The 57671-nt window shown below is 37.0% G+C and carries 52 protein-coding genes, 1 tRNA gene and 5 pseudogenes (2 of these 58 running past the window's edge); 41 read left to right on the forward strand and 17 right to left on the reverse strand.

Translation table 11 applies throughout. The features are described 5' to 3' along the window. The 15 genes from A3835_03860 to A3835_03930 all read left to right on the forward strand — a co-directional run. Nucleotides 1-3365 carry the 3' portion of a DNA-directed RNA polymerase subunit beta' gene (locus A3835_03860; GenBank protein ORI08663.1) on the forward strand. The gene continues 1150 nt to the left of window position 1, outside the view, so the window shows 3365 of its 4515 coding nt (coding positions 1151-4515); its start codon lies beyond the left edge, outside the window; it ends in the stop codon at nt 3363-3365. Between the two features lie 120 nt (nt 3366-3485). Then, nucleotides 3486-3875, forward strand: coding sequence for a hypothetical protein (locus A3835_03865; GenBank protein ID ORI08664.1), 390 nt, complete (start codon nt 3486-3488; stop codon nt 3873-3875). Between the two features lie 131 nt (nt 3876-4006). After that, nucleotides 4007-4405 carry a 30S ribosomal protein S12 gene (locus A3835_03870; protein ID ORI08665.1) on the forward strand — a complete coding sequence of 133 codons (399 nt, stop codon included), beginning with the start codon at nt 4007-4009 and terminating at the stop codon, nt 4403-4405. 78 nt (nt 4406-4483) lie between these two features. Next, on the forward strand, nt 4484-4954 hold the full coding sequence (locus A3835_03875) for a 30S ribosomal protein S7 (GenBank protein ORI08666.1): 471 nt from the start codon (nt 4484-4486) through the stop codon (nt 4952-4954). A 12-nt stretch (nt 4955-4966) separates the two neighbouring features. Continuing rightward, entirely contained in the window at nt 4967-7045 is a 2079-nt protein-coding gene (gene fusA, locus A3835_03880; GenBank protein ORI08667.1) for an elongation factor G, read from the forward strand. A 77-nt stretch (nt 7046-7122) separates the two neighbouring features. Next, a tRNA-Arg gene (locus A3835_03885) sits at nt 7123-7199 on the forward strand. A gap of 396 nt (nt 7200-7595) precedes the next feature. Beyond that, entirely contained in the window at nt 7596-7973 is a 378-nt protein-coding gene (locus A3835_03890) for a thiosulfate sulfurtransferase (protein ORI08668.1), read from the forward strand. Nucleotides 7974-8125: 152 nt separating this feature from the next. Next, nucleotides 8126-8539, forward strand: a complete 414-nt coding sequence (locus A3835_03895; protein ID ORI08669.1) for a DNA starvation/stationary phase protection protein — start codon at nt 8126-8128, stop codon at nt 8537-8539. Nucleotides 8540-8642: 103 nt separating this feature from the next. After that, nucleotides 8643-9230, forward strand: a complete 588-nt coding sequence (locus A3835_03900) for a hydrogenase-4 component G (protein ORI08670.1) — start codon at nt 8643-8645, stop codon at nt 9228-9230. 133 nt (nt 9231-9363) lie between these two features. Next, nucleotides 9364-9801, forward strand: a complete 438-nt coding sequence (locus tag A3835_03905; protein ID ORI08671.1) for a hypothetical protein — start codon at nt 9364-9366, stop codon at nt 9799-9801. Between the two features lie 255 nt (nt 9802-10056). Further along, nucleotides 10057-11331, forward strand: coding sequence for a hypothetical protein (locus tag A3835_03910; protein ID ORI08672.1), 1275 nt, complete (start codon nt 10057-10059; stop codon nt 11329-11331). A gap of 92 nt (nt 11332-11423) precedes the next feature. Beyond that, nucleotides 11424-11981, forward strand: a complete 558-nt coding sequence (locus A3835_03915; GenBank protein ORI08673.1) for a cytochrome C — start codon at nt 11424-11426, stop codon at nt 11979-11981. Nucleotides 11982-12026: 45 nt separating this feature from the next. Next, entirely contained in the window at nt 12027-15122 is a 3096-nt protein-coding gene (locus A3835_03920) for a hypothetical protein (protein ID ORI08674.1), read from the forward strand. Then, entirely contained in the window at nt 15123-15554 is a 432-nt protein-coding gene (locus A3835_03925; protein ORI08675.1) for a fatty-acid--CoA ligase, read from the forward strand. A 77-nt stretch (nt 15555-15631) separates the two neighbouring features. Continuing rightward, nucleotides 15632-16108: a hypothetical protein gene (locus A3835_03930; GenBank protein ORI08767.1), complete on the forward strand. Its 477-nt coding sequence runs from the start codon at nt 15632-15634 to the stop codon at nt 16106-16108. A gap of 112 nt (nt 16109-16220) precedes the next feature. Here A3835_03930 and A3835_03935 read toward each other — a convergent pair. The 13 genes and pseudogenes from A3835_03935 to A3835_03995 all read right to left on the reverse strand — a co-directional run bounded on the left by A3835_03935 (nt 16221) and on the right by A3835_03995 (nt 27961). Continuing rightward, nucleotides 16221-18052: pseudogene (locus A3835_03935) on the reverse strand (penicillin-binding protein). Between the two features lie 8 nt (nt 18053-18060). Beyond that, the gene (locus A3835_03940) at nt 18061-18354 is read right to left on the reverse strand and encodes a flagellar hook-basal body protein FliE (GenBank protein ORI08676.1); all 294 of its coding nucleotides are present in this window, start codon (nt 18352-18354) and stop codon (nt 18061-18063) included. Continuing rightward, nucleotides 18354-18854, reverse strand: a complete 501-nt coding sequence (locus A3835_03945; protein ORI08677.1) for a flagellar basal body rod protein FlgC — start codon at nt 18852-18854, stop codon at nt 18354-18356. The genes A3835_03940 and A3835_03945 overlap by 1 nt, the downstream gene beginning before the upstream one ends. 8 nt (nt 18855-18862) lie before the next feature. Then, complete coding sequence (locus tag A3835_03950; GenBank protein ORI08678.1) at nt 18863-19297, reverse strand: flagellar biosynthesis protein FlgB; 435 nt, start codon at nt 19295-19297, stop codon at nt 18863-18865. Nucleotides 19298-19359: 62 nt separating this feature from the next. Next, nucleotides 19360-19956: a thioredoxin gene (locus A3835_03955; protein ORI08679.1), complete on the reverse strand. Its 597-nt coding sequence runs from the start codon at nt 19954-19956 to the stop codon at nt 19360-19362. 8 nt (nt 19957-19964) lie between these two features. After that, nucleotides 19965-20416: pseudogene (locus tag A3835_03960) on the reverse strand (SsrA-binding protein). A 14-nt stretch (nt 20417-20430) separates the two neighbouring features. Beyond that, nucleotides 20431-21174 (reverse strand): 4-(cytidine 5'-diphospho)-2-C-methyl-D-erythritol kinase, encoded by a 744-nt coding sequence (locus A3835_03965; GenBank protein ORI08680.1) that lies wholly within the window; start codon nt 21172-21174, stop codon nt 20431-20433. Next, on the reverse strand, nt 21171-21401 hold the full coding sequence (locus A3835_03970) for a carbon storage regulator (GenBank protein ID ORI08681.1): 231 nt from the start codon (nt 21399-21401) through the stop codon (nt 21171-21173). The genes A3835_03965 and A3835_03970 overlap by 4 nt, the downstream gene beginning before the upstream one ends. Beyond that, nucleotides 21395-22216 (reverse strand): tRNA pseudouridine(55) synthase TruB, encoded by an 822-nt coding sequence (truB, locus tag A3835_03975; GenBank protein ID ORI08682.1) that lies wholly within the window; start codon nt 22214-22216, stop codon nt 21395-21397. The genes A3835_03970 and truB overlap by 7 nt, the downstream gene beginning before the upstream one ends. Beyond that, entirely contained in the window at nt 22213-24282 is a 2070-nt protein-coding gene (locus tag A3835_03980; GenBank protein ID ORI08768.1) for an ATP-dependent DNA helicase, read from the reverse strand. The genes truB and A3835_03980 overlap by 4 nt, the downstream gene beginning before the upstream one ends. A 56-nt stretch (nt 24283-24338) precedes the next feature. Then, nucleotides 24339-24782: pseudogene (locus A3835_03985) on the reverse strand (hypothetical protein). A 1-nt stretch (nt 24783) separates the two neighbouring features. Next, nucleotides 24784-26505, reverse strand: coding sequence for an oligoendopeptidase F (locus A3835_03990; protein ORI08683.1), 1722 nt, complete (start codon nt 26503-26505; stop codon nt 24784-24786). A gap of 88 nt (nt 26506-26593) precedes the next feature. Further along, nucleotides 26594-27961, reverse strand: a complete 1368-nt coding sequence (locus A3835_03995) for a serine/threonine transporter SstT (protein ID ORI08684.1) — start codon at nt 27959-27961, stop codon at nt 26594-26596. A gap of 137 nt (nt 27962-28098) precedes the next feature. Between A3835_03995 and A3835_04000 the strand changes: the two genes are divergently transcribed. Then, nucleotides 28099-29304 carry a methionine adenosyltransferase gene (locus tag A3835_04000; GenBank protein ORI08685.1) on the forward strand — a complete coding sequence of 402 codons (1206 nt, stop codon included), beginning with the start codon at nt 28099-28101 and terminating at the stop codon, nt 29302-29304. Between the two features lie 42 nt (nt 29305-29346). Here the strand turns inward: A3835_04000 and A3835_04005 are convergent, their stop codons facing one another. Next, entirely contained in the window at nt 29347-30639 is a 1293-nt protein-coding gene (locus A3835_04005) for an apolipoprotein N-acyltransferase (protein ORI08686.1), read from the reverse strand. Between A3835_04005 and A3835_04010 the strand changes: the two genes are divergently transcribed. The 13 genes and pseudogenes from A3835_04010 (at nt 30615) to A3835_04070 (ending at nt 45491) form a co-directional block, all read left to right on the forward strand. Next, the gene (locus tag A3835_04010) at nt 30615-30887 is read left to right on the forward strand and encodes a preprotein translocase subunit YajC (protein ID ORI08687.1); all 273 of its coding nucleotides are present in this window, start codon (nt 30615-30617) and stop codon (nt 30885-30887) included. The two genes, A3835_04005 and A3835_04010, sit on opposite strands and share 25 nt — an antisense overlap. After that, nucleotides 30887-32467 (forward strand): preprotein translocase subunit SecD, encoded by a 1581-nt coding sequence (locus tag A3835_04015; protein ORI08688.1) that lies wholly within the window; start codon nt 30887-30889, stop codon nt 32465-32467. Before A3835_04010 ends, A3835_04015 begins: the two co-directional genes overlap by 1 nt. Nucleotides 32468-32469: 2 nt before the next feature. Further along, the gene (gene secF / locus A3835_04020) at nt 32470-33441 is read left to right on the forward strand and encodes a preprotein translocase subunit SecF (protein ID ORI08689.1); all 972 of its coding nucleotides are present in this window, start codon (nt 32470-32472) and stop codon (nt 33439-33441) included. A 9-nt stretch (nt 33442-33450) separates the two neighbouring features. Then, nucleotides 33451-33789 (forward strand): hypothetical protein, encoded by a 339-nt coding sequence (locus A3835_04025; GenBank protein ORI08690.1) that lies wholly within the window; start codon nt 33451-33453, stop codon nt 33787-33789. Nucleotides 33790-33797: 8 nt separating this feature from the next. Next, complete coding sequence (locus tag A3835_04030; protein ORI08691.1) at nt 33798-36263, forward strand: leucine--tRNA ligase; 2466 nt, start codon at nt 33798-33800, stop codon at nt 36261-36263. A gap of 3 nt (nt 36264-36266) precedes the next feature. Beyond that, nucleotides 36267-36806, forward strand: a complete 540-nt coding sequence (locus A3835_04035) for a penicillin-binding protein (protein ORI08692.1) — start codon at nt 36267-36269, stop codon at nt 36804-36806. Continuing rightward, a complete protein-coding gene (locus tag A3835_04040) occupies nt 36787-38361 on the forward strand; it encodes a diguanylate cyclase (protein ID ORI08693.1) in 1575 nt (524 codons plus the stop codon). Before A3835_04035 ends, A3835_04040 begins: the two co-directional genes overlap by 20 nt. Next, nucleotides 38358-39559, forward strand: a pseudogene (locus A3835_04045) (bifunctional folylpolyglutamate synthase/dihydrofolate synthase). Before A3835_04040 ends, A3835_04045 begins: the two are co-directional and overlap by 4 nt. Next, nucleotides 39540-42485: a transcription-repair coupling factor gene (locus tag A3835_04050; protein ORI08694.1), complete on the forward strand. Its 2946-nt coding sequence runs from the start codon at nt 39540-39542 to the stop codon at nt 42483-42485. The pseudogene A3835_04045 and the gene A3835_04050 overlap by 20 nt, the downstream one beginning before the upstream one ends. Next, nucleotides 42482-43246: an ATP-binding protein gene (locus tag A3835_04055; protein ID ORI08695.1), complete on the forward strand. Its 765-nt coding sequence runs from the start codon at nt 42482-42484 to the stop codon at nt 43244-43246. The genes A3835_04050 and A3835_04055 overlap by 4 nt, the downstream gene beginning before the upstream one ends. Then, a complete protein-coding gene (locus A3835_04060; protein ORI08696.1) occupies nt 43243-43911 on the forward strand; it encodes an endonuclease III in 669 nt (222 codons plus the stop codon). The genes A3835_04055 and A3835_04060 overlap by 4 nt, the downstream gene beginning before the upstream one ends. Nucleotides 43912-44029: 118 nt before the next feature. Beyond that, on the forward strand, nt 44030-44935 hold the full coding sequence (locus tag A3835_04065) for a cysteine synthase A (GenBank protein ORI08697.1): 906 nt from the start codon (nt 44030-44032) through the stop codon (nt 44933-44935). A gap of 4 nt (nt 44936-44939) precedes the next feature. Further along, a complete protein-coding gene (locus A3835_04070) occupies nt 44940-45491 on the forward strand; it encodes a serine O-acetyltransferase (protein ID ORI08698.1) in 552 nt (183 codons plus the stop codon). Between the two features lie 25 nt (nt 45492-45516). Here the strand turns inward: A3835_04070 and A3835_04075 are convergent, their stop codons facing one another. From A3835_04075 to A3835_04085, 3 genes are all read right to left on the reverse strand, one after another. Continuing rightward, the gene (locus tag A3835_04075) at nt 45517-45717 is read right to left on the reverse strand and encodes a hypothetical protein (protein ID ORI08699.1); all 201 of its coding nucleotides are present in this window, start codon (nt 45715-45717) and stop codon (nt 45517-45519) included. A 115-nt stretch (nt 45718-45832) separates the two neighbouring features. Next, nucleotides 45833-46963 carry a potassium channel protein gene (locus tag A3835_04080; protein ID ORI08700.1) on the reverse strand — a complete coding sequence of 377 codons (1131 nt, stop codon included), beginning with the start codon at nt 46961-46963 and terminating at the stop codon, nt 45833-45835. A gap of 23 nt (nt 46964-46986) precedes the next feature. Further along, on the reverse strand, nt 46987-47178 hold the full coding sequence (locus tag A3835_04085) for a 50S ribosomal protein L28 (GenBank protein ID ORI08701.1): 192 nt from the start codon (nt 47176-47178) through the stop codon (nt 46987-46989). A gap of 174 nt (nt 47179-47352) precedes the next feature. Here A3835_04085 and A3835_04090 point away from each other — a divergent pair, with 174 nt between their 5' ends. From A3835_04090 to A3835_04145, 12 genes and pseudogenes are all read left to right on the forward strand, one after another. After that, entirely contained in the window at nt 47353-48099 is a 747-nt protein-coding gene (locus A3835_04090; GenBank protein ORI08769.1) for a hypothetical protein, read from the forward strand. After that, nucleotides 48096-49474, forward strand: a pseudogene (locus tag A3835_04095) (prephenate dehydrogenase). The gene A3835_04090 and the pseudogene A3835_04095 overlap by 4 nt, the downstream one beginning before the upstream one ends. A gap of 9 nt (nt 49475-49483) precedes the next feature. Continuing rightward, a complete protein-coding gene (locus A3835_04100) occupies nt 49484-50131 on the forward strand; it encodes a ribulose-phosphate 3-epimerase (GenBank protein ID ORI08702.1) in 648 nt (215 codons plus the stop codon). Beyond that, nucleotides 50128-50928 (forward strand): DNA polymerase III subunit epsilon, encoded by an 801-nt coding sequence (locus A3835_04105; protein ID ORI08703.1) that lies wholly within the window; start codon nt 50128-50130, stop codon nt 50926-50928. The genes A3835_04100 and A3835_04105 overlap by 4 nt, the downstream gene beginning before the upstream one ends. A gap of 108 nt (nt 50929-51036) precedes the next feature. Beyond that, entirely contained in the window at nt 51037-51477 is a 441-nt protein-coding gene (locus tag A3835_04110; GenBank protein ID ORI08704.1) for a hypothetical protein, read from the forward strand. Between the two features lie 180 nt (nt 51478-51657). Next, entirely contained in the window at nt 51658-53031 is a 1374-nt protein-coding gene (locus A3835_04115) for a transporter (GenBank protein ID ORI08705.1), read from the forward strand. 11 nt (nt 53032-53042) lie between these two features. Beyond that, the gene (locus A3835_04120) at nt 53043-54245 is read left to right on the forward strand and encodes a peptidase M48 (GenBank protein ORI08706.1); all 1203 of its coding nucleotides are present in this window, start codon (nt 53043-53045) and stop codon (nt 54243-54245) included. Then, complete coding sequence (locus A3835_04125; GenBank protein ORI08707.1) at nt 54235-55047, forward strand: protein-(glutamine-N5) methyltransferase, release factor-specific; 813 nt, start codon at nt 54235-54237, stop codon at nt 55045-55047. The genes A3835_04120 and A3835_04125 overlap by 11 nt, the downstream gene beginning before the upstream one ends. 10 nt (nt 55048-55057) lie before the next feature. Further along, nucleotides 55058-55537 (forward strand): hypothetical protein, encoded by a 480-nt coding sequence (locus A3835_04130; protein ID ORI08708.1) that lies wholly within the window; start codon nt 55058-55060, stop codon nt 55535-55537. Further along, entirely contained in the window at nt 55521-56303 is a 783-nt protein-coding gene (locus A3835_04135) for a hypothetical protein (GenBank protein ID ORI08709.1), read from the forward strand. Before A3835_04130 ends, A3835_04135 begins: the two co-directional genes overlap by 17 nt. Further along, a complete protein-coding gene (locus tag A3835_04140; GenBank protein ORI08710.1) occupies nt 56296-56820 on the forward strand; it encodes a hypothetical protein in 525 nt (174 codons plus the stop codon). Before A3835_04135 ends, A3835_04140 begins: the two co-directional genes overlap by 8 nt. 116 nt (nt 56821-56936) lie before the next feature. Further along, a protein-coding gene (locus tag A3835_04145) for a hypothetical protein (GenBank protein ID ORI08711.1) crosses the window boundary here: on the forward strand, nt 56937-57671 show its 5' portion. Its footprint extends 459 nt past the window's final position; 735 of the gene's 1194 nt are visible here — the first part of the coding sequence; the start codon lies at nt 56937-56939; its stop codon lies off the right edge, out of view.

Consider the following 57671-nt stretch of genomic DNA (forward strand, 5'->3'; position numbering starts at 1 on the left):
TGGCTCTAGAGCTATTCAAGCCACATTTGCTTGCTCGTCTTGAAGAAAAAGGCTATGCAACAACTGTTAAGCAGGCTAAAAAGATGATAGAAGATAAAACAAATGAGGTTTGGGAGTGCCTAGAAGAGGTCGTTAAAGACTATCCAGTTATGCTAAACCGTGCTCCAACACTTCACAAACTTTCTATCCAGGCGTTTCACCCAGTACTTGTTGAGGGCAAGGCTATCCAACTTCACCCACTAGTTTGTGCGGCGTTCAACGCAGACTTTGACGGTGACCAAATGGCTGTTCATGTGCCACTATCTCAAGAGGCTATCGCTGAGTGTAAAATTTTGATGCTTAGCTCAATGAACATCTTACTTCCTGCAAGCGGTAAGGCTATCACGGTTCCTTCGCAAGATATGGTTTTGGGAATTTACTACCTAAGCTTGGAGAGAAATGAAGAAAAAGGTGCAAACAAAATTTTCTCAAGTGTCGATGAAGTAATGATCGCTGAAGAGGCTAATACACTTGGCCTTCATGCAAAAATTAAGACAATGGTTGATAATAAGATCATCTTTACGACAGCTGGTCGCTTGATCCTAAGAGCGATACTACCTGATTTTGTTCCTGATAATATGTGGAATAAGATCATGAAGAAAAAAGACATTGCAAATTTGGTTGATTATGTTTATAGAAATGGTGGCCTTGAAGTAACGGCCGATTTCCTTGATAAGCTTAAAAATTTAGGCTTTAGATATGCTACAAAAGCTGGAATTTCTATCTCTATCGCAGATATCATCGTCCCAGATAGCAAGCAAAAATATATCGACGAAGCTAAGAAAAAAGTTCGCGAAATTCAAAAGCAATATGGCGCTGGTCTTTTAACAGACAGTGAGAGATACAATAAGATCATCGATATCTGGACAGATACAAACAACAGCGTTGCAAGCGAGATGATGAAGCTTATCCAAAATGATAAAGGCGGATTTAACTCAATTTACATGATGGCTGACTCAGGCGCTAGAGGTAGTGCTGCGCAAATTCGCCAGCTAGCTGGTATGCGTGGTCTTATGGCAAAACCTGATGGTTCGATCATCGAAACGCCAATCATTTCGAACTTCCGTGAAGGTCTAAACATAATGGAGTACTTTAACTCTACCCACGGAGCTAGAAAAGGTCTTGCGGATACCGCTCTAAAAACAGCCAACGCCGGTTATTTAACAAGAAAACTAATCGATGTTGCTCAAAATGTTAAAGTCACAATGCATGACTGCGGTACGCACGAGGGTGTTGAAATTACAGATATTACAGAGAGTGGCGAGCTAATAGAAAGCCTTGAAGAAAGAGTATTAGGCCGTGTTTTAGCAGATGATGTGATCGATCCTATAACAAATGAAATTTTATTTAGCGAAGGCACGCTACTTGATGAAGAAAAAGCTAGAGCTATAACTGAGGCTGGTATAAAATCAGTAAGCATTAGAACACCTATCACGTGCAAAGCACCAAAAGGCGTTTGTGCAAAATGCTACGGCTTAAATTTGGGTGAAGGTAAACTTGTAAAACCAGGTGAAGCAGTTGGTATCATTTCAGCCCAATCTATCGGTGAGCCAGGTACGCAGCTAACACTAAGAACATTCCACATCGGTGGTACGGCTTCTACTGAACAACAAGATCGCCAAGTAATCGCTCAAAAAGAGGGATTCATCAGATATTATAACCTTAATACTTATGATAACGGTGATAAGAAGATCGTTGCAAATAGAAGAAGTGCGGCTGTGCTACTTGTTGAGCCAAAGATTAAATCAACGATTGACGGCAAAATAGAGATCGAATATGCCCACGAAGATGTAAATATCGTGATAAAAGGTAAAAAAGAAGAGGTTAAATATACAATTAGAAGAAACGATCTTGCTAAGCCAAATGAATTAGCTGGTGTTAGCGGAAAGATCGAAGGAAAGATGTATATACCTTATGTAAGTGGTGATAAAGTAAAAGAGAATGAAAGTATCGTTGAGATCATAAAAGAGGGTTGGAATATCCCAAATCGTATCCCATACGCTAGTGAACTTAAAATTTCAGACGGAGATCCTGTAACTCGTAAAATTTTAGCTGACGCAAATGGTGTGGTTAAATTTTTCATATTAAAGGGTGATTATCTTGATAGGGTTAAAGATATCAAAAAAGGTCACAAAGTAACTGAAAAAGGTTTCTTTGTAGTTGTTTCTGATAAAGATGGACGTGAAGCGGTTCGCCATTATATCCCAAGAAATTCTATCATTCAAGTTTCTGATAATGATGCAGTTGAGAGAGCGACAGTAGTCTCATTGCCTGAAAAAGATGATAAGTTGATTATTGCTGAGTGGGACCCATACTCAACTCCAACTATTGCTGAAGAAGCTGGTGTGGTTAGCTTTGAGGATATTGAGCCAGGATATAGTGCGACTGAGCAAGCAGATGAGGCGACTGGACAAAGACGTCTTGTTATCAATGAGTATTTGCCAAGCGGTGTAAAACCTGCGATTATTATCGCTACTAAAAAAGGAAATTTAATTAAGTATCCGCTTGATCCAAAAACTGCGATCTTTGTCTCAAGTGGTGATGAAGTAGCTCAGGCTGATATTTTGGCCAAGACCCCAAAAGCTGTTGCTAAGTCAAAAGATATTACTGGCGGTCTTCCAAGAGTTAGTGAGCTATTTGAAGCAAGACGCCCTAAAAATACAGCTATCGTTGCAGAGATTGATGGCGTGGTTAGATTTGACAAGCCACTTCGCTCAAAAGAGCGCATAATCATCCAAGCTGAAGATGGCACAACTGCTGAGTATTTGATCGAGAAAAGTCGTCAGATCCAAGTAAGAGATGGGGAATTTGTCCATGCTGGTGAGAAACTAACTGATGGGCTAATCTCAAGCCACGATATTTTAAGAATTCTTGGCGAAAAAGCGCTTCACTACTATTTGATTAGCGAGATTCAACAAGTTTATCGCCGCCAAGGTGTTGCGATCGCAGATAAACATATCGAGATCATCGTCTCTCAAATGCTTCGCCAAGTCAAAATCGTTGATAGTGGAAATACAAATTTCATCGTTGGCGATATGGTCTCAAGAAATAAATTTAAAGAAGAGAACGAACGTATCATGAACATGGGTGGTGAGCCAGCTATTGCTGAGCCGATCTTGTTAGGCGTTACAAGAGCAGCTATCGGAAGTGATAGTGTGATCTCTGCTGCATCGTTCCAAGAGACAACTAAAGTCTTAACAGAAGCATCGATTGCTGCTAAATTTGACTATCTTGAAGATCTAAAAGAGAACGTTATCCTAGGACGTATGATTCCGGTTGGAACTGGTTTTTATAAGGATAAAAAAGTAAAAATCAAAGAAAACTAATACTTCAAGCCCCTATTTTGGGGCTTAACCTCTTTATAAAATTAAGTCAATTAAAAATTTACAAGCTATTAACTATCACCTAATAAAATCCTTATCTTTAAATCACATCATGGAGAATTTATGAAAAATATTGATCTTGGACTTTTATTTATACGTTTAGGACTTGGTATCTGCCTTTTTATGCATGGTTTTGGTAAAATTTTACATGGACTTAGTGGGGTAAAAGGTATATTGGTAAATGCTGGTTTGCCTGGATTTTTGGCATATTTTTCTTACCTTGGAGAAGTCTTAGCGCCCATTATGTTAATTATTGGTTTTTACTCAAGGGTAGGAGCTATCCTAGTTTTAGGTACTAGTATTACTATTTTATACTCGTACTATGGATTTGCAAATTTATTTGCATTAAACGAGGTTAATGGCTTTAAATTAGAGCTTATTTACCTTTATATTGCTATTTCACTTTGTATTCTTTTGATAGGTAGCGGCAAATATGCTGTCAAGCAAGACTAATACAAAATAAAGACAGCAGAGTTTTTATAAAATCAAGAATTAGATGAGTAAGTCTAACTTATTAACCGTTATTTAAGTTTATTTTAAATAAAATTAGGTCTTTTTAATAAATTTAGTTGAAAGGAATTATTGTGCCAACCATAAATCAATTGGTCAGAAAAGAACGCAAGAAAGTGACTGTTAAGTCAAAATCTCCAGCGTTAAAAGAGTGCCCTCAAAGAAGAGGAGTTTGCACTAGGGTTTATACTACAACTCCTAAAAAACCAAACTCAGCTTTGAGGAAAGTTGCCAAAGTCAGGCTAACAAGCGGTTTTGAGGTCATCAGCTATATCGGTGGTGAAGGTCATAACCTACAAGAACACAGTATCGTTTTAGTTCGCGGCGGTAGGGTTAAAGACTTACCAGGTGTTAAATATCACATCGTTCGTGGTGCACTTGATACTGCTGGTGTTGCAAAGAGAACAGTTTCTCGTTCTAAATATGGTGCGAAACGCCCTAAAGCTGGTGCTGCAGCTGCAACAAAAAAGTAAAAATTTAGGTTCGCAGACGTTGCTAAAATTTGCAAACGTTTGAGTAAAATTTCATAAAAATTTGAAGGAAAGATCAAAATGAGAAGAAGAAAAGCCCCTGTAAGGGAAATCTTACCTGATCCGATTTACGGAAATAAAATAATCACTAAATTTATTAATTCTCTTATGTATGATGGCAAAAAAAGCGTCGCTACTGAGATAATGTATGGTGCTATTAAAGCCATAGAAAAGAAAAATGCTGAGGTTAAAGGCATCGACGTTTTTAACGATGCTATTGAAAATGTAAAACCTATTCTAGAAGTTAAATCACGCCGTGTTGGTGGTGCTACCTATCAAGTACCAGTTGAGGTTCGCCCAGCTCGCCAACAAGCTCTTGCTATCCGTTGGCTTATAACTTACGCTAGAAAAAGAAGCGAAAGAACTATGATAGATAAACTAGCGAATGAGCTCTTAGATGCGGCAAACTCAAAAGGTGCATCTTTCAAGAAGAAGGAAGATACTTACAAGATGGCAGAGGCTAATAAAGCATTTGCTCACTACCGCTGGTAAGAAAGAATTAATATGGCAGAGAGAAAAACGCCTTTACATAAGGTAAGAAATATCGGTATTGCAGCTCACATTGATGCTGGAAAGACAACTACTAGTGAGAGAATTTTATTCTTTACTGGCATGAGCCATAAAATAGGTGAGGTTCATGATGGTGCTGCTACCATGGATTGGATGGAACAAGAAAAAGAGCGTGGTATTACTATTACTTCAGCTGCAACTACGGCATTTTGGAAGGGTTATCAAATAAACTTAATTGACACTCCGGGACACGTTGACTTTACTATCGAAGTTGAGCGTTCTATGCGTGTTCTTGACGGTGCTGTTTCAGTATTTTGTTCTGTTGGTGGTGTTCAACCACAATCAGAAACTGTTTGGAGACAAGCAAATAAGTATCACGTACCAAGAATCGTTTTTGTTAATAAAATGGATAGAATCGGTGCAAATTTCTTTAGAGTTGAAGAGCAGATCAGGGAAAGACTAAAAGCAAACCCAATACCTATTCAAATTCCTATAGGTGCCGAGGATAACTTTAGAGGTGTAGTTGACCTTGTAAGAATGAAAGCTTACGTTTGGAATGATGAGAAAAAGCCAACTGACTATGTTGAAGAAGAAATTCCAGCTGAAGTTAAAGATAAGGCAGAAGAATATCGTGCGAAATTAATCGAAGCTGTTTCAGAAACAGATGATAGCTTGATGGAGAAATTTTTTGCTGGTGAAGATCTAAGTGAAGAAGAGATCAAAAAAGGCATAAAAGCAGGCTGCTTGAGAATGACTATCACGCCTATGCTTTGTGGAACTGCGTTTAAAAACAAAGGAATTCAACCTCTACTTGATGCTGTTGTTGACTACTTGCCAGCTCCAGATGAAATTGAAGCTATTAAGGGTGTATATGAAGATGGCACCGAAGTAACTGTTGAAAGTACTGATAATGGTGAATTTGCAGCTCTTGCATTTAAGATTATGACTGACCCATTTGTCGGACAGCTAACATTTATCCGTGTTTATAGAGGAAGCCTTGAAAGTGGTAGCTATGCTTACAACACAGTTCAAGACTGCAAAGAGAGAATCGGTCGTTTGCTAAAAATGCACTCAAATAAACGTGAAGAGATTACTGAGCTTTTTGCTGGTGAGATCGGCGCTGTTGTTGGTCTAAAAAATACTCTAACAGGTGATACTCTAGCTAGCGAGAAAGATAAAGTTATCCTTGAAAGAATGGACTTTCCAGAACCAGTTATTAGTGTTGCAGTTGAGCCAAAAACAAAAGCAGACCAGGAAAAAATGGCAATAGCGCTTCAAAAACTAGCTCAAGAAGATCCAAGTTTTAGAGTTAGCACAGACGAAGAGAGTGGTCAAACTATTATTAGCGGTATGGGTGAACTTCACTTAGAGATTATAGTTGATCGTATGCTTCGTGAATTTAAAGTTGATGCTGAAGTTGGACAACCACAAGTTGCTTATCGTGAAACTATTCGTAAGACAGTTGAGCAAGAGTATAAGTATGCTAAACAATCAGGCGGTCGTGGTCAATACGGTCACGTATTTTTACGTATTGAACCGCTTCCAGCTGCTAGTGGATTTGAGTTTGTTAATGATATCAAAGGTGGTGTTGTTCCAAAAGAATATATTCCAGCTGTTGAAAAAGGCTGCAAAGAGGCACTTCAAAGCGGTGTTCTTGCTGGTTACCCAGTTGAAGACGTTAAAGTCACACTATTTGATGGTAGCTACCATGAAGTTGACTCGTCTGAAATGGCATTTAAGCTTGCTGCTTCAATGGGCTTTAAGGAAGGTGCTAGAAAAGCAGGTGCTGTTATTCTTGAGCCTATGATGAAGGTTGAAGTAGAAACTCCAGAAGAGTATATGGGTGATGTTATAGGCGACCTTAATAAACGCCGTGGTCAAGTAAATTCAATGGATGATAGAAATGGTGTGAAGATCATTGCAGCTTATTGTCCATTAGCTCAAATGTTTGGCTATTCAACAGATCTTCGCTCGATGACTCAAGGCCGTGCAACTTATTCAATGGAATTCGATCACTACGAAGAAGTTCCTAAAAACGTAAGTGATGAGATTATTAAAAAAAGAAATGGCTAATTAACCAAAGAAGGGCAGAGCAATCTGTCCTTTAAAAATTAAATTCTTATAAAATCTATCTACAAAATATATGAATTGTCCTCATAGCTCAGCTGGATAGAGCGTAGAATTCCTAATTCTAAGGCCACAGGTTCGAACCCTGTTGGGGACACCATTATATAATCATCTTTATAAAATACAAAATACTCAAACAAGTATATACTAAAACGTACAATTAAGATATAGCAATTTATAAAAATGCTCTTATGCTGATCAGTATAATAGAGTAAAAGAAAAAATGCAAAGAATGGACTTTATAAAAAAGATTACAAGTGATATGCAAATAAGATCACTAATATCAAAGAGAAATTTTATAAAAAGCATAATGGTAAATGACTATTTTTTTATCAATCTAGTCGGTTTATCTATAGATGTATTTGTAGTAGATTTAGTTTTTTATTAACACGTCATATTATTAATTTTTATCTAAACTAATAAATTTTATCAACAAAAATTTTTATATATTTAATAATCCATGCTAACATTTCAAAAATTTGTTTAAGGAGAGTAGATGAAAAAAATTTTACTTTTAGGAGCCGTTTGTTGTATGTTGTCAGCTGATGTCAAAACTGTTAGTATAAGTCCAGATGAGATCAAAAAATATGATCAGATTATCGATATTAGAACTCCATCTGAGTGGCAAGAGACTGGCATTATAACTGGTGCGAAGACCATTACTTTTGATCCAAGCGACAAGAGTGCATTTTTAGATGAGCTTTCAAAGGCGGTTGATATCAAAAAGCCTATCGCACTTGTTTGTAGAAGTGGCAGAAGAAGCACGGCGGCAGCTGCAGCGATAGATAGCTCAGATCTTAAGATAATAAATTTGGATGGAGGTATGAGCAGTTTGATCGAGCAAGGCTATAAAACTACACCTTATAAAAAATAGACAAATCTCTAAATTCTACATTTGACTACAAGATAAATTTATTTTGTAGTCAAAATTTATACTAAATAATAAAATTTATTGTTTGATTAACCAGTGATTAACTCTAACTACATATAATTTCATCACATTTAAACAATAAAAAGGAGACAAAAATGTCAAAAGTTATTTTACAGTTAAACACAATTCAGGCTGATGCGAATGCACTTTACATTAAATTTCACGATCTTCACTGGAATGTAAAAGGTATTCAATTTTTTAGCGTCCATGAATACACAGAAAAAGCTTATGAAGATATGAGTGATATATTTGATGCAGTTGCAGAAAGAGCTCTTATGCTTGGCGGCAGACCTATCGCAAAGGCTGAGGAGCTAGCAAAAGTCGCTCACATCAAGCATGAGCCAAAAGAGAGCTACACTCCAACTGAAGTTTTGGATATTGTTTTGGCTGATTACAAGCACCTTTTGGGCGAGTTTAAAAAACTTGATGAGCTTGCAGAGGGCGACACAACAACTCAAATGTATGCGCAAGATCAAATAGCTAAATTTGAAAAAGCCATCTGGAGCTAAACGCAACACTTGGCAAATAATTACAGCGGGAGCTCTCCCGCTTTATCCTAAATAAATTCTACTTTTTGGCGATATAGTTTTTATAAACTTAGAGGAGCCAAATATGCAAATCAGTCAAATCGTAAGCTCATACAACACTTCAAGCGTAAAAGAAAATATAAAATCAGAAATTTCACTTCACAAAGATGAAAAAGAGGTTTCTAAAAAGCAGCCTGAGGTTTCAAATTTAAGCGCAAAAGAGATATCAAATAGCTATTTTTTGCAGTATCAAAAAGATATTACTCAAAATGCTAGTTCAAATTTACTAGCACAAGGCGGTCTAAGCTTTAACGTACCTGAAAATTTATCAGAAATTTTATCAGGCCTTGATCTTACAAGTATCGGCTATAACGGTAAATCTTTAAACGAGCTAACTAGTGACGAGGCAAATGATCTTATTAGCGAGAATGGATTTTTTGGTATCGCAAATACGGCTGATAGGATAGCTAGCTTTGTGCTAAATGGCGCAGGAGATGATATCGAGAAGCTAAAAGCTGGTAGAGAAGGCGCGGCAAAGGGTTTTGAGGATGCGAAGAAAATTTGGGGAGGTGAGCTTCCTGAAATTTCACAAAAGACTATTGAAAAGACCCTTGAGACACTTGATAAAAAGATCGCCGAGCTTGGCGGTAACGTTTTAAATGTTTCAGCTTAACTATCTTAGGCAGGCTCGCCTAAGATAAATTTATATGATCGTGTATATAAATTTAGATACGAGCCTTTAATTTCCCGCAAAATTTATTTAATCTTAAAAGTTATACTTCGCCGTTTTACACTAAGGATAAGAGATGAAAGCTAAAATTTTACTTCCACTGACAACTACTATCATGTTTTTGGGTTGCTCATTTTTTGAGGATAACCCACCAGTACGAAAACAGCCAAGACAGGTCATGCAAAATACACCAGTAAAAAGCTCGATTAAAGGTTTTATAAAAGAGGTTACTTATAAAGATTCAAAATACTGCTATGAAATAGTGGCGAGCGATACAAAAAATCACAAACTCAATAAAGCAAATTTTTGTGCAAATAGATACTATTATGATAAAGGTGACTTGGTCTATGCGACCTTTTATGCAGATAAACTTATAGATATGTTGCTTATAAAAGAGGGTGGCTCTAGTGGCTTATATAATGGTATAAAAAAGCCACAAAATGAAGTGATTATTAAAAGAAAAAATGTAAAAACAAATATAGAAGTGCCAAAAGAGGAAAAAATTTCTTTTTAATTACCGTTGATTTACTGCTTGCTTATATAATTTCAACAGCAATCAAAACTAGAACTCCTTTTAAGGGGCAAAGCAACAGCCCCTTTTTCTTTTTACTTCTTTAAAATTTTGTCCTTGTTTTATTTAAAATTATCAACTTTTATCTATTTTTGATTAATTACGGTAAACGATCGGTAACTGAAATTAAAAATTTTAAGCTTCATGTTAAATTTTATTGATTATAATCGTCAGCACAAAACCTTAAAAGGAGAAAAAATGAAACTAACAAAAATTAGTTTAGCCGCTTTGGTTGCTTTAGGTGCATTTTCAAGCGTAGCAAGTGCTACTCCACTTGAAGAAGCTATAAAAAATGTAGATCTTTCAGGATTTGCAAGATATAGATATACAAACGATAAAAAACACGGTGAGTTTTCTAATACAAAATCAGAGTCTGGCTCAAAAGCTGGTCATCAATTTAAAGCAGTAACAAATTTTAAAGCTGCTATCGATGATAACTTCTTTGGTGTTATTGGTTTAAGATATAACGCTACTGATAAATCTGGTGATAATACTCAGGGCAATCAAGGTTCTAGAGGCACTGGTACAGATAAAACAAATACAACCAATGCCTTTGAAGTTCATCAGTTCTATCTTGGTTATAAAGCCGGAAACACTACTATAACAGCTGGTAAGCAAGAGATTGGCTCGTTCTTTACAGATGATGCTATCGCTACTGGTGTAAGAGTAGTAAATGAAGATGTTGAAGGACTAACACTTACTGCTTTAGCTTTTGATGCAATTGAGGGTGATAGTGTTGAGAGTGATGGAGATCTATATGTAAATACTGGTTACTTAAATATTTATGATGTTGGTAATCTATATGCAGCTGGTATCGCTGGTTCATATGACCCTATCAATTTCCAACTATGGTATGCTAGCCTAACAAATCTAGCTGATCTACTTGCAGCTGATGTTTCAGCAAATTTTGCTATTAATGATGATATTAGCTTGGGCGGTAGAGTTAACTATATAAATACTACTGTAGATAAAAGCGCAAAAGCACATCTTTCTAAAGATATAGATGAATCTAATGGCGTTGCAAACTATAATGATGGTAATTTCTATGCTGGCGAACTTACAGCTTCACTATTTGGCTTTGATTTGAGAGCTGGTTATATGGGTTGGAAAGTTGATAATAAAGGCGTAACATCATTTGCTCTTGAAGATAAAGGTAGTCTAATAGATGTTGGTGAGCTTACACTTGATCCAACTTGGGCTGATGGAAAAGCAAACCTAGTATATGGAACAGCTGGATATACATTTGATAAATTTACAGTTGGTGTTGATTACATAAAAGGTCACATTAAACACGCTGCAGCTGCTGGCGAAAATGGCAAAGAAAAAGTTGAAGAGGTTACTCCAAGATTTGCATATGAGTATAGCAAAAAGCTAACATTTAGCTCATACTATGCATTCAAAACTTCAAAATTTGCTGATGAGGCTAAAAACAAAGAAGATCAATTCAGATTTGAAGCTAAATACTCATTCTAATCGTAGCTCATTAATCAACTTATGATATAATCCCAGGTCGGAGCAATCTGATCCGGGATTTTTAAATTTAGAGCAAAATTTCAAGGAAAGTTATGAAAAGTATTAAAATTTCTTTTTTGGCGTGTTTTTTGGTGGCAAATGCCTTTGCAGCTTCACAAGTCTACTATATAGAAGCTCGTGGTGAGTTTGGTAAAGAACTTGCTGAAATGGCAAAAAAGCAGGCTAATGATAGAAATGAAAAAGTAAATGTCTATGTCGATGAAGATCCAAGACGCTATAAAGATAATAGAATTTTAAAATTGGGCGTTGATAGAAAGGGCAGATATAGTGTTTCTTTGGGTAAGGAGCTTTATGAAAAGCAATGTGCTAGCTGTCATGGCGAGAATGCTGATAAAAGGCCATTTGGTTCAACACCTCTAAAAAATATGGATGCTAAGGATATTGAAGATAGCATCATCTCTTATAGAAGCGACTCAAGTTTTGGTGGAAGCGGTAAAAATGTAATGCAAAACCAAGCCAAAATTCTTTCAAATAATGACCTTGGTGCGATTCTTGCCTATCTAAAAGGTAAAGATGCATTTGCTGAACAAGACGCAAATGAAAACAAACCAGTCTCTACTCAAACAAAGCAAGGCAGTTATTTAAGATAAGTTTTACTTTGATAGCTTTGTCATAATATAAATAAAAGGAAGCAGATGTTAAATCCAAAATCATTATTTTTAAGTATGGGCTCAGCTATCATTTTGATGATAATCTTTGCCATAGCTAGTGGAGCCGCTACGATAATAGAAAGTAAAACTAGTACAGAAGCTGCATGGTACTATGTTTATGGTGCCAGCTGGTTTGCTCTCATTCAACTACTTCTTGGTATAAATTTGACCTATAATATCTTTAGATATAACTTAATAGATCCAAAAAAACTCCCTTCGCTTATCTTTCACCTTGGTTTTATCGTTATCTTAATCGGTGCCGGAATAACAAGATATCTTGGCTTTGAGGCTGATATGCATATAAGAGAAAAAACTCAGTCAAATATCGTTACGACAAAAATATCCTATTTAAATTTAACCGCATTAAACGATAATGGAGAAGAGATAAACGCTGCTTTGCCACTAGGACTTTCTGATGCAAAAAAAGGTTTTGATCTAAAGCTAAAAATAGCAGATAATGAAGCTAATTTAAAATTTAAAGAATTTGTGCCAAATGCAAGCTATAAGTTTGTAGATGATAAAAATGGGCAACCAGTAGTGGAATTTGTGGTTTCAAACGAGAGTGAAAGTGAAGAAATCTTCTTGTTAGAAGAAGAGGAAGCAAGAGTTGCAGATATTAGTTTTATCTTTAATGCTAAGCCAGACGAGAGTAAAAAATATGTACTTTTTAAATTAGTGGACGGAAATTTCACAGTTACTTCAAATACTGATCTTTCAAAATTTACAATGAGTGATAGTTCAAAAACTGAGTTAAAGGCTGGTAGTGTAAATGATTTTGGCATGGGCAGTCTTTATACTATTTCAAATATAAATTTTGCTCCAAGATTAGTTTCGACTCATGCTTCAAGAAAGCTAGTTAGTACAAAAGATAGCGAATTTAACGCCTTGATAGCTGAATTAAATTATAAAGGCGAGAGTAAAGAGATGCATATTTTTTATAACCTAACAGAACCTTCACGCTTGGCTGTGGCTGGACAAAAATTTAACGCCTCATGGGGCGCACAGCAAGTTAAACTACCGTTTAGCTTATACTTAAAAGACTTTGAGCTTAAAAGATATCCTGGCTCAAATTCGCCTATGAGCTATTCAAGTGAAGTTATTGTAAAAGATGATACAAACATGTCAGGGCTTGACTATAAAATTTATATGAATCATGTACTTGACTATGATGGCTATAGATTCTTCCAAAGCTCATACGATACAGACGAAAAAGGAACCATTCTCTCTGTCAATAAAGATCCAGGCAAGATACCAACTTATATTGGCTACTTTCTACTTGGACTTGGCTTTGTGTTAAATGTTGTAAATCCTGGTAGCCGTTTTAGAAAACTAGCTAAGTTAATAGACAATGAATCAACAAAAGGTGGTAAAAAGGTTGTTGCTATCATTGCCATTATGCTTTTAAGTTTAAATTTTAGCTCATTAAAGGCTGAAGACTTTTTGCCTAATATCAGCAAAGAGCACACACAAAAGCTTTCTAGACTTATTGTGCAAAGCTCAGATGGTAGAATGAAGCCATTTGATACTCTTAGCAAAGAAATTTTAAATAAAATACATAGAAGCGAGAACATAAATAGCCTAAATTCGAATCAAGCGATGCTTTCAATAATGGTAACGCCTGATTTTTGGCGAAGTGAAAAAATTATCTCACTTGGACAAAGCAAGGAGCTAAAAAAAGAGCTTGGCATAGATGAAAATGCAAAATATGCAAGTTTTAATGATTTTTTTAGAGCCACAAAAGATGGCGGAAGTGAATATAAACTCACAAAATTTGCCGAAATCGCTAATCGTAAGCACCCTGGATCACGCAATACATTTGATAAAGATGTGATAAAGATCGACGAGAGATTGAATGTTTTTTATATGATATTTATTGGTGAAATTTTTAAAATTTTTCCAAAACAAGATGACCCATCAAACTCTTGGTATTCGCCTGCTAGTGCAATGATGTACTTTCCGCCTAAGGAGGCCGATCTAGTCATTAATATGATGAGAGAGTATTTTGCAGCAGTTGATGCGGCAACAAAAGATAATGATTGGAGTAAGGCTGATGCTGCACTTGATAAAATTTCAGCCTATCAGCAAAAGTACGGCTCTGCTGTAATGCCAAGTGAAGAAAAGATAAATATAGAAATTTTGTTTAATAAAATTCAAATTTTTGAGCGATTGACGCCGATTTATCTTTTGGCTGGCCTAGCGCTTTTATTTTTTGTTTTTGTCAAAATGCTAGCTCCAAAGGTTCAGATAAATGGCATTGTAAGAGTTGTATACATTATAAATTTACTAGCTTTTCTTGCTCATACTGTTGGGCTTGGGCTTCGTTGGTACATTGCTGAACATGCGCCTTGGAGTAACGCTTATGAATCGATGGTCTATATCGCTTGGGCTCTGGGATTTTCTGGTATCGTCTTTGCAAAACGTAGCCCTATCGCTCTTGCTCTTACGTCTATATTGGCTGGCGTTACATTATTTGTTGCGCACCTTAGCTGGATGGATCCGCAGATCACTACACTTGTGCCAGTGCTTCAAAGCTACTGGCTAACAATACATGTTTCTGTCATTACTGCAAGTTATGGATTTTTAGGGCTTTGCGCATTACTTGGTGGCTTCACGCTATTGCTTATCATTTTACAAAATAAGAAAAAGCCAAATCCAGAAATTTCTCGCAATATCCTCGAAGCTACTCGTATAAATGAGATGGCTATGATACTAGGACTTAGCTTGCTTACTCTTGGAAATTTTCTAGGCGGTGTTTGGGCAAACGAGAGCTGGGGTAGATATTGGGGCTGGGATAGTAAGGAGACTTGGGCGCTAGTTTCGATACTTGTTTATGCCGCAGTTCTTCATATAAGATTTATTCCAAAGCTAAACAATCAATATGCGTTTGCAGTTGCCTCTTTCTTTGCTTATTGGTCGATTATTATGACTTATTTTGGTGTAAATTTTTATTTAGCTGGCATGCACTCGTATGCAGCTGGCGATCCATTACCAGTACCTGATTTTGTCTGGATTAGTATCGTAATAATGGTGCTTATGAGTGTTTTAGCATTTACAAAGCGATCACTTTGCTCAAGGCTTTAGATGCTAATAAAAGGTCTAATAGTTTTCTTTATTATATTGCTTTTAATCGCAATTTGTGCGTTAATCTATTTACTTTTAAGAAATAGAGATTATAGCGCCGAAATAAAGGACCTTGCATTAGAAAAAGAAGAGATAACGATCGAAAAGCTTGAAAAGCTTGCGGGTGATAATAGTTTAAGTAAAAACGAGCTTTTCGAACTTATTCAAATTTTTGTAGGAAATTTTAGTATACCAGCTAAAAATAACCAAGTCATGCCAAAAGAGGCAAACAACTATATAAATTTTATAATTTTAATCTGTTCTCATAAAAATTCTGATGCAAAGCTCATTAGTTTTTTGGATAAAGAGGCTAAAAAGAAAAATCCAAGCTACATTGTCGAAATAGAAGAGAGTGAAAAAATCGGCATAGAAAATCGCAAAAATCGTAGATAAATTTATTCAAAAAAGTGTAGTTAAAATATCTTAAAATCAAGTTTGGGATAAAAATGAGTTCTTATGATATTGATTCTATGTATGTGGTATATTTTATTTTCTTTTCAATCGTATTGCCTATTTTTTTGATAATCCCAGCAGGTAGATATAATATAAAGGTTTATGCGAGTAAATTTGATCTAATTGGATTTCATCTAATTTTTCCAATTATTATATTGCCTGCTTTGGTAGGTACTTTTATTTTAGTTTGTAGCTTTTTAAATATTTCAGATTATACTGGTTTAAGCTTTGTATTCTATGCTTTTTTAATTTTAATGATAGCCTGTATAATTTATGGCTTTTATGTTTGTATCAGATATAACTACGGCTTTTTTCATTGTATCGTAGCGCTTTTCTTAAGATTTAACTATGTTATGCCGCTTATTTATCTGCTCTTTTTAGGCGGAAAAAACTACAAAGATGACAAAGAGGTAACCTCTAAAAATATGAGAGGCTTAAATCTTTTTGATCAGTTTAGATTTTCTATTTATAATTTAATTGCTATTAGAAGTTAAAAGTATTTTAAGAGCATTAAAGGTTTTGCAATTAGAGAAAACGCCAAAAATTAAGAGAAATTTTTACATTTAGTTTTTGCTTGGTTTTTAGGTCTTTTTTGTTTTTAAAATTTTAGTCCAAAGCAGGCTTTTGTTTTGTCTTATCATTTTTAAGCTTATCTTTTTTGGCTTCAAACTCAGCTATTATATTTGCATCAGGAAATAAATATCCATCCTCAACCATCAGATCAACTGCCTTTTTAAACATAGGCAAGGCACTTTGAGCGCCGAAGTAGTAGTAAGGTCTTTTAGGATCCCTTGCTAAAACGCCTATTGTGTAGCTATTGCCTCTTGTGTCGTTCACAAAGCCAAAAAATGAGCCATTGTAGGTGTTGCTGTATCCACCACTACCTGAAGCAATGTGTGCAGTTCCAGTCTTGCCACCTATCTCAAGTCCTGGCGTAAAGGCTTTTAGTCCAGTACCTTTCTCAACCGTTTTTATTAAAATTCTCTTCATTATCTTTGCGGTTTCTTGTGATATAACTTGAGCTGGCTCGGACTTTGGCAAATCGTATCTTTTTCCATTTCTCTCTAAGTAGGCAACCATGTGAGGAGTAACTTCAATGCCTTTATTATTAAATGTATTATAGGCTTTTAAAAGCTGCATAAATGTAGCTTGCAAGCCGTATCCGTAGCTCACAGTCGCCTTATATGTTGATGAGTTTAGCTTTGTAACTGTTGGCATCATACCTACTTGCTCGTAAGGTAGATCTATGCCAGTCTTTCTTGAAAAGCCAAAATTTAAAAGTCCTTGATAAATTTGTGGTCCATTTAAACGCTCAACAAGCTGAATCATACCGATGTTTGAGCTATGTACGATTATATCTTCAGCACTCATAAAAGGCTCCGGATGGGTATCTTTGATTATCCTTTTGCCAAGTTGGTATCGGCCATTATAGGTATTTACAAGCTCGAATGGATTTACTTTCTTCTCTTGAAGTAAGATAGAAAATATAAATGGTTTAAAAACTGAGCCAACTTCATAAGCATATTCGCTAACGGTCGAATTTAGAGCGCTATAATCTTGCTTTCTTATATTCGAAGGATCATACCTTGAGCTAGAAGCTAGGGCTAAAATTTCTCCATTTTTGCTATTCATTATACAGATGACTAGCTCTTTTGCATCTAGAAATTCACGCTTTTCATCTAAAATTTGCTCTAGTTTGGTTTGAAATTTTAATGGTATAGAAAGCACCGCATTGTAGCCATCTACTCTTGTTGCTAAATTCGAGTCACTTGTTAAAATGATATTGTTTCCAATATCACGAGGCCCTAAAATTTTTGCATTTTGTATAGGTGCTAAATAATCTTCATAATATCTCTCAAGACCTTTTACGCCTTTACTTTTTGTAAGTGCGTCACTTTCAGTTTTGCTCACGTAGCCAATAGCTGGTGTGAGGGCATCTTTTGACATAAATTTACGATTTTGTCCGCTCTCCATTACTCTCATGCCCTGAAATGAAGCAAGGCCTGTTTTTGGGTCAAGATATGAAACCAAAATACTCTTGCGATTTAACTTTCTTGAGAGCTCTTGAAGATAGGTAGCGCCTTTCGCGTCTATACTATAAGAGAGTGTGACAAGACCTTTTGTGCCGTTTATGATCTTTCTTACTTTGTTTGGATCGTCACCGCTGTAAAGCGAGTAGAGCTTGATAAACATCTCTTTTTTATTTGGATCGATATTTCTGGTGTCAAGCATCACTTTGTAGAGTTTTTGGCTTGATGAGATGCTAAAGCCGTCTTTCGTGACGATGTTGCCACGGATCGCGGTATTTACGTCGCTTGTTTGAAGCTTAGGAGCTTTCGCTCGATGCTTGCTCTATAAAAAATAACAAGCACAAAGATTGAAATTCCAAAAGTAATTAATAAAAAAAGTATGGTTATTTTTGATTTTCTGGAATTCATTCAATGGCTTAAATTTGCGTTCTTGAAATTTCTTTGTACGCGCTTAGCGCTTTGTTGCGAATTTCTAGCATAAGCTTCATACTAGTCTCTGCCTTGCCGATAGCAATAGCTGCTTGGTGCAGGTCTTTTACCTCGCCAGTTGCAAGGTCTGCGATGGCTTTATCAGCATTAATTTGAACCTTGTTTAGCTCTTTTAAAGAGTCGTTTAATGCGTTTTCAAAGCCGCCTTCTTCGCCTGCTTTTGCTATTTTGTTTGAATTTTCGTTTTTATTTAACTTATCTAAATTTATACTATTTATCATTATGCTTGTCCTGAAATAAGTGATATCGCACTTTGTGCTATTGTTTTTGCGTTTTGAAATGACGCTACATTTGCTTGATAAGCTCTTGTCGCCTCGAGCAAGTCAGCCATCTCGATGACTGGGTTTATATTTGGAAATGCGACGTAGCCATTTGCATTTGCGTCTGGATGGTTTGGATCATATTTTAGCTGAAAGTCCTTGTCATCACGCACCACTTTATCTACGATCACGCTAGTTAGGGTAGGGTGAGCGTTTCTTGGTGAGCTTGGATCGTCAAGCGGATTTTCATACTCGAGTAGACTTTGTGAGCTTTTAAGCTGATCGTTTAAAATTTTATCAAAGTTCATCTCTTTAAAGATGACCTCTTGCCTTCTATATGGTCCGCCTTCAGCCGTTCTTGTAGTTTGAGCATTTGCTATGTTTGAGCTGATGACATTCATTCTGAAACGTTGTGCGCTTAGTCCGTATCCACTAATATCAAAATCATTTAAGTACGACATCATCTCTCCTAGTTCTTAGCACTTGCGTCTATTACGCTTTTAAAGATATTGCCCTGAGCCTTGTAGGCGCTATCAAGGGCGTTTATCATAACTGTGTTTTTACCCATTTCTGTTGTCTCAACATCAAGATCGACTGTATTTGCGTCATTTCTAGCCATGTGACCATCACGCAAGAAAATTTGAGCTGTGTCGCTTTTTGGGAAATCAACCGCAGCCATGTGCGCTTCGTTTGTCTTAGCTAAATTTAGTTTTTTGCTCTCTGAAACGTTATAAATTTCATTTGCTTTTTCTCTTAAAACATCTTCAAATCTTACATCTCTAGCCTTGTAAAATGGTGTATCAACGTTTGCAAGATTGCCAGAGATTAGTTTTTGGCGTAGTTCTCTGCCTGCAAGAGCTGATTCAACAAGTGGGCTAGATTTTGATTTATCTAAAACAAACATTTAAAATCCTTATGAAATTTCACATTTTTATAAGCAAACGATGTTCCAAATATAGGGCAAATTTATTTTGTCTCATAAATTTTTGCCAGATCTTCTTTCATTTTTGTGACTTTTATACCACCAAGATAGTATTTTACCCCGTATTGTCCGCTATCTACGTCTGTTAAAATTTGATATTCGCCATTTTTTATCACGACCTTAAAAGGTAGTGCGATCTCGTGTTTATATTCGATGTCTCTTACGATCTGCTCGGCAAGTCTATCATTTATCTTTTGATCGTTTGTTATGAAATAATAGGCGTTAAATTTTTGCATAAATTCGTGTAAAACATACTCATTTGTGACATTTTCAAAATGAGTTAGTCCAATTAGTGTAAATTTATCTTTGTTTTCAAGCTGATATTTTGTAAGCTCAGCTGCCTCTTTTTGGCAAGGCGGGCAAAATGTGCCAAAAATGTCGATCATTAAAACCTTATTTTCATCATTTTTGATAGCAAAACCGCCATTTTTACGCACCAAAGTAAGCTCTTTGCCGCTTACATCTACGAGCTTAACCTCTTCGTTTGGGCTAAATTCTTTAAAATTTACGCTGCTGCTCTCATCATCGCCGCAACCAAAAAAAGCAAATAAAGCGATCATTAAAACGAGTAAATTTTTCATCTTATCCCTTAAACATATCTTTTTATGGCAGCTCTTGCCTCTTTGTCTGCCTCGCGTCTTTTTAAAGTCTCGCGCTTGTCGTGTAAATTTTTACCTTTTGCAAGGGCTAGCCTTGCTTTTACGATATTTTTGTCGCTTAGATAAAGCGCCAAAACGACTAGAGCAAGTCCATCTTGTGAGACTTGACCGAAAATTTTATCGATCTGCTTTCTATGCATCAAAAGTTTTCTGGCTGCTCGTTCATTTGGACGAAATGCGCTGTGTGTAGTCTCAAGATAGCTGATATGGGCGTTTAGTAAGAAAAGCTCGCCCTTTATGACACGCACAAAGCTATCTTTTAAATTTGCTCTGCCAGCCTTAGAGCCTTGACCTCGCTGCCTTTTAGCACGATGCCAGCTTCAAAGGTCTCAAGTATGCTAAAGTCGTGCAAAGCTTTCTTGTTTTTTGCTAGATCTTTTATCAAAATTTTACCTTTTATTTTACGCTAAATACGCTACTGCCGCTGCCGCTTAGAAATTTATCCCTAAACTCATTCATCTGTGGATAGAGCTTAAAGCATGGGGCAAAAAGATCGTTTAGCTCCTCGTTTTTATAAATTTCAAGTAGCTCTTTGCTCTTTAAATTTTTCATCTTTTTTGCAGCATTAACGTCTATGTATTGTAAGAAATTGCTTCTAAATTCTTGATAAACCATCGGTGTGGAGCAAAAAACATTTGGCGTGAAGATATTTAAATTTGGCACTTCATCGTCAAATTCTTCTATGATCTCGCCTATGCCGCTTGCATTTGCTGCCTTGTAGCCACTTACAAAAAAGGCCACATCTGCGCCGATTTTAGACGCTATTTGCATCAAATTTTCACGTTTTATATTTAAATTTAGCTCGTCATTTACCATTAGCAAAAAGGTGGCAGCATTTGAACTGCCTCCTCCTAGACCAGCACCTATTGGGATATTTTTGTTGATGATGATTTTATGAGAGCTAAAAAACTCATCTAACTCGTTTGAAAAGCCGGCTCTTTTTAGCTCATCTACCGCTTTTTGGATGATGTTATCTTTTATATCGCGGTTATTGCATTCTATAGCAAACAAATCTGATTTCTTAAAATAAATTTCATCAAAAAGCTGCTCACAGAGGATAAAGCGCGATAAAATTTCGTGGTAGCTACCTCTAGTGCCAACTATCTTTAAAAATATATTTATCTTTGCAAAGCTTTTCATTTCTCGATTTTTTTGGCTAGCTCGTGGATATCGGCTTCACTTGCAGTTTTTGTGGCATGGATATTTTCATTTTTGATATCATTTGCTAATTCGCTTCTTAGTATCATTGTATTTCGTGGCGCTTCGATACCGAGTTTAACGGTATTTTTTGAAATATTTACTATGACAACTTTTATGTCATTTCCTATTAAAATTTCTTCATTTTCTTTTCTTGCGAGGATTAACATTTTTCAACCTTATTTAGAGTGTAATTTATAGTATCATCCGTGATTTGGATTACGCTCATAAATTTATCATAATTTAGCAAATAAATTCCTTGCTTTTGTGTTTCAAAATCGTTAATTTTTAATTTCTTACCATCAAGAATATCATTTATTTCCCCAAAGTATGTATTCTTCTGAATGTTTAAAAAATCACAAATATTTAAAAATTTTTCATTTTCGTAGCAAAATTTGCCTTCACTTATCCTTTTTAATGAGCTTAAAGTTACATTATAACCAAACTTTTTTCCAAAAATTTCTGCATAAGAGCGGATGTAACTACCCTCACTTACACTTAAACGAAGTGTCAAAAAAGGGTGTGAATAATTCAAAATTTCACTCTCATAAATTTCCATTATCTCTGGCTTTAGCTCAAATTCCTCGCCGCTTCTTGCTAACTTGTAAGCTCTTATGCCATTTACATGTTTGGCGCTAAATTTTGGCGGGACATAGCTTATCTTGCCTGTTAGCTCGCCTCTTATGGCTTCAAGTCTTTCTAAACTTAGCTCTTTTACATTTGAAATTTCAGTGATATTTTCATTATCCATGCTAGGACTACTTGCCCCTAGCCAGATCGTAGCTTCATAGACTTTTGGACTTTTATCTAAAAATCTAAAAAATTTCGTATACGAGCCAAAAGCGACTATTAGGCAGCCACTAGCAAATGGATCAAGTGTACCTGAAAATCCAGCTTTTTTAACGCCGTATTTTCTCTTTAATCGCCCTAAAAAGTGGTTTGAGCTCATGCCAGCTGGCTTATTTGCCACGAAGATGGCGTTCATACGGCCTTTTCCACGAAGCTTGACATGATCTCTCTTACGTTGCCACCAAAATTTATAGTGAGCTTAAACTCTTTTTTGATCTTACTAACCGCACTCACCCTACCGATACCAAAAATTTTATGCTTAACCAAGTCGCCTTTTTTAAATTCATTACTCTTTTCGATGACTAGCGAGCCATGCGTGATACCGCTCTCACTTAAAAATCTACTCTTATTTAGCCTCGTGCGCTGACCCTTGTAAAAGCGCGAATTTGCAAAGCTTAGACTAAGTGTCTTTTTAGCTCTTGTGATCGCCACGTATGCAAGTCTGCGTTCTTCTTCGATGTCGCTGCCATCGCCGATGAGTGGAAAAAATCCCTCTTCAAGACCGATAACAAAAAGGTGCTCAAATTCAAGACCCTTGCTCGCATGCACGCTCATGATGCTAATAGCCTCGTCGCTGATGCCATCTTGCTCGCTTGTTAGTGTGATCTCGTTTAGAAATTCCTCTAGATCAAAGCTTGGATTTTGTTTGATTTGATCTTTTAAAACCGCGTAAAACTCGTCGATGTTTGCCGCTCTTTCAGCACCATCTGGCAGGCTCTCGTAGTATTTTTTCACGCCAAATTTAGCTTCAAATTTATCTATTAGGTCAAAAACCGAGCTGCTTTCTTGAAGCTCTTTTAGGCTGTTCGCAAACTCAACAAGTGCCGATTTCACCTTTTTACTAAAGGCTTCATCGTTATCAGAGATGTTTGAGATCGCCTCGTAAATGGAAATTTTGCCCTCAAATGCCATTTTTTCAAGCTTATCAAGGCTTACTTTACCAAGGCCGCGCTTTGGACGGTTTATGATGCGCCTTATTGAAAAATCATCGTTTGGATTATTTATCAGCCTTAGGTAGCTTATGATATCTTTGATCTCGGCTCTTTCGTAAAATTTTACACCACCGACCATTTTATAGGCGATCTGCTCTTTGTTTAGTCCATCTTCAAGTGAGCGAGAGAGCGCGTTTATGCGGTATAAGATCGCGATATCTTTTGCTTGCACGCCTTTGCTTAAAAGCTCTTTTATACATTTTGCGATCTTACCAGCCTCAACGCTCTCATCAAAGCTCTCTATCAAATTTACGGCCTCGCCTTCGCCTTTTGTGCCCACTAGCTTCTTGCCAAGGCGGTTGCGGTTATGATCTATCAGCTCATTTGCGGCTTTTAGTATTGCCTCGCTCGAGCGGTAGTTCTTCTCAAGTCTAATGATCTTTACATCTTTAAACTGATCTTTGAAATTTAAGATATTATCTATTTTCGCGCCACGCCAGCCGTAGATGCTTTGATCATCATCGCCCACGACGCAGATGTTTTCGTGGCATAGACAGAGCTTTTTTAGCAGTTTATACTGAAGGTCGTTTGTATCTTGATACTCATCGACCATTATGTATTTGTAGCGGTTTGAAATTTCTCTAGCAAGATCTTCGTTTTCATCTAAAATTTTATAAGTAAGCCCAAGCAGATCATCAAAATCAACAAGATTATTTGTTTTGAGATAATCTTCATATTTTTCATAAATTTGAGCAGCTTGTTTGTAAAAGTTATCCTTGCTCTTGTCAAATGAAGAGAAATTTGCGTTTTTATAGACCTCTTCGACGCTTAAAAGTGAATTTTTGTAGTTTGAAATTTCGCTTGACAAAATCGCCGTGGCAACTGGACTTTCAAAGCTTTTGATGATGCGTTTTTTATCATCTGTGTCGATTATGACGAAATTATTTTTTCTGCCAAGCTTTTCTATATAGAGTTTTAAAAACAAAAGTCCAAATTTGTGAAATGTACAAAGCAGCGGTGAGTAGTTTTTGCCACTTTGGCTTAGCATCGCCATGGCTCTACTTCGCATCTCGTTGGCGGCTTTGTTTGTAAAAGTAAGAGTTAGTGTATTTGCCGCATCTATACCGACCTCACCGATGAGGTAGGCAAGTCTAGTTGTGATTGTCTTTGTCTTGCCGCTGCCAGCTCCTGCAAGTATGAGCATCGAGCCATCTATATGAGTAGCTGCTTCGCGCTGAGATTCGTTTAAATTTGATAGTAATTTTTCCATTTTTTGCTTTTTAAATTTTCTTTTGATTTTAGCCAAAAATGCTTAAAATTACTATTTTTCTTAAATATATCTTTATTTTTTGGGTTTTGCAAAAAGACTGAGGCTGATTTTTTAGCGTGATCGACTTGCTTCTCTTTTGGCTTGTAGATAGAGAAATTTACAAGGATCGGGCTATTTTCAACCAAAATTTGAACCACTGCACCGAGCGGAAAGGAGACCACTGAGGCAAAATTTTCACTACCAAAGCCAGCCTCAAAACTAAGCTCATCTTGCGTTAACTTTGCACTCTCAAGCGTATAGCCACCAAGTGAAAACATAATGACTGGCATGCTAAAGCTTCTACTTATCTCATCTGGTAAGCTTGGCTCAAAGCTAACTAGCGGTAAATTTGCCATAACTGAGAAATTTACCCCTTTTTCAAGCAAAAAATCAATGCATTCATAGACGTGCATCTTCATCAAAAGCGAAAATTTCTCATCATCTAAAATTTCGTCTAACATCTTATTCCTTTGAAATTTCTAAAAACTCATCTACTAGCTTTTTAACCTCGTTTATACCGATCTGCCAGAAATTTTTATCATCGATATCAAAGCCAAATTTACCAACAAGCTCCCTTGGGCTAAGGCTGCCACCAAGGCTTAAAAACTCGGTGTAAATTTCTACAAAATTTTTGCATTTGCCGCTTTTGTAAAGTCCAAAAAGTGCAAGCACTAGAAGCTGCGCGTAAGAGTAGGCATAGCAGTAAAACGGCGTGTGGATGAAGTGCGGGATGTAGCTCCACCAAATTTTGTAGTAGTCATTTAGCGTTACACTTTTACCAAACATCTTTTTACTTTCTTTTAGCCAAATTTTATTTAGCTCATCTAAACTGATCTCGCCCTCATGTGCGTGTACAGCTCGCTCAAAAGTGGTGAAATTTATCTGGCGGTAAAGCGTGGCAAATATATCCTCGATCTTTCCAGCGAGTAGTGAAATTTTCTCTTTTTTGCTAAGGCCGTCTTTTATGTGGTCAAAAACTAGCATCTCGCAAAAGACTGAAGCCGTCTCGGCTGTGGTTAGTGGCGTGTCTGAGTTTAGGTAGCTTACGCTATATGAGAGCTTTTGATGCACGGCGTGACCAAGCTCGTGAGCTAGTGTAAATAGATCGCGTCTTTGGTTTGTGTGATTTAGCAAAACATAAGGATGCGTGTCGCTTGATCCTGAGTGAGAAAATGCCCCGCCTCGCTTGTTTGGCGCTGGATAAACGTCGATCCAACCGTCACTAAAGGCACTTTTAGCGATTTCGCCAAACTTGCTTGAGAAATTTGAAAATGCTTTTAAAACTATCTTTTTGCACTCATCAAATTTATACTCGCCCTCGCTGCTAAGAGGCGCGTATCTATCGTAGTCATAAAGCTTTTTAAGGCCTAAAATTTCTCTTTTTCGCTCGTAAAATTTAGAGACTAGGTCAAAATTTTTCTCAGTTACGGCAATGAGCGAATCAACGCTTTTTTTGGTGATTTGATTTTCAAGGTGTCTTGGCTCTTCAGGAAACTTGAAATTTCGCAGCTCGTAGCTCGTTTTTAGATCGGTTTTTATCATATTATATATATAGCCAAGAAGGTGCTGGTGTTTGCTAAGCTCATTTGAAAGGCTTTTGGCGGCTAGTTTTCGCACGTTTTGATCGTTATCATGAAGCTTAGCTAAAATTTCCTCTTCGCTTAAAAGCTCGCCTTTAAATTTAAACCTCATCTTGCTCATACTCTCATCAAAAAGCCTTGAAAAGCCCTCAGCCCCAGTGCTTGCAGTGCGAAGTAAGACTCTTTCTTCGGCAACGCTTAGTTGGTGTGGTTTTGCTTTAGCGAGATTGCTTAGATAGTAGCCATATTTTTTAGAGCTTTTGATAATTTCTTCTTGTTTTTTAGGGCTAAACTCATTAAATTTGATCTCAAAAAATATCAAATTTTCATTTGCTTTTGTTGCTATCTCATCGATCTTTGCGTAAAATGCACCCTTGCTTGTATCTTTGGCAAAATTTAAAAAAGCATAAGTCATTACTTTTGAAATTTTAGCTATCAAGCTTTCATATTCGCCAAATGCCTTTAAAAACTCATCTGTTTTTAAATTTTCATATTTTTCTAGGTATATATCTTTAAATTTTTTGCACTCTTTTTGTAAATTTCGTGCATTTTGCTCGCATTCTTTTTCATTTGTAAAAAGTGCTTTTAGATCCCAAACCTGCATAAATTTCCTTTTTAATTTTTGGGATATTTTACAAAAAAATGGATAAAAGTAAAATTTCAGCCAAAATTTAGCTGAAATTTTATGAATATTAGTTTGAAGTTTCTGAAGCTACTGCTGTAAAAAGCACGTCTGATGAGCTATTTAGCGCAGTTTCAACTGAGTCTTGGATAACACCAATGGTAAAACCAACTGTTACAAACTGCATTGCGATGTCATTACTGATACCAAAAAGACCGCACGCTAATGGCACTAGAAGCAAAGAGCCACCAGCTACACCAGAAGCGCCGCATGCTCCAAGTGCAGATATGAAGCAAAGAAGCAGCGCGTCACCAAATGTGACTGTTATAGATGGAATAGAATTTACCGCTGTGAGCGCTAGAATACTGATCGTAACTGCTGCTCCACCCATATTTATAGTAGCTCCAAGCGGGATCGAGATCGAATAAAGCTCTTCTTTTAGACCAAGCTTTTTGCAAAGCGCCATATTTACAGGGATGTTTGCAGCTGAACTTCTTGTAAAAAATGCTGAAATAGCACTCTCTTTTAAGCAAATCATGACAAGTGGATAAGGATTTTTTCTAGTTAATACAAAAACCATGGCTGGATAGATGATAAATGCGACAACAAGCATTGCTCCAACAAGAACTAAAATTAGTTTTAGATATCCTGCAAGTACTTCAAACCCAGTTTCATGAATGCTGATAGTAACCATACCAAAGATGCCAAATGGAGCTAGTCTAATGATAAATTTAACAATATGAGTTACACCATCGCTTATGTCTTTAAATACTTTTTTGGTCTCAGCTGTGGAATTTCTAAGTGCTATACCACTGCCTACTGCCCAGGTAATGATGCCTATATAGTTGCCATTTGCAAGGGCGTTTATTGGATTTTCGACCATTTTATAAATGAGATCTTTTAAAACATTGGTAATTCCTTGAGGCGCTGACATATCAGCACTTGCAAGACCTTTTAAAGAAAGCTCCACTGGGAATAAGAAACTAGCAACAACTGCAACAACGGCTGCTAAAAATGTACCAATTAGATAGAGTGTAATGATCTTTTGCATACCTTTTGTATGACCAAAATCTCTTAAAATGATGGATGTCGCTACTAAAACAAAGACAAGAATTGGTGCGATAGCTTTTAAAGCACCTTTGAATAAATCGCCTAAAACTGAAGCTGAAGCAGCGATAGAATCGGCTGAGCTAGCTTTTTCTTTGGCTTCATTTAGCTGCTTGGCTTCATCCTGACTAAGGCGAGTTTTTATAACTTCATCTACGCTCAAACCACTCTCGTTTTGAATAGTTTGAATTTTAGCTGAAATATTGTTGTAAGGAGTTGCTTCGTAGTGTGTGTAAAAGCCAACTAGGGCACCTAGAATGATACCAACTAAAATTTGAACTATCAAATTTCCATCGGCGTATCTTCTTGCTATGTTTTTAAGCATATTCATTTGACACCTTAATAAATTAGTTTTTTGTTGATTTTAGCTAAACAATTTTTAAATATAAAGAATTTGATAAAGATTAATTAGCTTTTTAAATAGATTTGTTACAATTGCACAAAATTTTAGTTAATAAAAGGATAAAAATGTATCTATTTACCTCTGAAGTTGTAAGTCCAGGTCATCCAGATAAATGTGCTGATATAATCGCTGATAGCATAGTGGATACTATTTTAACACAAGATCCAAATGGTCGTGTTGCAAGCGAAGTTTTTGTGGCTGGAAAAAACATAGTAATAGGTGGAGAGATAAACTCAAAGGTAAAACTCTCATATAAGGACTACGAAAAGATCGTAAAGGACGCTCTTGCACATATCGGATATGATGGAAAGAGTAATTTTACAAAAGAGCAGTGTTTGCACCCAGATGATATCGAGGTCAAAGTTTGTTTAAATCAACAAAGTCCAGATATAAATCAAGGTGTTGATCAAAGTAGTGGTGAGATAGGAGCAGGCGATCAAGGCATCATGTTTGGCTTTGCAAGCTGCGAAGCGAAAGAATTTATGCCAGCGGCTATAACTTACGCAAGAATGCTTTGCGATAAAGTTTATAAATTTGCAAAAGCAAACCCCGATAAACTTGGTGTTGATATAAAAACACAAGTTACAATTGACTATGGTAGCAAAGACAACTTTGAAAACTGCAAACCGCAAAGTATCCACACTATCGTCGTCTCTGCTCCTTGCACGGAGAGTATGAAGATAGAAGAGCTTCGCGCTTTGATTCAAAATTTAATAGACGAAACTGGCCTTCCAAAAGAGCTATATAATAAAGAAAAAACGATCATTTATATAAACCCAACAGGCAGATATGTAAACCACAGCTCACTTCACGACAGTGGTCTAACAGGCAGAAAACTAATCGTTGATAGCTTTGGTGGATATAGCCCGATAGGTGGTGGTGCTCAGTCAAGCAAGGACTACACAAAGGTTGATCGCAGCGGACTTTACGCAGCGCGCTGGATAGCTAAAAATATCGTAGCAGCTGGCCTTGCTAAAAAATGTATCGTTCAGATAAGCTACGCTATCGGCGTTGCAAAGCCAACTTCAGTTAGTGTTGATACCATGGGAACTCATGCAAATGGCGTAAATGACGATATGCTTTCAAATTTTGTAAGCGAGCATTTTTCTCTAACACCTCGCTGGATTACAAATAAATTTGGTCTTGATAAGCCAAGCAAAGAGACATTTTTATACGCAAAAGTAGCTGCAAAAGGTCAAGTGGGAAATGCAAAATACCCTTGGGAGAAGCTTGATGCGGTTGATACCTTCAAGGCTTTACTGAAAAAATAATCAAAAAAGTGGCTTTATCTTAAAAGCCACTTTAAATTTCTTTTAAAACTCATCCCAAAATGCTTTTTTGGGCTTTATGATCTCGCTTTTTGAGCCATTTACGCTGTGATAGACCGCTTTATTATATTTTGTAGCAAGGTGCTTTATAAGCACTCTTTGAAGTACAGGTTCACTACTTGGCACAAACCAGCCATTGTTTGTGATGGCCACGACCGCGTCAAATTCGCCCTTATAAAGCTCCTCTCTTGTTGCCTCGTAGCAGATAGCGTTTCTGATTTTAACTCCATCTATCTCATAGTCGCTAAAATTTTCAGCCTTTTTAAAGTCACTAGCTCCGCCAAAAAATAGCTTATTAACCGCATCTTGCATAAAATTTGGTAGAGGAATTTCTTCGCCAAAAGGGACTAAAAATTTCTTATCCATTCGCCTAAGATTGCCATCTTGAAACAAAAATGCAGAGTTGTAAATTTGCTTATTTTCATAGGCAAGTGCGCCAGCTACGATGGTTATCTTTTTTGAAAGCTCTTTTAGCTCATCAACAAGCAGTGGCTCATTTGTCATAAATAGTGGAAATGCACTCTCAGGAAGGACTATAAGGCGTTTTTGCCCAGCTATGGCGCTACTTATCATGTCTAAATTTTCATTTGTAAATTTCATACGTAAATTCTTATCCCAGCGTACTCTTTGAGCGACATCTGTGTTTATTAGTTCCACATCAAATGGCAGAGTTTTTGCCTCGCTACTTTTAAACTGCAAAGCGGCGATTAGGCAGATAAAAGCTAGGCCAAATTTTAAAAATTTATTATTTAAGCTTAAAGAGATGGCTGCTAAAAATATAAATATAAGCCCTCTCGTGTTTGGCTCAAAAGGCCCCAAAACAAGCGTGGCTTCAAGGTTGAACCAGTTAAAGCCAAATGGGTGAACGTAGCTTACTAAAAATAGCAAAATGGCTCTTAGTGCTACAAAGCTTGGAAAAGAGGCCATCCAAAACATAAGGCCGTAAACAAGGGCCACAAATAGGATAACGAATGGTATAAGCCAGATCAGATCATAGTAGATAAAACTAAAGCTGATCCAATAAAACCATAAAATTCCAGTGAAAAATCCAGCTACAAAAAATCCAGCCCTGCTTAAATTTATGATGATGTAAATTCCAGTCAAAGTTAAAAACGGTGAGATGAAATTCAAGAGCGAATTTTCAAAGAAGCTTAAAAAAATGAAGTTAGAGAGCAAAAAAGCACCAACAAAGGCTTTTATTATAATTTTAGTGCTAAAATGTCCCTTTAAAAATCTTACAAATAAGGAAATCCATGCAAAACGCAGAATTTTTAACATCACTACTACCCCTTGTTGTGCTTTTCGCTATCTTTTACTTTTTGGTTATTAGACCTCAACAAAAGCAACAAAAAGCCCATGCAGCGATGCTTGCAGCTCTTGATAAAGGCGATAAGATAATAACTAATGGCGGACTTATATGCGAAGTGATTAAGGCCGAAAATGATTTTATCAAAGTTAAACTTAACGATGATGTAATCGTTCGCATAGCACGCGAGTTTGTAGCTAAAAAGATCGAAGATAAATAATGCGTAACGCAAGAGTCACATATAGGCTAATTATCTTAATATTGGCTTTGATTTTTGGTTTTGGCTTTTCGGTGCCATCTTTTTTTCAAACACAAAGCGGAGCTAAAATTTCACTTGGTCTTGATCTTCAAGGTGGCCTTCATATGCTACTTGGTGTTGAAACGAGCGAAGCTATTCACTCAAAAATAAAATCAATAGCTGGAAGTATAAATTATTATGCTAAAAAAGAAGATGTGTTAATTGATAAATTTAAGATTAAAGAAGAGAACATTGACTTTACTCTTCTTGATAGCGACGAAGCTCCAAAAGTAGATAAAGCACTGGCTGAGATAAAGGGGCTTGATATCAAAAAAGATGGTTTAAATTACAGCATATCTTTAACCGAACAAGAAAGAACGGATACGATCGAGTATGCGATCTCGCAAGCTGTTGAAACTATTAGAAATAGGCTTGATCAGTTTGGCCTAGCTGAGCCAACTGTTGCCAGACAAGGCAAAGACAATATCCTAGTTGAGCTTCCTGGTATAAAGACTGAAGAGGATGAGCAAAGAGCAAGAGATCTTATCGCAAAGGCTGCTCACTTACAGCTTATGGCAGTTGATGATAAAAGGCAAGATCAGGCCAATACAATGAGTGAGGCTGAAGCTGAGAGCTACGGCGACGTGATCTTTAAGGATGCTAAAAATGACCGCGTGAAATATGTCGTTAAAAATATCCCAGTGCTTGACGGCTCTATGCTAACTGACGCAAAGGTTGCATTTTCTCAGCAAAATAACCTACCGATCATAAATTTTACACTAAATTCAGAAGGCGCTAGAATTTTTGGTGATTTTACTGGCGCAAATGTGGGTAAAAGGCTTGCTATTGTGCTTGATGGCAAGGTTTATTCAGCTCCAGTTATAAACGAAAGAATAGGTGGCGGCAGCGGCCAGATCAGCGGTGGTTTTACCCTTGATGAGGCTCACGATGTAGCGATCGCACTTAGAAGTGGTGCACTTTTAGCACCTGTGAAGATGCTAGAAAAAAGAAGTGTTGGCCCATCTTTAGGCCAAGAGAGCATCAATCAAAGCATGGTTGCTCTTGCTGCTGGATCTATTTTAGTCGTGCTATTTATGCTAGTTTATTATGGAATTTCTGGAATTTTTGCAAATATCGCACTAGTTGCGGATGTCGTTATATTAGTCGCTGTTATGGCACTTTTTGGAGCGACGCTTACTCTGCCAGGTATGGCTGGTATCGTGCTAACTATCGGTATGGCGGTTGATGCAAACGTCATCATAAATGAACGTATCCGCGAGCTTTTGCGTGAAGGCGTGGCGATAAGAACAGCTGTTCAAAAGGGTTATGAGCACGCCATGAGTGCGATCATTGACTCAAACTTAACTACCATTATCACAGTTGCGGTGCTTTACGCTTATGGCACTGGCCCAGTTAAAGGCTTTGCAGTAACAATGGCAATAGGTATCATGGCTTCGATGCTAACAGCTATACTTGGCACACATGGCATGTTTGATGCAGTCATGGACAAGATAGAAAAAAGTGGAAATACCAGACTTTGGTTTGGTTATAAAAGGAGCTAGAGATGCAAATTTTTACTAAAGCAAAAGTTTATGATTTTATGCGTTTTAGATTTGCTTCACTAGCATTTTCTATATTTTTATTTGTTGGCTCTATTGTTTTACTTGCTACAAAGGGGTTAAACTACGGCATTGATTTCTCTGGCGGTACGCTTATTCAGCTAAAATACGACACCAAAGCTCCACTTGATAAAATTCGTGACGCTTTTGGTACAAATGAAGTGCTTAAAAATGCCTCTGTTACTGAGTTTGGGAGTGAAGATGAAGCTGTTATTAGATTTTCAGGATCAAGTTCAAATTTAACTGGTGACATTGGCACTGAGATAAAGCAAATTTTAAAAGATACTGGAAATTTTGAGGTAAGACGTGTTGATATCGTTGGTCCAAAGGTTGGTGACGAGCTTAGGCAAAAGGGCTTGATGGCTCTTGGAATTTCACTAATTGGCGTGCTTCTTTATATTACATTTAGATTTGAGTGGCGATTTGCACTAGCTGCAATCGCAACTGAAATTCACGATATAGTCATAACCGTCGGTGCTATTTCACTATTTGATATCGATGTAAATTTGGACACACTAGCGGCTGTTTTAACAGTTCTTGGCTACTCACTAAATGATACGATTATTATCTTTGATAGGATAAGAGAAGGCATCAAAGAGAGTAAGAGAACTGATATTGAAGGTGTTATAAACGAGTCAGTCTCAGCCACACTTTCAAGAACTATCCTAACTTCAGCAACTACGATGATGACAGTTCTTGTGTTATTTTTATTCGGTGGAGATATGATACATGGATTTTCATTTATTCTTATCGTTGGTATTGTCATAGGAACGATCAGTTCGATCTACATCTCTTCGCCGTTTCTTATCTGGTTTAAATTTAGCATCGAGCATTTTAGAAGTAGAGAGACTGAAAAGCAAAAGATAAAAAAAGAGCGTGAAAAAGAGCGTGCTATGTTTGAGAAAGGCGTTGTGTAAGGAGGGATAATGAACTGGGGAAAAGTTATCTACATATTTTTTGCATTGATGAGTCTTACGACTACGGCAGAATTTTTATATGATAAAAATGAGATTGCACTCTTTGTGGCGGCTAGTATAAATTTGGTTTCAACGCTACTTAAGATCGGTGTTAAAAATTTACTCTCAGCTGAGCTTTTTGCAAGCTCGCTGGTTGCTGATTTACACCTTATACCAGCTTTTGTTATTCTGCAAGTCTCTGAAAATATAACACTTAGCTATTCGTTGGCTATTGGTGCAGTCATCGCAAATATATTTTCACTAGCCTTGGTTTTAATAGAATCAAGTAAAGCTCAAGAAGAATTTTAGGAGAAAAAATGGCTGAAAAGAGAAAATATGAGCCTTTAAAGATAGAAAAAAAATGGCAAGAGATTTGGGATAAAAATGAAGAATTTGAACCAAAAGATGACCTAAGCTTGCCAAAAAAATATATCCTAAGTATGTTCCCATATCCAAGTGGACGCATACATATGGGGCATGTAAGAAACTACTCTATTGGCGATGCACTTGCTAGATCATATAGAAAAAGCGGCTACAACGTGCTTCATCCTATTGGCTTTGATAGCTTTGGCATGCCAGCTGAAAACGCAGCCATAAAACATAAAATTCACCCTAAAATTTGGACCTATGAAAATATCGACTATATGAAAAAAGAGCTAGCAAGCCTTGGCTTTTCATTTTCTAAAAAGAGAATTTTAGCCACATCTGACCCACTTTACACAAAGTGGGAGCAAAGCTTTTTTATAAAGATGTTTGAAAAAGGGCTTGTTTATAGAAAAAATGCAATTATAAATTGGTGCGAATACGATCAAACTGTGCTTGCAAATGAGCAGGTGGAGGATGGCAAATGCTGGAGATGTGGTAATGATGTTGTACAAAAAGAGCTTCCAGGATATTACTTCAATATCACAAAATACGCTAGCGAGCTACTTGACGATTTGAAGCTTCTTGAAGGCAAATGGCCAAATCAAGTAATTACAATGCAAGAAAACTGGATCGGCAGAAGCTACGGCTTGGAGTTTAAATTTTATCTTGATGAGGCTTCAAAAGAGGCTTTAGGTGGTAAATTTGATGGCTTTGAGGTATTTACTACAAGAGCTGATACGATTTACGGCGTTAGCTACACAGCCCTTGCTCCTGAGCATCCTATAGTAAAAGCGTTGCTTGAGAGTGATAAAATTGATGAAGGCAAAAAGGCAAAGATAAAAGTAATCCTAAATCAAAGTCCAAGAGAGCGTCAAGCGAGCGAAAAAGACGGAGAATTTTTGGGAATTTACGTCGTTCATCCACTCACAAATGAAAAGATCCCAGCTTGGGTTGCAAATTTCATCCTAGCTGACTACGGCAGTGGCGCTATCATGGCTGTACCTGCACATGATCAAAGAGATTACGAGTTTGCAACTAAATTTAATCTACCTATAAAACCAGTCGTAAAGCCACTTGATGGCGAGAGCGATAGCTCTAAAGCATACTCTGAGTATGGAGTTGCTATAAATTCTGAGCTGATAAATGGCCTTAATTCAGAAGAGGCTAAAAGCTTTATAATAGAGAAATTTGAAAAAGATGGCCTTGGCAAGAGGATCACAAACTACAAACTAAGAGACTGGGGAATTTCTCGCCAAAGATACTGGGGTGCGCCAATACCAGTAGTGCACTGCAAATGCTGCGGCGTAGTGCCTGAAAAAGAGGAAAATTTGCCTATCGCGCTACCTGAAGATGTTGAGATCACAGGCGAGGGCAACCCCCTTGATAAACACCCAACTTGGAAATTTGCAAAGTGTCCAAAATGTGGCAAAGACGCGATCAGAGAGACTGATACGATGGATACATTTGTGGAGAGTAGCTGGTATTTTGCTAGATTTGCAAGCGATGAGAAGACTTGGGAGCAAAAAGCGCTTGATGAAAAGAGCGTGAATTATTGGATGAATGTAGATCAGTATATCGGCGGTATCGAGCATGCGATCTTACACCTTTTATACGCTAGATTTTTCCAAAAGGTCTTAAGAGATCTTGGCTATCTAAGGGACGATGAGCCATTTGAAAATCTGCTAACTCAAGGCATGGTCTTAAAAGATGGCAAAAAGATGAGCAAAAGCAAGGGCAACGTCGTAGACCCTGACGATATTATTAATAAATATGGTGCTGATACGGCAAGACTCTTTATCCTGTTTGCTGCTCCTCCTCAAAAAGAGCTTGAGTGGAATGACAGTGCAGTCGAGGGTGCATTTAGATTTTTAAATAGACTTTGGGAAAAGGCACAAACTATCAAAAAGATGGATAAAATCCCAACCATAGACCATGAGAGTTTAAGCAAAGATGAGAAATTTGCAAGGCTAAAAATTTATGAAGCGCTCAAAAAATCAACTGAGGTTTTTGGTGATACATTTGCTTTTAATACATTGATAGCTGCGTGTATGGAGGCACTAAATGCCATAAATGCGCAGGATAACGAAGATGTAAATGCTGAGGGCTTTTTTATTATTTTGAATTTGCTTGAGCCTATCGTGCCGCACATTGCAAACGAGCTTAGCGAAGAGTTATTTGGTCGCAAAAATTTTACAAAACTTGAGATGAAAGAAGAGGTTTTTGTAAAAGATAGCATAAGCCTGGCTATAACCGTAAATGGTAAGAAAAGAGCAGAGTTTGAAGTGGCTGCAAATGAGAGCGAGAGTGAAATTTTAAACATAGCTAAACAAAATGTGGCTAAGTGGCTTGAGGGTAAGGAAATTTTAAAAGAGATTTACATAAAAGGCAAATTAGTAAATTTTGTCATTAAAGGATAAATTTTGAGGTACTTTTTAGCATTTTTTGTAGCGATATTTATCTGTGGGTGTGGCTATAAACCAGTATCAAAGATCACGCAAGATCTTGTCGGTGAGAGAATTTACGTCGATGTGATTATTAGTAAAGAAGAGCCAAAAAATAGTGTTTGGATAAAGGATGCTGTAAAAGAGGGTATGGTGGCAAGGCTAAATAAAAACCTATCAAGTAAAGAGAGTGCTGATACTTCGATAATTATTTCGGTAAAAGATTTAAATTACGAAGCAATAATTTATGATGAGTTTGGTTATATCACCTCATATAAAGCATTTTTAAGGCTAAACTATAAGACAAGATTTAAAGATGGTACCGTGGTTGACATTCCAGCTACTGGCGAATATGACTTTAGTGTCGCAAGACGCCAAAAAAGCGTAAGATACGCAGATAGTGTCATTAGTGATACTCAAAAATACGAAGCTATCAAAGAGGCGTCAAAAGAGGCCTTTGATGAGTATATCGCAAATTTAGCGGTAAAAGGATATAGAAATGGCAGCAGTAACCGTTAGTCAAATAGTCAAGGAAGCCTTAAATGAGATCAAAGATCGCCATTTGATGCTAACGCCAGAGAATTATACTGAGGTCTATAATGAAATTTCTAAAAAATACGGCTTTACAACAGAAGAGAGCAAAAAGATAGAAAAATATATCTCAAGGCTTGGCGATGAATATAAAAATCAAGCCATAAGCCTTCATATAAAGACGGTCGATGAGTTTGTTGCTTTTATGACTGCTAGGCTATCTAGAGGCGCTCAGCAAGGGATGGGTCTTGCGACTGATGATAAAAAGCTAAAATCACTAAACGCATTTGCTAGAAGAATTCTCCAAGCTATCTCAATGCTTCACAATAAAGATGCAAAAACCTTAGCAGAGCAAAGTATGCAACTGCTTGCTAGAAGATATGATGAGAAAAATCTTGACGATATTTGTTTGAAATGGTTTGACTTTATAAGCTCGTACGATACTGAGTTTTTGGAGTTTTTAAAATATTATGGCGTAAGAGATTTTGATGATCTAAAAACCATGAGTTCTGAGCTTGAGAAATTTCTTGCACAAAAAGATGAAAATAGCGAAGAACATGCTTTGGCTGAGCTTTTAAATTTTGCCCTTGAGCCTTCTATTACAAGAGAGCTTGCTGATGAATTAAGCACGATAAGAGGCATTTTAAAGCAAAATCCTAAAAGCTTAAATAGTAAAGAATTTCAAGAAAAAGTAAAAGCATTTGTTGATCGTAGAATCGAAGAAGATAGAACAGAAATAATCGAAAAAGTTGGTTCGCTAAATAATATCTTACAAAATATAAGCGAGAGAATTTCTGATATTGCAGCTAGTTCACAAAGTAGTACAGATAAAGTAAAAAGTATTAAAAATGATCTTAAAAATGTAAATTTAAACACAAATAGTATCGATCAAGTAAGAAGTATGCTTATCGAGATCGCTAGCGCTTTGGAGATCGAGAGTAAAGAGCTAGGCATAGAGATGCACAATAGGCAAGCTACTATTTCAGAGCTTCAAAATAGAGTGATCAGTCTTGAAAAAGAGCTTGAGGAAGCTAAGCTTGAGAGTAAAGAGGACTTTTTGACAAAAGTATCTACTAAGCGTGCTTTGATGAATGAGATTCAACGCATCGAAGAAGCATATAAACGCTATGGTACCGACTATTCTATTTGCTTTGTTGATATTGATTATTTCAAAAAAATAAACGATACTTATGGTCATGAGGCTGGAGATGTTATACTCTCGGCAGTAGCTCAAGTACTTAAGAAAAATGCTAGAAAGGTTGATTTTGTTGGTAGATACGGTGGTGAAGAATTTGTAATCTTACTTCCAAGTACTGGCTTAAAAGATAGCGTTAAATTTGGAGATAAGCTAAGAAGCATGATAGAAAATTTTAAATTTATCTATAAAAATGAGCGCATTAAGGTTACTATTAGTTCTGGCATAGCGACAAGAAGTGCAAATTTAAGTGAGACAATGACGCTTGAGGCTGCTGATAAGATGCTTTATCTCTCAAAAGAAAATGGTAGAAATCAAGTAATGCCAAAGATAATCGAGGATAAATGAATCTATCTAAATTTCTTGACGGCAAGCCACTTTACTATAAAGAGATCGATTATGGCAGGATTATTAGAGCGTATGCGACTATAAAAGAACATATAAAGCCATTTAAGATTATTCACATAATAGGCACAAACGGCAAAGGAAGCACAGGACGCTTTTTGGCGCAAATCTTAGGCCAAAATGGCGCAAAAGTAGGGCATTACACAAGTCCGCATATATTTAAATTTAACGAGCGATTTTGGTTAAATGGTGAGGTCGCTAGTGATGAAATTTTAGAAGCAGCTCATGAGCGTTTGCAAGCCATTCTAAGTGATGAATATAAGATAAAAACGAGCTATTTTGAGTATATGACGCTGCTTTCTGCGGTGCTTTTTGAGGGTTGCGACTACTTTGTCTGCGAAGCTGGTATGGGCGGTGTGCTGGATGCGACAAATGTTTTTGAAAAAGAGTTAAGCATTTTTACGCCCATTGGCCTTGATCATACGGCAGTTCTTGGAGATAGCTAGAAGAAATTTCACGCACGAAATTTAAAGCCATGGGCAAAAGAGCTATTTTAAATGACGAAATGAATGATACAAGTATCGCTATCGCAAAAGAGATCGCAAGTGAAAAAGGCTCCACTTTAAGCTTCCCAAGAGAAAATTTAACCAAAGAAAATTTAAGCGAGATCGCAAGCTATGCAGATAAATTTAATCTGCCAGAGTTTTTACGATCAAATTTAACTCTAGCCTACGCCGCTGCTAAAATTTTAGATAACAAAATAGACATAAAAAAGCTTGATACTCTCACACTTCGAGGCAGATGTGAAAAGATTGCTTCAAATTTATACGTAGATGTTGGTCACAACGAGCTTGGCGCAAAGGCTGTGGCTAAGAAATTTAGCCAAGGTGAGTTTGCCAGTAAGAAGCTTACTTTAGTCTATAATTCGTTCTTGGATAAAGATTTCAAGGCAGTTTTAGCAGCACTTAAGCCGGTTATTGATGACGTGCTACTATATCACTACCACTGCGATGGCAGGGAGCTTGGCGGAGAACTTATAAACAAGGCGTTAAATGAGCTAGAAATTTCATACAAAGACTTTGAACTAAGCGATATGAACGACGTAAAAGAGGCTAGAAACGGCAAAATTTATCTAGCTTTTGGCTCATTTCATCTAGTCGAAGCCTTTTTAAAAGAGTACTATGCAAGCAAAGGTTTATGAGTATCTTTTAGCAAATGCTCCGCAAATTCTTATCTGTGAAGATGAGAAGGAAGCGGCTCTTTGTGCTGATGCGGCTAGTTTTGCTGGTTTTAGTGCATTTAGGTTGCCTGATTTTAGAGCCAAAAAAGGTGATGATTTAAGAAGCTTTAACGAAGAGCTTTTTGAAATTTCATCAGTACTTAGCAAATACTATAAATTTGATGGCAAAAAGATTATCATTAGTCCATTTAGCACCCTTTTAAACCCACTTCCAACGCAAAAAAATTTAGAGAGCTCCACGGTCAAGTTAAAAGATAATATAAACTTAAATGAATTTGCCGATCTGCTTATACGATTTGGCTATGAGTGTGTAGATATCGTTGAGAGCGTTGGTGAGTTTAGCGTCCGTGGCGAAGTGATCGACATTTACGGCGTAAATATGGATGATCCAGTTAGGATCTTGCTATTTGGTGATGAGGTTGAGAGCATAAGAAACTACAACACCGCCACGCAAATTAGCAATAAAGCCGAGCTAAGCGAGGCCGAGATCGTGCCGTTTATCGCAAATTTGGGCAAAGATGAGTTTGATCAAGTTAGCCAAAAGATCGAGGATATGCAAAGCGACGCCTTGGTGAGCGACCTAAATTCGCTTGGATTTTGGGCGATCGATAGCTTTAGTGACTATTTAAAAGTTTTTGACTCAAAGCTTGTTAAAAAGATCGATTTTGGAATTTATGATGTGCCTGAGGAGAAATTTAAGGGCATTGAAATTTTGCCTGAGCCAAAGACCTTTAAAGATCTAGAGGTCACTTTAAATTTTGACTTTTTTGAGTTAAATAAGAGTAAAAACATAACTGTTCTTTCAAGAAATGAGGGACTTTTTAAGGGCTATGAGCTTGATAGCTTTACAAATGTAAAACTTGAAATTTCGCCTCTTGTGGTAAATATAACTTCAAGCGACAAGATAGTCGTTTCACTAAATAAATTTGAGAAAAAAAGGCGAGTTAAACGCTCAAGCCTCGTGGTAGACGAGTTAAAAGTAAATGATTACGTCGTACATGAAGACTATGGTATAGGTAAATTTCTAGGACTTGAAAAGATCAAAGTTTTGGGCGCGACGAAGGAATTTGTGGTTATCGCCTATCAAAATGACGACAAGCTTCTTTTACCGGTTGAACATCTAAATTTGATAGATCGCTACATCGCGCAAAATGGCTCTATGGCGGTGCTGGACCGCTTAGGCAAGGCAAATTTTGCCAAGATAAAAGAAAAGGTTAGAGAAAAACTCTTCGCAATCGCTTCAAAGATCGTAGCAATGGCGGCAAAAAGAGAGCTTGTAGCTGGTAAAATTTTACAAAAAGAAGACATCTCTTATCTAAATTTTGTTCAAGACGCTGGCTTTTCATATACGAGTGATCAGCAAAAAGCGGTAAATGATATAAGAGATGAGCTAAAAAGTGGCAAGGTCATGGATAGGCTGCTTAGCGGAGACGTTGGCTTTGGTAAGACTGAAGTTGCGATGAATGCTATATTTACCTGTATAAAATCAGGCTTTAGCGCATTTTTCTTTGTACCAACGACACTTCTTAGCTCGCAGCACTACAAGACACTAAGCCAGAGATTTAGCAAATTTGACATAAAGGTCTTTAGGCTAGATCGCTTCTCAAGCGCTAAAGAGAAGTCGAGCTTGCAAAAAGCACTAAAAGAAAATGAGCCGATAGTTTGCGTGGGAACGCATGCACTTCTTGGTGTAAAGGCTGAGAATTTAGGGCTTATAGTGGTTGATGAAGAGCATAAATTTGGCGTTAAGCAAAAAGAGCAGTTAAAAGAAATTTCTCAAAATTCACACATCTTAAGCATGAGTGCCACTCCTATACCAAGAAGCCTAAATATGGCTCTTAGTAAGATAAAAACATATAGTATTTTAGCCACTCCGCCAAGCTCAAGGCTGGATGTTAGAACAAGTGTGAGAGAGTGGGACGAAAAGGTCGTCAAAGAGGCGATCATGCGTGAGCTAAGACGTGGTGGGCAGACTTTTTACATCCACAACCATATCGCAGACATCGAGCAAACGGCAAATGATCTAAGAAAAATTTTGCCAAAGCTTAGGATCTTGATACTGCATTCAAAGGTAAATGCGAAAGTTACTGAAGATGAGATGATGAAATTTGAGCGAGGCGAATATGACTTATTACTTTGCACCAGTATCGTTGAAAGTGGCATTCATTTGCCAAATGCAAACACCATAATTGTAGAAAATGCCAATAAATTTGGCATGGCTGACTTGCACCAGCTGCGTGGACGAGTTGGCAGAAGTGACAAGCAGGCCTACTGCTACTTTTTGGTGGAAGACAAAAACGCCATTAGTAAAGACGCTCTAAAACGACTTGTGGCGCTTGAGGGCAACTCATTTTTGGGCGCTGGTTCGGTGCTAGCCTATCACGACCTTGAGATAAGGGGTGGTGGTAACATCATCGGCGAGGCACAAAGCGGCCACATCGAGGCTATCGGCTATTCGCTATATCTAAAAATGCTAGAAGATGAGATAAATAAGCTTCTAAATCAAGACTCCGCAAAGCTTGACAAGATCGATCTAAAGCTTAGTGTGAGTGCCTTTTTAAATCAAGAATTTATAAGAGAAGATAGACTACGACTTGAAATTTATAGGCGCCTTAGCAAGTGCAAAGAAGTGAGTGAGGTTTACGAGATACAAAGTGAGCTTGAGGATAGATTTGGCAAGATTGATCTTTTTACAAAGCAGTTTTTAGACGTCATTATCATTAAAATTTTAGCTCTAAAAGCTGGTATAAAAACAATCTCAAATAGTGAGCAAAACATACTAATAACAAAAAATGACGATGAAAAGATCAGGCTAAAGTCAAGTAGCAAGGATGATGACGATGTATTGGCTGAAATTTTGGTCTATCTAAGAAAGGATAAGAAGTGATAGATTGGGGTGTGAAGTATGCAGCGATTTACAGAAGTACAAAAGGTATGCTAAAACCAGTTGATGATATTGATTTTGTTGATATCGACTCACTTTATGGGCTAGAAAAACAAAAAGAAATTTTACTAAAAAATACTCTAAATTTTATAGATGGTAAGGATGCGAACCACGTGCTTCTTTGGGGTGAGAGAGGATGTGGCAAGTCAAGTCTCGTAAGGGCTGTTTTTACTAAGTTTTATAAAGCCGGACTTCGCATAATCGAGCTTGGATGCGAAGATCTAAAATACCTTGGCGACATCATCGACGAGATTAGAAAAAGTGAGTTTAAATTTATCATTTTTTGCGATGATCTAAGCTTTGAAAATGGTAGCAATGAGTATAAATTTCTAAAACCTATAATGGACGGCTCTATCCAAAAACCGCCAAAAAACGTCCTTTTATACGCTACGTCAAACCGCAGACATCTAATAAGCGAGTTTAAAAGCGAAAATAAAAACTCAGAGCTAATTGACGGCGAAATCCATTACAGCGATGCAGCTCAGGAGAAAATTTCTCTATCCGATCGCTTTGGTCTTTGGATCAGCTTTTATCAAGGCAACTACGATGAGTATCTAAAAATGGTTGATTTTTACTTTAAAGACTACGCAGGTGACAAAGAGGAGCTTCATACGCTTGCTAAAAATTTTGCAACACTTAGAGCCAGTAGAAGTGGCAGAACAGCAAAGCAGTTTTATCTTACTTTTAAAGAAAATTTAAAATGACTTCAACTGATCTATTTTTAACCTTATTTAATCATAAAAGCAGAAATTTGGATGAGCTAAAATGGCCAGGTGAGGGTACTTTTGAGGTTATTTTGGGTGCTATTTTAGTGCAAAATACCAACTGGAAAAACGTAGAAAAAGCTCTAAATAATCTAAAAAATGCAGGTAAAGATAGCTTGGATGGTATTTGCGCGCTTGAAAACAGTGAACTTGCCACGCTTATAAAGCCAAGTGGCTTTTACAATACAAAGGCAAAACGTCTAAAAATGCTCTGCCTAGCTATAAAAAATGAATTTGAGAGCTTTGAAAATTTTAAAGAAAACGCAAGTCGTGAGTGGCTCATAAGCGTAAAAGGTGTTGGAGCCGAGACTTGTGATGCGATACTGGCATATGCTTGTGGTAAGCAATATATGGTCGTTGATGCTTACGCGCTTAGGATAATGGCGTATTTTGACTATAATTTTGAGTGCTACGACGAGGCTGCTGAGTGGTTTAGTTCGCTTGATTATAATGAAATTTATAAATTTCTTGATAGCAAGAAATTTGACGAGACTGAAGTTTTAAAGCTCTATCACGCTCTTATTTTGGAGTTTTGCAAAGAGAATTTCAAAGGTAAAATTTTAAGCCAAAATGGCCAAAAAATATTAAGCAGCATTAAAAATTAAACTACTAATATGTAACAACTCTTTATAAATTTGCCAAAGGTTGGGGCTTTTTATAATCTATTTTAAAATTCTGTGCTAAATTTACACAAAATTTATCTTATTTAATTTAGGAGGAGTGATGATTTACGATAACATCGTTAAAACGATTGGTAATACACCTATTGTAAAGATAAAAACAGGTGCTGATGAAGCCGAAATTTACGTAAAATTAGAGTTTTTTAACCCAGGTGGCTCTGTAAAAGACAGGATCGCATTTAACATGATAACCAAAATGCTAGCTGACGGTACGCTAAAAGAGGGCGATACTATCGTTGAGCCAACGAGCGGAAATACTGGCATTGGTGTAGCGATGTGCGGTGCTGCACTTGGCTTTAAAGTGATACTTTGCATGCCAGAGAGCATGAGTATCGAAAGACGCAAAATAGTAGCTGCTTATGGCGCACAACTTGAGCTTACTCCAGCATCTGGTGGCATGAAAGCAGCGATCGCAAGAGCTACAGAGCTAGCAGCTCAGCCAAATCACGTAATGCTAAGCCAGTTTGAAAACAAGTATAACCCACAAGCTCACGAACTAACAACAGCAGCTGAAATTGTGGCTGATTTTAGTAAGCTTGATGCATTTGTAGCTGGCGTTGGCACAGGTGGTACAATAAGTGGTGTAGCAAAAATTTTAAAAGAAAAAGGCTATGATACTAAGGTCATCGCAGTAGAGCCTGAAGCATCGCCAGTTTTAAGTGGTGGCAACCCAGGACCGCATAAAATTCAAGGCATTGGAGCCGGATTTTTACCAAATACTATGAATATGAGCCTAGTTAGCGAAGTAGAAAAAGTAAGCAACGATGACGCACTAAACGCAGCTAGAGCAATCGCTAAAAGTGATGGACTCATGATAGGCATAAGTGGCGGTGCTGCTTACGTGGCTGCAAAAAGAGTAGCTAAAAGACTTGGCGCTGGCAAAAAAGTACTTTTCATAGCTCCAGATAATGGCGAAAGATACTTAAGTACAGAGCTTTACGGAGCATAAAAATATGTGGGAGAGTCTAAAGGAACTAGTTCAAACTGTTCGTGAAAAAGACCCATCGGTACATAAGTGTTGCTTTTTGGCAATACTTATAAATACCCCTGGTATTCATGCGGTTTTGTTTCATAAAATTTCTCATTTTTTATATAAAAAAGAGCATTTTTTTCTAGCTAGACTCATCTCGCAAATTGCAAGATTTTTAACGGGCATCGAGATCCATCCTGGAGCAAAGATCGGCAAGAGATTTTTCATAGATCATGGTATGGGTGTGGTTATAGGTGAGACAGCTGAGATAGGTGATGATGTAATGATGTATCATCAAGTAACACTTGGAGGCACTGGAAAAGAGTGTGGCAAAAGACATCCGACTGTAAAAAATGGTGTGACTATTGCAGCTGGCTCAAAGATACTAGGTGCCATAACGATCGGTGAAAATGCTAAGATCGGCGCAAACTCGGTCGTGCTAAAAAATGTCCCAGCAAACGCGACAGTCGTTGGTATACCAGCGAGAATAGTTCGAGTAAATGGGACAAAATTTGAACCAGAGTTTATTATCTAATCTTAAAGATTAGATAAATTTATTCTTACTTTTTATGCTTTAAAATTTGAGTATAAATTTCGTCTTTTAGTTTTAACTTCTCTTTCTTTAAATTATCAATTTCAGATGGTTTTGCCAGATTGTCGTCTATTTTTTTATTTAGTTCATCATGTTTTTTGCAAAGAGCAGCAAAACGAGCATCGGTTTTCTTTAGCTCATTTATAAGGTCTGTATATTCATGTAACATATCGGCTCCTATAAAAATTTGAGAAATTTTATCAAGACTTTGTAAATGCTTGGATATAAAAAAGGTGCCAAGCCATTGCTTAAATTTTTAAAAAGAGCAAGTAGAAAAATTTATTTTATACGTATTTAAATTCTTCAGGTTTGTGTTTGCTTTTTACAACACGCTTGGTTAGACGTATTCCATCAACGGTACCGATGACTAGAAGCTTTGATCCTGTTCCTACTAATGTGTCACCATTTGGCATTGGCACAAAATTATTATTTATATCTCTAATGCCCACTATGTCTGCATTTGTAATATTTCGTAGATGAGTCTCTTTTAATCTTTTAAATCTTATCCAAGAGTAATCAGGCACAAGAATTTCTTCTATATCGATAGGTGAATTTTTTGTATACAAAAACTGCTCTAATAAATTTTCCATGTCCGGCCTTACGCTCATAGCACTTAACCGCTGCGCGACTAAGCGAGATGGACTTACCACATTGTCAGCGCCTAATTTTTTTAATCTTTGCGTATCGTCTTCTGTCTCTGCATTTGTGATAATATGATAAGGCTTTCTACGACCTATCTCTTTTTCATAAAGTCTTACAGATGCTATAAGGGCGATGTTATCAGCAATATTTGAGCTAAGAGTTATAAGTCCTTTTGCACTTGATAGATGTGTTTTTAAAAAGGCAATTTGTGTGTGTGGCTGAGCTTTTATGAAATATGGATATTTATAAATTTGAGCTAGCTCCGCAATATCTTCTCTATCATCGACCACTACAAAAGGTATATGATTTTCGCGAAATTGAGCACTAAGTTCGATTGTGTATAGATTGTGATAACAAATAACGAAGTGATTTTTTAGTCTTGCGATCCTATAAAGCATGCGTCGTTCCTTTAAAATGCTAATTAATGTGCCTCTTTTTAAAACCTCAACCACAATACCGATCGATAGTGTAAATATAATAAAACCAATAAGTATAAACGTGATAGTAAAAATTCTGCCCTTTGGAGTTATTGGAGCAACTTCGGTAAAACCAACTGTTGTAAAAGTCATGCCAGCTTGGTAAAAGGCATCTATTAGTGAGAAATTATCTATTAAGACATAACCTAATGTTCCAAAAAGTAACAGTAATACGACTGAAATTAGTGGAAATCTAAAAGGTTTTAATTGTTCGTAAAGCTCAGTATCTAGGCTTATTTCTGGTTTTGTAGAGTTTGACCAGTTGAGGAATTTTAAAAGTCTTGAGAGAAAAGACATAAATTCCTCTTCATTTTATATTCTTAGTTTGATTGTTTCTTCATCGTTCTTAGAGTAGAAGCAGCAACTTTTATCTTTCTTGTAGTACCATCTTCTAGCGTAACGCGAATCGTTCTAAGATTTGGCAAGAATCTTCTTTTAGTTTTATTGTTAGCGTGGCTCACATTGTTGCCTATCATCGGTCCTTTGCCTGTTATCGCACATCTTTTTGACATTTTTTTTCCTTATAAACAAAAATTTCTGCTGATTTTATCTAAAACAAACAAAAGTAATGCTTAAATAGATTCTTTTTTAAAAGAATTGATTTTTATTAATAATCTAGATAAAATAACGCCTTTGCCTATAATTATAAATAGCAAAAATATTTAGAAATCTTGAGTGATACAAAAATGCTTAGTAAAGAGTTGATCGAAAAAAATGTTGATTTTGTTTTACAGATGCCAACTCTTTTTGAAAAAGTCGAGCACTTTTTGTTGACTGGTAATGTAACTGAAGCAGTTACTACTTTACAAAATATAGCATCTTTTAAAACTTATTTTAACTCCATTTTTAAACGTGCAAAATTTGATATTCCTTATGATGGCAACGACTTGGTAGTAATAGCAAATATGCTTGGCATTGATACTTTTAGAGCGATAGTACTTTCTTATTTTATATTTTTAAAATCTCCAAAAATTTATAAGGTATTTAATTTTAAAATCGTTGATTTGATCGAGCTTAATGCTAAAATTTTATCAGATTGGCTAAAGGTATTAAACTCTTTTAAAGAAAAGCACTATAACTATTTATCGCTTGCTCCGTATTCTATAGCCTGTATTATAGTGTGTGAGAATTTATTTTCGAAATTTCCATCTTATATGTCAGATGTTATTTCGTATTCTGACGTAAGCTATAATAAAATTTTGCAAAAAAAATATGGCTTTAGTCTTTGGGATATTTTTTTAAAAGCAATGAATATGAGTAAGCAATCATTAAGCAAGATTGATAAAGAGATGCTTTGTTTTTTTGAAATTTTACTCTCTTATGAGTCCAGCAGGCCTGAATTTTATGATTTTGGAGTTGATAAAATTTTAGATATCAATGTTTATCCAGAGATGCAAACCATTATATTTATTAAAAAAGCTCTACAAAAATGAAATTAACTTTTAATGGTTCTATGGCAATTATAAGGCCTTTTGGTTTTTTGGAAGCAGAGAATGTTCCATTAAAATTAAGTGAAAAATACATAAACCAAATTTTATCGCGTGATATCAGCGCTATACTGCTTTCACTAAAAATGTTACATTTTTTAGTCCTATTTGGCTTGGTAGAATAATTGAAAATTTAAGCGAAGAAGCGCAAAAGCTTGGCGTGGTATTTGCGATTTGCGATTACAATGAAATTTTTTATGAATTGATGATGAAAACAGTTAAGAATATTTTAAATATTTCAATGTTTGAAAGTGAAAATATCGCAAGCTTGTTTTTAAATAAATTTCTAAATAATGCAAATGGCAAAGTATTTATTTACAACTCAACTGAGCAGTACAAGCACTATTTAGCTAATTACCTAAAAAATCGCTCATTTTATGTGGTTGAGGCTAGAGATGCAACCGAGTTTAATAAAAAAAAGAATTTATATAGTTATGCAGTGTCACAGCTAAATCATGTGAGATTAAGACAAAATCAGATAGATACTTTTATAAAAGATGGTGTTGTTGTTTATGCCATAAAAAGTTTTATGGACTCAGATTTTATTGAAGATTTTGATATGCCAGCTCATGACATTATGCTAAAAATCGGATATAAATTTTTTATTTTATGGGTAAATATTTCTGGCGCTTTAAATATAAGGGGTGCAAAATTTCTAATCAAACTTGCTAGCATTAGCAAAAGATCAGGTGCATTTATTTCGCTTTGTGGCATAAACGAATCAAATTTATCTATCGAATTAGTAACATACCTTAAAGATGCAAATATATTTATCTATAAAAATTTAAATGACTTTTACAAAGACGACTCTATCCTTTACCTTAAAAAAAGAGATTTTGATGCTGAGCCAGTAAACATCAACAAAACCGTTGCTCAAATTTCATCTTATGTGACACAAATTGCAAGTAAGATCATCTCTCCATTAGTGGAAGAAGAAATTTTATGTGTTGATACTAAAGTTAGTGCGCTTGATCTTGATGTAGAAGACGAGTGTGAGTATTTGCGTATTTGTGTTCAGTATTATGGCGACATTTATGCAAGAGTGCTCTTTGGTGTTAAGAAAGATAAGTTAGAAAAAATTTGCTCTATTTTTATACCTGAGAATAATGACTCAAGTGGTTATTTAAGCGGATATTCTCAAATTTTTAGTATCATTACAAATAAATTTTTGACTCATCTTTGGCAAAAAGGCATAAAAGTAAAAGTTAGCTTGCCTAAAATTTTATCCGATGATGTTTTTTTCGATCACAATAGTGTAGGCATCATGAATAGACTAGATGTAAAAGATGACGAAATAGGCTTTGTATTTGTAACCAAGTAAGGAGAAGAAATGTACGTTGCACCTAGTATTTTATCGGCTGATTTTGGAAATTTGGCAGCTGAGATAAGAGCCATTTGCGAGGCTGGGTGCGATCTGGTGCATGTTGATGTTATGGATGGGCATTTTGTGCCAAATTTAACCATCGGACCAGTTGTGGTAAATGCCGTTGCAAAAGTGGCTACAAAGCCACTTGATATACATTTGATGGTTGAAAATAACTCATTTTTTGCCGACCTTTTCTTACCGCTAAAGCCAAAATTTTTAACCTTTCATATCGAAGAAGAGAAGCATCCATTAAGGCTCATCGATCACATCAGAAAAAATGGCGTTGGCCCTGGCATCGTGCTAAATCCGCATACGCCAGTTAGTGCGATCGAGCATATTATTGATGAAGTCGATATGGTACTTTTGATGAGCGTAAATCCTGGCTTTGGTGGTCAGAAATTTATGCCAGTCGTGCTTGAAAAAACAAGGGCGCTAAGAGAGCTGATAGAACGAAAAAACGCTAAGTGTCTGATTGAAGTAGATGGCGGCGTAAACGGACTAAATGCGTCTGATCTTGAAGAGGCTGGAGCTGACATTTTGGTGGCTGGCAACTACATCTTCTCATCAAATTCTTACGAACAAGCCATCCGCGCCATAAAGCTTGAGTTTTGAAACCAAAAAAACAGCGTTTAGAAAATAGCATAGAAATTTTAGCTAGGCAAAATTTAAGCTATCATGAGTTTATTTTAAGATTTAGTGATATCGACGAAATTTCATCTATTATTGACGTGCGCGATCTTGATATGTGGCGAACCCTTGGGCTTGACATCACCAGAAATGAAGAGAATGAGATCGAGCTTGGCACGAGATTTAGAGATATTAGCGAGCAGGAATTTTGCGTGGTTGATATCGAAACGACTGGTGGTACAACGAGCGGACAGATCATTGAAATCGGTGCAATCAAAATGAAAAATGGCGTTGAGATAGGGCGTTTTGAAAGCTTTATAGCAGCCCCTGAAGTACCTGAAAATATCACTGAGCTAACCGGTATAAAGGCTAGCGATTTAGTCGGTGCGCCAAATTTGCTAAATGTACTTGAGCGGTTTAAAATTTTTCTAGGAACTAGCGTCTTTATCGCGCACAACGTAAATTTTGACTATGGCTTTATCTCTCACAGCCTAAATGAGATCGGCCTTGGCATGTTGCTAAATAGAAAGCTTTGCACCATCGATCTTAGTCGCCGCACTATCGCTTCGCAAAAATACGGCCTTGGCTCGCTAAAAGAGCTTCTTGGCATAAACAATACCCACCACAGAGCCCTAAATGACGCAATAGCAGCATCTGAAATTTTTAAAGTCTGCCTCACACGCCTACCTTTTAGTATCCAAACTACAGAGGATCTCATAAGCTTTAGCAAAACAGCTCCAAGCGTGAAGCTAAAACCTGAACCAGTTTTGTGTGCGAATTAGCGATAAAAAATTATCCACAATCTCAAATTTAATCATTAATTTTTATGCAATCTCTATTTTTAAAGGATTGTGGGGAGTTTTGCTAAATTTTATAAAAAAAGGAGGCAAATGAGCCAGAAAAATTTAGTTTCAAATTTAATCTCAGCCGACGATGAGATGCTCGCTTTTTTATCAAATTTTGGTGAAAATTGGTGCACGAGTAATGATGGGGCGAAATTTATAGAGCAAAATTTTACCTTCATTGGCTCAAAGCCAGTTTTACAAAATTTAAAAGGTTGCAAAACGGCTGAATATAAAAATTTTACCGACATTGAAAAATTTCTTAGCTCAAATCTAAGTATCAAAAGTAAAATTTTGTGTGGCGAGATAAGCTACATCGGCGATAGTTTAACAAATATAGAGGTTAAATTTACGTCTGAGTATTTTTACGATTTTTTAAAATTTATAGTTGAAAATATCCCAGAGCATCACTATTTTTGTAGTCCCAAGGAGGGCTGGATATTATTCATTGCAACAGAGGGATATGTGGAATTTGGTGTTTTGCACTAATAAATTTATTTTTAAGCAGCTGTCTAAAATTGTCCATAAAAACAAAACGTGAAAGAAAAATTATTCGTAAAAATTCTTAAAATTAACAAAAAAACTGAGCTTGCATCCTAACACAGCTTGTTGCTAGCAAAATTTAATCAATTTTTTTATATAATCCCTATTTTTCACAAAGGCAAAAAGATGGATAGAAAATCTTGGAGTTCAAGGCTCACATACATTTTAGCTGTTGCAGGAGCTACGGTTGGCTTTGGTGCGACGTGGCGTTTTCCGTATTTAGTCGGGCAAAACGGCGGCGGTGCCTATGTACTCGTGTTTTGCATCGCTATGATCGTGATCGGCATACCGATGATTTTAGCCGAAAACGCGATCGGCAGACGCCTAAAATGCAACGCCGTGGATGCTTTTGGTGGATCGATAAATGGTAAAAAGATCAGTAAAAAGTGGCAGATCGTTGGCTGGATGGGACTTATTGGTGCTTTTGGCATCATGGCTTACTACATGGTTATTGGCGGCTGGGTGCTAAACTATATCGCGCAAATTTCATTTGGTTTGCTTGATCTCTCGCATGTGGTTAGTTTTGAGGAGACAAGTGCGTTTTATGAGCAAAATATCGTGAGCAATCCACTTGCTATAAGCTTTGCGACGCTTGTTTTTGTGCTAGTTAATTACGCTATTTTGGTGCAAGGCGCGGTCGGCGGTATCGAGCGATCAGCGAAATTTTTAATGCCTCTACTTTTTATTTTAATGCTTATTATGATTGCTAAAAACATCACACTAGATGGTGCAATAGAGGGCGTAAAATTTTACTTAACACCTAATTTTTCAAAGATAAACTTAAAGCTTTTCGTTGATGTTTTGGGGCAGGTATTTTTTGCGCTCTCGCTTGGATTTGGTGTGATGATCACTCTTTCTAGCTTTGTGAAAAAGGATGAGGGTTTGGTTAAAATTTCTATCATTACAGGCATTTTAAATACGGTAATCGCCGTACTTGCAGGCTTTATGATTTTCCCTTCTCTTTTTAGCTACGGCGTATCGCCAGATAGTGGCCCAAGTTTGGTGTTTAAATCACTACCAATCGTTTTTTCTCACATGCCATTTGGTGGTTTTTTTGCGGTCGCATTTTTCATACTTTTAATGATCGCAGCACTTACGACATCACTACCAATATATGAAGTAATAATCACAACACTTCAAGAAAAATTTAAGATAAAACGCAAAAAGGCAATATTTTTAGTTCTTGGAGGCATATTTATTTTAGGAAATTTACCTTCACTGATGGCCACAAATATACTAAGCCATGTAAGCATTTTTGGTAAAAATATTTTTGATGCATATGATGCAATAAGTGCAACGATATTTTTTGTATTTACTTCATTTGGTTGTGCAATATTCGTAGGTTGGGTGCTAAAAGATGATGCAAAAAAAGAGATTTTGCAAGGTAGTGAAAAACATGCAAAATTAATAAATGTTTGGTTTTGGTATATAAAATTTGTCGTGCCGTTTATCATTTTGGTGCTTTTTATTAGCTCGTTTTACGATAATTTTTTAAAATAGGGCGTAAAAATATGTTTTATTTTTTACTCGGTATTTACTTTTTTTACGTCGCCGCAAAGGCTATTTTGGCGATTTTGCAGATAAATTTTATACGCGCGGAGGCTAAAAAGCCGGCCGTCGTGCTAGAGCAGGGGGAGTATGAAACCGCCGCCGCTGCCGCGATAACGAATCAAAAATTTGAGATAGCTAGCCTTTTTTATCACGCAACGATATTTATGATGTGGGCGTGCTGGGGGCTTGGCGCGATATCGGGGCATGCCTATAAAACGGGAGATATAGGCGATAACGTCTTTATGGTTATGGTATTTTTGCTCGTTTCGTCGCTGCTAGAACTACCGCTAAATATCTACGAAACCTTCGTCAAAGATAAAAGGCTCGGCTTTTCAAACGTAACGCCCAAAATTTTCGCGCTCGATCTACTTAAAACGCTCGCGCTAACGCTGGTTTTCGGCACGCTGTTTGTGTGGCTGGTGCTGCTTTGCATTAGATTTTTGGGCGATTTTTGGTGGTTTTGGGCGTTTTTGCTTAGCTTTGCCGTCGCGCTCGTGATAAATTTAATTTACCCGACGCTCATCGCGCCAATTTTTAACAAAATGCAGCCGCTAGAAGAGGGCGAGCTAAAAAGCCGTATAGAAGGGCTTTTAGCGCAGTGCGGATTTAAAAGTAGCGGCGTTTTTACGATAGACGCCAGCAAGCGTGATAACCGCCTAAACGCCTATTTTGGCGGCCTTGGCGCGACTAAACGCGTGGTGCTTTTCGACACGCTCGTTAAAAAACTAAGCTTAGATGAGATAATCGCCGTTTTGGGGCATGAGCTGGGACACTTTAAGCATAAAGATATCCTAAAAATGATCGCTCTAAGCGCGGTTATGCTTTTTGCAATGTTTTTGATATTCGGCAACATCCCTGACGCGGCGTATCAAGCGCTTGGGCTTCATAGCGGAGGTGGCGGAACGATCGTATTTTTGCTACTTTTTTCGCCGATTTTCGGGTTTTTATTTTCGCCGGTAAGCTCGTATTTTAGCCGCGCGAACGAATTTGGCGCCGATAAATTCGCAGGCGAGGTCTCAAACAAAGCCGACATGATAAGCGCGCTAAAAAAGCTAGGCTCCGAAAACAAGGCCTTCCCGAAGGCTCATCCGCTCTACGCGTTCGTCTATCACTCGCACCCAAGCCTCTTTGAGCGTATAAACGAGCTGGAAAATGAAAATTGAAGAGGCTCTTAAAGAGGCTAGTTTAAGGCTAAGCTCACTTTGCCAAAATCCAAGCAGAGTGGCTAAAATTTTGCTTATGAACTATCTTGATGTAAGCATTGAATGGATATTTTTAAATCAAAAAAATAAATTTGATGAGAGCGGCTATTTTGCCCTAGTTCAAAGGTATGAAAACTACGAGCCTCTTGAATATATAACTGGTAAAGCTAGCTTTTATGGGCTTGATTTTTACGTGGAAAGCGGAGTGCTGATCCCAAGACCTGAAACAGAAATTTTGGTAGATAAAGTAATAGAAATTTCACGCGAATATAATGAACCAAAGATCGCAGAAATAGGCACAGGAAGCGGCATTATTAGTATCATGCTAGCTCTAACAACAAAGGCAAATATCGTAGCAACAGACATCAATGAAAAAGCTTTGATGCTTGCTAGAAAAAATGCAGATAAATTTGATGTAGGTGGGAGGATCAAATTTTTAAACTGCTCTTATGTGGATGAAATTTTAGAAGATATTGATATTTTGGTTTCAAATCCGCCATATATTGCAAGAAGCTATAAACTTAGTAAATTTGTACTAAATGAGCCAGAAAGTGCACTCTTTGGAGGCGAAGTAGGAGATGAAATCTTAAAAGATATTATTCTCATAGCCAAAGATCGTAATATCAAAAACGTTGCTTGTGAGATGGGGTACGATCAAAAAGCAAGTATGCAAAAATTCTTAGAGGCTAATGGTTTTGAGTATAGTTTTTACAAAGATTTGGCTGGCTTTGATAGAGGCTTTTGTGCGAAGTTAAAAATATAAAGGAGAGAATTTGAGAGGAGTTTGTTTTTTGCTTTTGGCAGTACTTATAGGAGCTGAACTAACGCTTGGTATCTTGGTGGCGCCAGTCATATTTTTCCCACAAAGCATCATAGGAGATGGCGTACTTACGCATTTTATGAGCGGTCAAATGATGACAAAGATATTTTTGAAATTTAATTATATTTTGCTTTTTATAAGCATAGTTGTAATGATTAGCGAGCTATTTGATCTTAGAAAAAAGCTTATTTTTTCACTAAAATTTAGCATGTTAATGCTTGCTTTTTTAAATTTGGCTTTAGCTTTTAGCTTTGTATTTTTCTTTACGCCTTTTATAGTTTACGCTCAAAATTTGGGTGTTGACGCGACACAGACGGCTGAATTTGCCAAAATGCATAGTGCGAGTGAATATGTGATGAAAATCATGCTTGTTTTACAAATCATTTTATTTTTTGTGAAATTTAAGATTAGCCAAAATGAACGCAAAGCCTGATATTCAAGTCTTAACAAATTTTCTAGCCGAATACACGAGTGCGATGGTGAGTGCTGGCACCTACACAGCGCGTGTAGAAAAGTGCGTAGATCGCATAGCTAAACACTACGGCTACGACGTTAGCGTGACGATTTTCGTGAAGTATTTTACCATTAGCGTCATGGACTCGGCCGACAACTCCCTGCGCCGAACCTACGTTAAGAAGATCCCGATAGGGCAGGTGAGTTTTAACCGTATTTCTGAGCTTTCGTCGCTTAGTTGGCGGATTTTGGATGAAAATTTGAGCCTGGGCGAGGCCAAAGAGCAGTTTGAGGGCGTCATGCGAATAGGGGCGCATAAATTTGCAAGCTCACTTATTTTAATAAGCCTTGCAAATGCGGCTTTTTGCAAGCTTTTTGGCGGCGATGCGGGCTCGGTGGCTTGCGTGTTTTTTGCGACGCTCGTTGGCTATAGCCTTAGATTTGCGCTTGCTAAAATGGGCGTAAATTTAAAAATCCAATACGTCCTAGTGTCGTTCGTCGTCTCTTTTATCGCTTATCTTGGTGTATTTTATGGCTTTACGCACACTAGCGACGTGGCGATCGGCTCGTCGATACTCTTTTTGATGCCGGGCGTTTTTCTCATAAACTCGGTCTTTGATATCATAAACGACAACACGCTTGTAGGCATCAGCAGGGCCGTGAGCACGGGCATATTGATACTTTGCATCGCGGTGGGCGTCTATATCACGCTCTCGCTTAGCAATGCGGAGATTTTACATGTTTGAGCTTTTGACCGATACGCTCATAGACGGCGCTTTTGCCGCGGTGGCGGGGCTCGGTTTTGCCTACGCTAGCTCTCCGCCAAAAAGGACTCTTGCATTTTGTGCGCTGCTTGCGGCATTTGCGCACGCCAGCCGCTTTTGGATCATGCAGATGGGATTTTTTAACATCAGCGTAGCCACCCTTATCGTCTCATTTTTAAGCGGGATTTTAGGTATGCTCTTTGCTAAACGGCTCAAAGTGCCCGCCGAGATCATCGCATTTCCGGCACTTTTGCCGATGGTGCCTGGAGTTTACGCGTATAAGGGCATTTTGGCGCTGTTTTCGTTTCTAAACGAGCCTGATATTACCAAGAAAAACGAATACCTAATCATATTTTTCGATAACGCGATCACGACTACGACGGTCTCGCTAGCGCTTGGCGTGGGCGTTTCGGTGGTGCTTATTTTATTTTACGATCAGTCTTTAATGATAACTAGAGGTGCGAAGTGCGATCTAGCGACGAGAAAGACGCGCGAGTAATTTTAACTTTTGGCATAGAAATTTTGTATGGCTTTTTGATAGTTTTTATTATTTTTACTAGATATTTTCTCAATTTTGCCGATGTAGCTTAAAACCAAATTTTAAAAGGATTTATGATGTTAAGCGGTATCGGCGGATTTTCTAGTGTCGCTAAAAATTTTCAACTAAATGAAAAACATAGCATAAAGAGTCAAATCATATATAAAAATGAAATCTCACAGCCGGATACGGTCGAGCACAAATTTAACGAAGTTTTAGGCTATAAAGTAGGTGCGGACGGATATTTTACGTCCGAATTTAACGAAGCCGCAGGTATCCCAAAGGACTATAAAATCCACTCTGATACCTTAAAATCTCTCGTGAACGTAAATGATAAGGCTATTGCATTTAATAAAATGTTTTCAAAAATCGACATAGCAAAAACCGCCCGTAATGCATATAAAATTCTCTCCCAAGTAGCGGGCGACGAGCTACTAAACTCAAAAGAGAGCTTTACTAAAGAAGACCTTGCCAAATTTCCTCAAGGATACGAATACGAGAAATCAAGTCTAAAAGTAACTAAAGTAAATAAAAACATCTACGACTATGCGTCGGCACGTAGCGCCTTTGACGATAAGTCCGGGAAAACCAATATGGAAACGCTATTTTTTAATAGCTCATATCATGCGTTAACAACAACGCCGCAATATAAGCCGTCAACCAATATCTTTGATAACAATAACGGCGGCAAAGAGAGCGAAAACGTGAGCGTGTTTATAAATCCTCACGGCGAAAGATACGCTAACCCTGACGGTAGTATAACCAAAGGAGGCTTGATAGCAGCCGTAATAAACTCAAATTTAGACGTACGA

Origin of the sequence: Campylobacter concisus (assembly GCA_002092835.1) — a bacterium.
Lineage (GTDB): Bacteria > Campylobacterota > Campylobacteria > Campylobacterales > Campylobacteraceae > Campylobacter_A > Campylobacter_A concisus_K.

Coding starts and splice junctions, on each gene's coding strand:
- A3835_03865 (ORI08664.1), top strand. CDS start 3,486: ATGAAAAATATTGATCTTGGACTTTTATTTATACGTTTAGGACTTGGT.
- A3835_03875 (ORI08666.1), top strand. CDS start 4,484: ATGAGAAGAAGAAAAGCCCCTGTAAGGGAAATCTTACCTGATCCGATT.
- fusA (ORI08667.1), top strand. CDS start 4,967: ATGGCAGAGAGAAAAACGCCTTTACATAAGGTAAGAAATATCGGTATT.
- A3835_03890 (ORI08668.1), top strand. CDS start 7,596: ATGAAAAAAATTTTACTTTTAGGAGCCGTTTGTTGTATGTTGTCAGCT.
- A3835_03895 (ORI08669.1), top strand. CDS start 8,126: ATGTCAAAAGTTATTTTACAGTTAAACACAATTCAGGCTGATGCGAAT.
- A3835_03900 (ORI08670.1), top strand. CDS start 8,643: ATGCAAATCAGTCAAATCGTAAGCTCATACAACACTTCAAGCGTAAAA.
- A3835_03905 (ORI08671.1), top strand. CDS start 9,364: ATGAAAGCTAAAATTTTACTTCCACTGACAACTACTATCATGTTTTTG.
- A3835_03910 (ORI08672.1), top strand. CDS start 10,057: ATGAAACTAACAAAAATTAGTTTAGCCGCTTTGGTTGCTTTAGGTGCA.
- A3835_03915 (ORI08673.1), top strand. CDS start 11,424: ATGAAAAGTATTAAAATTTCTTTTTTGGCGTGTTTTTTGGTGGCAAAT.
- A3835_03920 (ORI08674.1), top strand. CDS start 12,027: ATGTTAAATCCAAAATCATTATTTTTAAGTATGGGCTCAGCTATCATT.
- A3835_03925 (ORI08675.1), top strand. CDS start 15,123: ATGCTAATAAAAGGTCTAATAGTTTTCTTTATTATATTGCTTTTAATC.
- A3835_03930 (ORI08767.1), top strand. CDS start 15,632: ATGTATGTGGTATATTTTATTTTCTTTTCAATCGTATTGCCTATTTTT.
- A3835_03940 (ORI08676.1), bottom strand. CDS start 18,354: ATGATAAATAGTATAAATTTAGATAAGTTAAATAAAAACGAAAATTCA.
- A3835_03945 (ORI08677.1), bottom strand. CDS start 18,854: ATGTCGTACTTAAATGATTTTGATATTAGTGGATACGGACTAAGCGCA.
- A3835_03950 (ORI08678.1), bottom strand. CDS start 19,297: ATGTTTGTTTTAGATAAATCAAAATCTAGCCCACTTGTTGAATCAGCT.
- A3835_03955 (ORI08679.1), bottom strand. CDS start 19,956: ATGAAAAATTTACTCGTTTTAATGATCGCTTTATTTGCTTTTTTTGGT.
- A3835_03965 (ORI08680.1), bottom strand. CDS start 21,174: ATGAAAAGCTTTGCAAAGATAAATATATTTTTAAAGATAGTTGGCACT.
- A3835_03970 (ORI08681.1), bottom strand. CDS start 21,401: ATGTTAATCCTCGCAAGAAAAGAAAATGAAGAAATTTTAATAGGAAAT.
- truB (ORI08682.1), bottom strand. CDS start 22,216: ATGAACGCCATCTTCGTGGCAAATAAGCCAGCTGGCATGAGCTCAAAC.
- A3835_03980 (ORI08768.1), bottom strand. CDS start 24,282: ATGGAAAAATTACTATCAAATTTAAACGAATCTCAGCGCGAAGCAGCT.
- A3835_03990 (ORI08683.1), bottom strand. CDS start 26,505: ATGCAGGTTTGGGATCTAAAAGCACTTTTTACAAATGAAAAAGAATGC.
- A3835_03995 (ORI08684.1), bottom strand. CDS start 27,961: ATGAATATGCTTAAAAACATAGCAAGAAGATACGCCGATGGAAATTTG.
- A3835_04000 (ORI08685.1), top strand. CDS start 28,099: ATGTATCTATTTACCTCTGAAGTTGTAAGTCCAGGTCATCCAGATAAA.
- A3835_04010 (ORI08687.1), top strand. CDS start 30,615: ATGCAAAACGCAGAATTTTTAACATCACTACTACCCCTTGTTGTGCTT.
- A3835_04005 (ORI08686.1), bottom strand. CDS start 30,639: ATGTTAAAAATTCTGCGTTTTGCATGGATTTCCTTATTTGTAAGATTT.
- A3835_04015 (ORI08688.1), top strand. CDS start 30,887: ATGCGTAACGCAAGAGTCACATATAGGCTAATTATCTTAATATTGGCT.
- secF (ORI08689.1), top strand. CDS start 32,470: ATGCAAATTTTTACTAAAGCAAAAGTTTATGATTTTATGCGTTTTAGA.
- A3835_04025 (ORI08690.1), top strand. CDS start 33,451: ATGAACTGGGGAAAAGTTATCTACATATTTTTTGCATTGATGAGTCTT.
- A3835_04030 (ORI08691.1), top strand. CDS start 33,798: ATGGCTGAAAAGAGAAAATATGAGCCTTTAAAGATAGAAAAAAAATGG.
- A3835_04040 (ORI08693.1), top strand. CDS start 36,787: ATGGCAGCAGTAACCGTTAGTCAAATAGTCAAGGAAGCCTTAAATGAG.
- A3835_04050 (ORI08694.1), top strand. CDS start 39,540: ATGCAAGCAAAGGTTTATGAGTATCTTTTAGCAAATGCTCCGCAAATT.
- A3835_04060 (ORI08696.1), top strand. CDS start 43,243: ATGACTTCAACTGATCTATTTTTAACCTTATTTAATCATAAAAGCAGA.
- A3835_04065 (ORI08697.1), top strand. CDS start 44,030: ATGATTTACGATAACATCGTTAAAACGATTGGTAATACACCTATTGTA.
- A3835_04070 (ORI08698.1), top strand. CDS start 44,940: ATGTGGGAGAGTCTAAAGGAACTAGTTCAAACTGTTCGTGAAAAAGAC.
- A3835_04075 (ORI08699.1), bottom strand. CDS start 45,717: ATGTTACATGAATATACAGACCTTATAAATGAGCTAAAGAAAACCGAT.
- A3835_04080 (ORI08700.1), bottom strand. CDS start 46,963: ATGTCTTTTCTCTCAAGACTTTTAAAATTCCTCAACTGGTCAAACTCT.
- A3835_04085 (ORI08701.1), bottom strand. CDS start 47,178: ATGTCAAAAAGATGTGCGATAACAGGCAAAGGACCGATGATAGGCAAC.
- A3835_04090 (ORI08769.1), top strand. CDS start 47,353: ATGCTTAGTAAAGAGTTGATCGAAAAAAATGTTGATTTTGTTTTACAG.
- A3835_04100 (ORI08702.1), top strand. CDS start 49,484: ATGTACGTTGCACCTAGTATTTTATCGGCTGATTTTGGAAATTTGGCA.
- A3835_04110 (ORI08704.1), top strand. CDS start 51,037: ATGAGCCAGAAAAATTTAGTTTCAAATTTAATCTCAGCCGACGATGAG.
- A3835_04115 (ORI08705.1), top strand. CDS start 51,658: ATGGATAGAAAATCTTGGAGTTCAAGGCTCACATACATTTTAGCTGTT.
- A3835_04120 (ORI08706.1), top strand. CDS start 53,043: ATGTTTTATTTTTTACTCGGTATTTACTTTTTTTACGTCGCCGCAAAG.
- A3835_04125 (ORI08707.1), top strand. CDS start 54,235: ATGAAAATTGAAGAGGCTCTTAAAGAGGCTAGTTTAAGGCTAAGCTCA.
- A3835_04135 (ORI08709.1), top strand. CDS start 55,521: ATGAACGCAAAGCCTGATATTCAAGTCTTAACAAATTTTCTAGCCGAA.
- A3835_04140 (ORI08710.1), top strand. CDS start 56,296: ATGTTTGAGCTTTTGACCGATACGCTCATAGACGGCGCTTTTGCCGCG.